Raw genomic sequence first — 57,671 nt, 5'->3', positions numbered from 1 at the left:
TGGGCAATATTTTGAATATACCAGTCGTGATGGGTAGTGCCACGCCAGCGGTCGAGTCATTTTATTTTGCTGAACAGGAACACTATCGCTTGGTGGAACTACCTGGCCGTATCAATGCCACATTGCCACCAGTTGAAGTCATCGACCTGCGCAGCGAGCTACATGCGGGCAATACCAGTATTATCAGTCGACGGCTGAAAGAAGAGCTTACCAAGGTGCTAGAAAACAAGCAGCAGGCCATCCTCTTTTTGAATCGTCGTGGTGCCGCCAGTTGTGTGCTTTGCCGGGATTGTGGCTATACCGTGATGTGTGAGCATTGTGATATTCCCATGACCTATCACTCGACCGAGCGTATTTTGCTGTGTCACTATTGTGGTTTACAGAGTAAAGTACTGCAATTCTGTCCTCAGTGCAAAAGTTCAGGTATTCGCTATTTTGGCCTGGGCACCGAGAAGATTCAGGAGACTATCGAGCGACTCTTTCCAGAGGCGCGTATTTTACGTTGGGATCGAGATACGGCTCGCAATCGGCGCGCCCATGAACAGTTGCTGGACCGTTTTGCCAGTCGTCAGGCCGATATCCTGATTGGCACACAGATGATCGCTAAAGGATTGGATCTTCCAGGTGTGACGTTGGTGGGAGTGGTCTCGGCCGATATTGCGCTTGGTTTGCCCGACTATTCTACGACTGAGCGGGCGTTTACCTTGTTAACACAGGTCGCGGGCCGTGCAGGCCGTGGTCCTGAAGCAGGACAGGTCATTGTCCAGACCTTTAATCCGCAGCATTTTTGTGTCGAAACCTCGTCACACCATGATTATCATGGCTTTTATGGCGTTGAGATCGCTTCGCGCTATCGCTATCAGTATCCACCGTTCCGCCGCTTTGTGAAATTTACCTATAGTCATGAGAATCGTCAACGTTCGCAGAATGAAGCACTGCTACTTTATGAACGCTTACAGCAGTGGATCAAGCGTTTAGGGCTGGTCGATACTGATATTGTGGGTCCAGCACCCGCCTTGATGGAGCGTGTGCGTGGTAAATATCACTGGCAGATGATTGTGCGCGGCCCCGACCTGCATCGTTTGTTACGTGTTATCGAAGCGCCCGACTGGCAGATCGACATTGATCCCGTCAGTACACTTTAGCTTATCTTCTTGATCACGTTGGTCTGCTGCGTTTGTGTCATATGCTGCTGGAGAAAGGTTTCTAACGCAGGCATAATGATATTGGCGTGGGTATAGAATGCCATGTGGCTGCCATGAGGAATGGCCAGAAGTTGAGAATGTGGGACCTGACTGGCTAGCAACTCGGCGTCGGCGAAAAGCACCTCATCATCACTGGTACCATGGACAATAAGAGTGGGGGCCTGAATGTCTGCCAGGGGATAGCGCGTGATTTTTTCAAATTGCTGCATATCATTATCGTAGCCGCGTTTACGTCGTGGATACAGCAGTGTGGTCCGTACAAGATCCGCTGCTACCGCACCGGCAGGCTGAAGTCTGGCCAGGGGTAACATGAAGTAGATGAAGGGATCAAAGGCCAGAATTTTGTTATACAGATAGCGGAAGATGCGCTTGGGTTTGGAGTATTGCTGCCAGATTTCCTGTTCAGAATAGTGTTGTGCCACCCCACTAATCATAATCAAACTGCTACAACGCTGTGGATGACGCAACGAAAACTGGATCGCTGAAGGGCCGCCACCAGAGATACCCACCACGCTGGCCTGCTCGATCTCAAGTGAATCTAGTAGCGCCGCATAAAGATCCGCCTGCCCCTCAGGCGTAGGTGCAATCTCAAGAGGTGTACGCAGATAGCCGGGGCGCGAAACGGCAAGATAAGTGAAGTTGGCATTACCAAACAACCTGGCGAAAGCCTGTCCCATGTCATAGCCACCAGGAGATCCATGGGCGATAAGCACGACTGGTCCGGTACCGCTCAAGCTATACTCAACCGGTCCTAAGGCTGTCATAATCATATCACTATCGGTTGTGAGCCGTAGCGACTCCTTACGTCGCCAGCTTTGATACGTCGTGGTGAAACAGACAAAACTGGTCGCCAGTGCCGCTCCAGCCAGAGTCCAGCGTTTTCCCCGCATAAATTTATCCTTTTTATCATTGCATTGAAACATATCGTTATCTTTAACATTACACGAAAAAGCTCAAGATTTTGTATGCTTTTCCTAAAAAATTTCAGAAAAATCTTCCATCCAGGCAAGTCGTCAAGCAAAAAAGCGGATAGCCCCGCAAAATTTTCCAATATGGAGACGCTAACGCGGCATTATACAGATAGATGTCGTCTGTAATAGCTTATGGTATGATAGATTATTGGTCACCCTTTCTGGACATGATGGAGAAGATGCTAAGCCGTATCAAATAAAGAAGGTACGCAACGCATTAGCTCAATTAGGAGAATAGCTATGAGCCCCATTCACTATTCTGTTATTATCCAATGGAGTAATGTAGATCAAGCCTTTATTGCCGAAGTTCCCGAGCTTCCAGGATGTTCTACACATGGCGATACTTATGAGGAAGCTATCAAGAACGCTCAAGAAGTTATCGAGTTATGGCTAGAGAATGCCATGGCTCTGGGTAAAAATATCCCTCCACCGCGGGTTGCTGCATAAAATAAAGGCGCGTAGCGGTATTTGAAGTGGATTACTACGCACCTTTGCTCAGAGTGTGTCTTACTCCCATGAAATCTATGGATTGCTAAGCGTTTTTCACGCCTGTGGCGCTCCAACGGTTTTACGTGTGCTGTCAAAAATTGTTCTCCGAACAATTTTTGACAGCACACGTAAAAGAAGCATGGGCCCTTTAGGGCCCGAGTGCGGCTGGCTGTATGCATCCCCAAGAGAGTGGGAGTACGACACGTTCTCAATTTATACTACTTACCAGCTTAAGAATTTTGTGGGTTTAATGGTGATGACCTGTGAATAATCTTTACTCATGGTCTCAATGTTCCAACCCATGCCTTGTAATTTTGGCGCATACTTGGTGGCATAGTCCTGGATGGTTTTTTCGTCCAGCGGGCTATCAACAAGCTGTGCATCCCCTTCAATGACAATGATGTCTTCTCCATCATTGACGGTCTCCAGGGCCAGGCTTACGTGTGCGTTATGCTGAATGTTACGAATCTTCTGATTGCCAGGCTGGCTCAAAATAATAATCTGACTACCATCCCACAGGAACCAGACTGGAACAAGGTGTGGGCGGCCATTGCTTTTGACGCTCCCGAGCCAGATGATTAATTCCTGGCGTAAGCGCTGATCAATATGCGTATCTTTTGTTTGTGTGAGATCCAACATGCTAGAAGGCTCCATTTCTTTGCGATGACTAAGACTGATTACAGGTATCCTCTGTCGATAAAAACAGTTGGATGAGTTGCGATATTCCAATTGAGGGCTTTATTTTTAAACCTCATATATTGATGATAGAATATCTTGTATGGGAATTTTTTATGGGCTTATCGCGGCTGTCTTCTGGGGCCTGGGTGATTTTCTGGCGCGCTATGCGACCCACCGTATCGGCACGTATCGGACACTTTGCTACTTACAATGCGTGGGTATCGTTGGCTTGACGATCTATTTGCTTATTACCGGTGAGCTACAGCATGTCTTTGCGCATGCTTCATGGCAACCGTGGATCTGGGCGCTTGTGGCAACATTGCTTAATATCGTGAGTTCGCTGGCGCTCTACCGGGCTTTTGAGGTTGGCACCATCTCGCTGGTCTCGCCGATCGCTGCCAGTTACGCGGTCGTCACCGTTGTGCTGGCTTTTTTAAGCGGAGAAGTCTTAACCGCACTACAAAATATAGCTGTTGTCCTTGTATTACTGGGTGTAATTTTCTGTTCAACGTCTGCTACCGATCCGGCTCGGACGTGGCGTTCCTTTTTTGTACTACCCCGGCGTGGCGCTTCCAAACAGGGTATCATCCTGGCTCTGCTGGCCTCGCTTGGATATGGACTGACTTTCTGGGTGCTAGGATTTTTTGTGACTCCTGGACTGGGTGGTATTACCCCGGTCTGGTTTATTCGTGTGTTGACGCCATGTGTGCTTCTGGTGTGTTCTCCGTTTGTGAAGCTACCTTTGACCTTTCCCCGTGGTAGTGTCTGGTGGCTGCTACTGGGTGTTGGCTTTTTTGATACCATGGCCTATCTCGCTTATACCAGCGGTATGCAGCCGGGACAAATATCTCTGGTCACTATGTTATCCTCCCTCTATAGCGCGGTGACAGTCTTGCTGGCCTGGATCTTCTTGCGTGAACGTCTGTTGCGTACACAATGGCTGGGTATTCTCGTAATCTTTGTTGGTATTGTTCTGGTTAACCTTTAAAACGGACACATGCTCTCACGCCAATTCTTACTGGCATGAGAGCATGTGTTGTTTTGTTAGTGCTGGGAATGATAATAATCATCTTTTGGTGTGGCGTCGATTTGACTGGGACAAAGCATGGCGCGTGTCATCAGGCCACACATTTGGGCCAGACCATTCAGTACGGCGCGACTTCCCCACCAGAGTAAAATTCCAATTGGTACGGCGATAAAGCTGCGGGCAAACATAATGGGATCGAAGATGCCATTATATGTTTCTGCAAACAGCAGGTAGCTATGTGTACTGTAGCCAGCTGCATGGATGAAGCCATCAATATATGTATTGAGCAGGTAGACCAGGGGCGAGAGGGTTAATGCCAGGGAGACTATTGGTAAGGTTACCACCAGCACGAACGAGAGGATGCCCAGGGGAAACTTTAGCAGTATATAAATGATGCTTTTCCAGGTAACCGAATCACGTAAGCAGGCGCGTAACCAGCGTAGTAGGCGGCCTTTACCTTCGGTCTCCCGGTTAGGCTGGATATAGGGCATAGGAATATTGAGTAGATGAGCAGCCATGTCGCGCTCAAACATGGCAACCCCACGCAGACCAATCATCGTCAATAAGAGGATTGGCAGGCCGACCCAGATAATGATGGTTCCTACTCCCACTGACAGGCCAACCACCATCAATACAAAGTAAATGATGCCTAACGGGAACGATAAGAGCAGGTAGAGCATATTGCTGAGTGTCTGTCGGGTCATATTCTTCTGCTGATAACCTTCTTGCTGCTGCATGGTGAATGCCGCCATTTCTTCTCTCCTCTATGCTATTGAATGCGATGTATGATTACTTTTGATAGACAGTTCTTTGTGACATCCAAAGCATAGCTTTCAGCCATCACAACAATATGCCAAAAGTGTTACGGTTTTGTGTCATTTCAAATTGGCTATCTTGCCAGAAAGCCCGAAAGATGTGATACTTTGTAGAGCGGAATGTTCATCTATTACTATGTATGAAAAGCGAAAAATATGGTATTTCAAGGATCTCTTTTTGGCTCTAATGATGCTGAGTCAAATAATAAGAAAAACAAGGCCGCCACCCAGGCGAGTGCACCTGGAGAACCATTGGCCGCGCGCATGCGTCCTCAGACACTGGATGAGATTGTTGGGCAGGAGCATATTCTGGGACCCGGTAAATTGTTGCGGCGTCTGATTGAGAATGATAAGGTCTCCTCTATGATCCTGTGGGGACCTCCTGGTAGCGGTAAAACCACATTGGCCGAGGTGATTGCCCAGTTGACGCATGCCCATTTTTTTCGTCTGAATGCCGTCTCGGCTGGTGTGGCTGATCTACGTAAAATCGCGGAAGAAGCTAAAAAGTATCGCTTTTCAGGCCAGCGAACCATTCTATTTGTGGACGAGATCCATCGCTTCAATAAATCCCAGCAAGATGCCATTCTGCCGCACGTTGAGCGCGGCGTGGTCATCCTGATCGGCGCGACCACCGAGAATCCTAGCTTTGAAGTCAATTCTGCCCTGCTATCCCGTTCCCGTGTTTTTGTGTTGCATGCTTTAAACGAGGACCAGTTGATTAGCCTGCTACAGCGTGCATTGCAGGATAGTGAGCGCGGGTTAGGTCGCTGGCGTGTCACAGTTGATGAGACCGTCCTGCGCCAGATCGCTATCTTCGCGAACGGTGACGCCCGTACCGCCTTAAATGTGCTGGAACTGGCTGTACTGGGTAGTGGTGATCCTGAGGATACTGGCGAGCCGGTTGAGATTACCACTGAGATGATCGAAGACGCCATGCAACACCGCGCCCTGCAATACGATAAAGGTGGAGATCAACATTATGATATGATCTCAGCCTTGCACAAAGCCGTCCGTGGCTCTGATCCCGATGGCAGTCTGTACTGGTTAATACGCATGCTAGAAGCGGGCGAAGATCCCCTCTACCTGGCACGTCGCATTGTGCGTATGGCGGCCGAGGATATTGGTCTGGCTGATCCGCAAGCCCTATCTATCTGTATCGCGGCCCAGCAAGGAGTCCATTTTGTTGGTATGCCTGAAGCCGGCGTAATTCTGGCCGAAGCCATCGTCTATCTGGCCACGGCCCCCAAGAGTAACGCCGTCTATAACGCCTACAACCAGATACGCGCAGAGATCACCAGTGGCCAGATAGATCCAGTACCGCTATGGATCCGCAACGCGCCCACCGACTTAATGAAAAAGCTCGGCTACGGTAAAGAGTATAAATACGCCCACGACTACTACAAAGACATGCAAATCGACGATCCCGACCGACCACCTACCGGCAAAGTACAAGAATATCTTCCCGAACGTCTCGTCGGCAAACGCTTCTACGAACCCGGCAACCAGGGCAAAGAAGCCAGCATCCGCACCTGGCTCCAAAAAAGAAACCAATCCGAACCCCCCGATGATAAATCATAACTCCGTTAACAAATTGCAGCATAAACCTATTTGTTAGTAAATTGCAGCGCAATCCTATTGTTAGTAAATTGCAGCACAATTCTATTGTTAGTAAATTGCAGCACAATTCTATTGTTAGTAAATTGCAGCACAATCCTATTTGTTAGTATGTGGGTGTAAATGCCGCGCCCAGCGCGGCATTTACACCCACATACTAACAAATAGGTGCACTTTAGTGCCCGAGTGCTGAAACAAAAGCGCCGCAGCTTATTCAATGAATAATAATAATATTTCATTGAATAAGCTGCGGCGCTTTTGTCTATACCAGATAATAGATAGCGACAAAAATGCTCTTTTATCATAGAGTATTTGACAAGAGAGAAAAAGATTATTCACTTTTTATTCACATAAGGCTCGTTTGACAATTATTCATTGACTTTCATACATGCTTTGAGTAAAATTTCATTAAACTACCATGTGAATAACACAGTACCATTCATAATAGGTAGATTGCTCATATTTATTTTAAAAAGAAGTGCTAGTATTTCTTTGAACAGTATGCAGAGCATTTTCATGAACATTGAGGATGATTCACCAGAAAATATCCCCATAGATATCATGATTGGCGAACCATAAGGTGGTATTTACGGAGAACACCACCGCAGTACATCCTTTTCCGGTCGTGGAAAGATGTTTCTCTAGTGTCAAAGGGGACGATCTTATGAAGAGATTGGTACATCCTGCTATTCTGATAGCGCTGGCTTCTATTTTATTGTTGTCGTTCACCCAAATTTTAGTGCAGCAGTCAGCACCTGCGCACGCCTCAGTCAGTGGTTTTGTGACCCGTTCTGGCTCACAACTCAAGTTAAATGGCAACACCTTTCGCTTCGCGGGCAGTAATATTTATTGGCTTGGGCTGGATGAAAATGTTGGTGGTGTGAACTATCCAACCCAATTCCGCGTTGATGATGGTTTGACAACCGCTAAAGAGATGGGTGCCAACGTCATCCGCTCCCACTCCCTTGGTATCTCTACTGGCTGTAGCCTTTGTGTTGAACCCTCGCTTGGCACATTCAATCAGACGGCCCTGCAGCATATGGATTATGCGATCAAATCCGCCGGAGATCGTGATCTACGCCTGATCCTTCCTCTTACCGATAACTGGAAATATTTCCATGGTGGTAAACACAATTTTACTGATTGGCGTGGTATCTCGGACGAAAATCAATTTTATACCAATTCCACAGTAATCGGCGACTTTGAGCAGTACATTAGCACCTTGCTCAATCACGTAAATACATACACCGGGGTCGCCTGGAAAAATGATCCAACGATTATGGCCTGGGAAACTGGAAACGAGATTATGCCTCCTGATAGCTGGACTCAGACCATCGCGAACTACATCAAAGGTCTTGACAGCAACCATCTCGTGCTCGATGGCCATAGTGGACCGGCTGACTCCGAGCTCTCCCTCTCAAATGTAGATATGTATACTGAGCACTATTATCCAATGAATGTCTCTGAAGAAAATCGTTTCGCTCAAAAGGTCGCTAATGCCGGTCGCGTTTTCTATGCCGGTGAATATGGCTGGAACGGTGGGGATTCATTAAGTTCCTTCCTGAGCGCGATTGAGAATAACGCTACCTCTGGCGATACCTTCTGGTCTCTCTTCCCGCACAATGATAATTATGGTTATGTTCAGCATAATGATGGTTACACCTTGCACTATCCTGGGGATGATTCAAATATGCGTGGTAGCGCCCAGGCTTTACGTAACCATGCTTACAAGATGCGTGGCCTCTCTACACCAGCCGATGGTATTCCAGATGCTCCATTAATCACCAATGTTTCAGGCAAACAGATCTCCTGGCGTGGTGGCGCACTCTCTGATACCTATTCGGTAGAGCGCTCAACCGCTGGTAGTACTGGCCCCTGGACCGTCGTCTGCAATCGCTGTGCCACGGACAACAATACACCCTGGACCGATTCTTCACAGCCAGGTGGTAGTCTCTGGTATCGTGTGCGTGGCTATAATCTTTCAGCTGTAGCTGGCGGCTACTCACCTGTCTATCAGGTGGGATCGGGTAATGTCGGTGGTGGTACAAGTACTACAGTTGATCCTCTAAATGATTGGAGCAAAACCTACAGCCATACTCCCAATCTGGCCTTTGATAACACCAATCCTCAGTACTTTAATAACGATACCTCACGCGCTTATCGTAACAACGTAAAGACTAATGAAGAGATAGTCTGGAAACAAGATAGTATGGTCTCATTCCAGGCCACTACCTACTTCTGGCCCAATGAAGCTGTCTCTCCATTCTCAGTCTACACGTCCTCGGATGGCACAAACTGGACTCTTGCCACTCCTGATGTTACGAACACTACAGGTAACTGGCCACAGTACACCTATAGTCTTAATAACCTTACCAATGTCAGTTATGTCAAAATGCGCTGGAACAATACCGGCGGCCAGACCTGGAGTCCCCAGATCGGTCAGGTAAGCATTGGTTACAATTCTACAACGCCCACCCCAACGCCGACCTCAACACCGATTGTGACGCCAACGCCAACCTCGACACCGATTGTGACACCGACTCCTACCACCACGCCAACGCCGACACCAACGCCAACCGGAGGAAGTTGTAAGGCCTCCTATAACATTACCAACCAGTGGGCTGGTGGCTTCAATGGCGATGTCATGATCACCAATACCGGTTCATCAGCCATCAATGGTTGGACCTTGACCTGGACCTTCCCATCGGGACAACAAATTACCAGTGGCTGGAATGGTACTGTAACGCAGCAAGGGGCAAATGTTACTGTCACCAATGCCTCCTACAATGGTACCGTCAATGCTGGTGCATCAATTGATGTAGGCTTCAGCGCCAACACCGGTAGCACCAATACCAATCCTACCTCCTTTACCTTTAATGGCACCAAATGCCAGTAGTTTTATCCATGTGTGTCTGAAAATCGCAAGGGCGGAACCTCAGTATCGCTCCTGCGGCTCGTAAAAGTTTGAGGGGTGGATGTGCACTGTTATGTAGTGCACATCCACCCCTCAAACTTTTCTATTTTCTGTCTGCTGCTGGCTAGCGATAAATAAAATAGCCAGCGATAGCGGCCATGAGTAGGATCAGGAAGATGTTGACGCGGCGGCTAAAGACCAGGCCAAAGGCGATGGCGCAGATCAGCCAGCTGCGCCAGTCGGTGCCTGAGCGGCTGCTGATAGTCCAGAAGACGGTCAAAAATGTTCCAACCACGGCCAGTGAGATGCCACGCATCAGTCCCGGTACCCAGGCTTGATCTTCGATGCGCCCATAGACGTTGGCGACCACCAGTACAAAGAATGGCGGGATGGTGATTGATATCAGTGCCAGTAGCGCACCTACAAAGCCATAGGTTAAATAGCCCAGACAGATCACCCATAAACCATTTGGACCCGGGCTGATCTGTCCGATTGAGAGTGAGTTGCCAAAATCTGTGTCTCTGGCCCAGTGATTGGCGGTAAGGTCCTGATGCAGACTGGGGAGATTGCTGAAGCCGCCAGATGAGAAGACGGTGGCTTTTAAGAAAAGCATGAAATAGCTGATTGGATCAATCATGTTAGCGCTCACCATCTTTCTGGGTGTGGAATAGGGGACGAGTAAAGCAGAGTACTCCCAGCAGGGCCGTGACGGTCAGCACAATGAAGACAGGAACCTGTAGGATGATGGCCAGCGTACATAAGGCGATCAGGGCCAGGCTAATAAATAGATTCAAAGGTCCCTCTTTATAGGCGCGTTTAAGTTGTGGCTGTGCGAAGCTGATACCTACCAGTAGCATAATGCCTGCTGTGGCCGGTACAACTCCCTGTAAAATTGCTTGCACAGAGTGCATCTGTTCCACCTCTTTAAAGCCGGCTGCAAGCAGACAGGTGATCGTGGCACTGGGAAAAAGGAGCCCGAGCAGTGAGACAAAAATACCAGTTTTTCCGCCTAACTTCCTGCCAATGAGAATAGTTAATCCTATGAGATTAATACCGGGAGCAAATAAGCAGAGGTTCCAGTAATGGGTATATTCTTCCATGGTCATCCATGCTCGTTTCTCTACGAACTCGCGTTGAATCAGGAGATTGGTGGTGGCGCCTCCGCCAAATGATTGGAGCCCTATGCCTGTCCAGATGAGGAGTAGTTGCCAGTTGCCAGCTTTGTGGTCTGTTTGTGTTCTATGCATTTTGAAGCCTTTGCTAATGAGAGGAACATCGATAGTGCTGTCCTGGTATTTTAATACATTCTTAGCACTCTTTTTTTCCTGTCTCTCTAGCATCTATATGTATGGGCTTTCGCGTTCCCTGGCGGGAACCTCTATTTTTTATATTATTGCGCAGAAATTGCTCAAAGAGCAATTTCTGCGCAATAATATAAAAAATGTGCCAGAGCGTCAGCTCTGGCGTGTGTGCTCTTGAGGATGAAAGCGGGGTGCCCCTGAAGGAGCGCGAGGTGTCCTCGCAACAACCATTCCTTCCCCCAAATCATCCTGAAGGATAGCGGGCACGATGTGTTATAGAATATAAGTATGAGAAATGAACTATTATCCTGGTTTGGCCGGGAAGGATTGCTGCTAACCCACGTGCTTTCGGCAATGGATGATCCTGAGCACGATGAAATAAAGATCTCTGTTCGTGCACCTTTACTTGCGTTGAGTCGTGCCAGCCACGACTTTCGGGAATGTCCCGATCCGGTTTTATTCGGGTATCCCGAATCGTCACTGGATATGATGAATTTAGATGATATGAACCAGTTTGTACTGATCTGGTTTGAACGGGCCGTTGAGGCGAATATGGCGCGCTGCTTTGTGTGTAACCAATTGTTAAGCATGCGCGAAGAGGATAAACCCTGGGATGCCATTTTTGTGACCCAGGATCTGTATTGCTGGTTGCTGGTACATTTTGATTGCAAGCGCTACTTGAAGCGTGATCTTAAAGGACGAAATCCATTTGAGGTTGATGTTCAGCCTCCTGAATTTTTTGATTTGCGACTGACCTGAGAGGATTGTAATGGATAAAAATCAAGTTGTTAATTTGATGGAACAAATCGCGGTCCTGCTGGCTTTGAAAGAGGGCAGTAATACTTTTGAAATACGCGCCTATGAAAATGCCGCGCGCGCCCTGGGATCCCTGGATGGTGACCTGGCTACGCTGGTCCGTGAAGGGAAGTTAAAAGGTACGCCTGGTCTGGGTTCTACGATTATCAAACGCATCGAGGAGGCCTTTACGACCGATCATATCCAGTTTTATGATGAACTTGTGGCGGAGACCCCACAAGTTAAACTGGATATGAGCCGTATTCCTGGTGTAGGTCCCAAACGTATCAATACCATCTATCAGCAATTGCATGTGAACAGTCTGGCGGAACTGGAGCAGGCCTGTAAAGATGATCGGGTGGCCCATCTACCCGGATTCGGTAAGAAGACACAGGATAAGATTTTGCAGGGATTAAGCTTCCTGAGCCAGCATGCGGATCGTTATTTATACGATGTGGCGGAAGCAGAGGCGGAACGTATTCGCCAGGCCCTGGTTACGCAGCCTGGCGTGGTGCGCCTACAGGTTGCAGGTAGCTTGCGTCGCCGCCGTGAGACGGTGAAAGATATTGATATGGTGTTGAGTGTGGATGATAACGCGGGCAGCGATGTGCGGCGCGCCATCATGGAATTTTTTACCAGCCAGCCATCGGTCAAGGCCATTACCGGTCAGGGCGAGACTAAATCCAGTGTTATTTTGAGTAGTGGTATCGCTATGGATCTGCGTCTGGTTGGTGATAGCCAGTTTCCCTATACCTTGCATCATTTCACAGGCTCACGTGAGCATCATATTCCTTTGCGCCGGCGTGCGCTTGGGATGAATATGACGATCAATGATTATGGCCTGTTTAAAGTTGAAGATGGTAAGGAGACGCTGGTTCCCTGTAAAACTGAGGCGGACATTTATCAGGCCTTGCAGTTAGATTATATTGAGCCTGAATTGCGTGAGGATACAGGTGAAATTGAGGCGGCGGCGCGCCATGCGTTGCCAGAACTGGTCAAGGAGAGCGATTTAAAAGGTGTGCTCCACGCGCACTCAACCTGGAGTGATGGGAAGAACAGTATTCGCGAGATGGCCGAAGCTTGTATCGCCCATGGCTATAGCTATCTGGGACTTACCGATCATAGTCGTGCCGCAGCCTATGCAGGCGGATTAAATCCGGAGGCTTTAAAGCGTCAGGGTGAAGAGATCGACAAGCTTAATCAAGAATTCGGTGATCGCTTCCATATCCTCAAAGGTACCGAGTGCGATATCCTGCGTGACGGCGAACTGGATTTTTCTGATGATGTGCTGGCCAGTCTGGATTTTGTCGTAGCCTCGATCCATAGCAACTTTAATCTCTCTCAGGAAGAACAAACCCAACGTATGCTGCGCGCCATTGCCAATCCTTATGTAGATATTATTGGACACTCAACTGGACGTATTTTGTTGGGCCGTCCAGGTTATCCATTAGATATGGACCAGGTTATTGAAGCGGCGGCGCAACATGGAACGTGTATAGAAATTAATGCCCATCCATCGCGCCTGGATCTAGATTGGCGTTATATACGTAAGGCCAGGGACAAAGGTATAAAGATACCAGTTGATCCAGATGCGCATGCACTTGCAGGAATTGATGATATGCGATATGGTATAGGGATCGCACGCAAGGGATGGTTGCGCCCTCAAGATGTCCTGAATACGTTGGATTTTGAAGCGTTAATGGCTTTCTTCCACGTAAAAAGAAGTAAGAAGTAGTTCTCTAATTTGAGTAGTCGATAAAGATACTTGCATCCTCTTTTTTGGATGGTTGGTGAGAACTAGTAAATTGGAAAGAGGAAGAAGTTAGTTATGGCAGATAAAACTGTATTAGAAGCAGCGCCACGAACTATCGTTGGTAAAGCCAACAAGCGTTTGCGCAAGGATGGACTCATCCCTGCGAATATCTATGGACACAAGGAAGCATCAATGCCTATTCAGCTTGATGCTATAGCCTTTGATCGTTTGCGCCGTTCGCATGGCTTGCGCAATGTCCTTTCCATAAGTTTGCCTGATGTTCCTGCTCAGACTGTGTTGGTGCGTCATATCCAGCACAATCCTGTCACTGGTGGCATTACACATGTGGATTTTACCCGTGTCAGCATGCGTGAGCGCCTTGAGGTGAAGGTGCCTCTGAACTTTGTTGGTGAGGCTCCTGGCGTAAAGGTCGAGGGTGGCGTGCTTCTGCACCTGCTTGAATCTCTGGCCGTTGAGTGTGCCGCATCCGATATCGTTGAGCATCTGGATGTAGATATTACTTCTCTGACAGATATTGATTCGACCCTGCATGCTAAGGATGTCAAATTGCCAGCCGGATACAAGCTGGTAACTGACCCCGAAGAGCCAATCGTGAAGATTTCAGCACCACGTGTTGAGATTCCTGAGACCACTCCTGCTGAGGGGACAACTGAGGCTGCTGAAGCTGAAAATGCTGAGTCTGAGGCCGCAACTGAAGAGTAGTGGTGTGAAGAAAAGCCCAAAAAATACCAAGACAGGCAACCAGTTGGTCGCCTGTCTTTTGCGTTCATCGTCTCCAATCTCAGGCTTGTTTGTGATATCCTAGAGTGTACATGCTTATATATGATGGGAAGTGAGCGATAGTTATGCGTATAATGATTGTAACTGATCAATATCCTCCTATGGTGGGGGGGGTACCAGCTGTGACCCATGGCCTGGCAACAGATTTTGCTAATCGGGGACATCAGGTATGGGTGGTGGCCCCAAGTTATGGTGCGCGTGACGTACGCCGGCTGGAAGAGCAGGTACGTGTCTATCGTTTCTCTTCGTTTGAGTGGCCAACATATAAAGAATTGCGCATCCCTTTCCTGCCTTTTATGCCGGTGAGGAATCTGATCAAGCGCACCGATCCTGATATTATCCATATTCATTCTCCGATTGTGCTGGGAAATATTGCTCAGATCCTGGCCGGTGGTTTGCGTAAACCTGTGGTGGCAACCAATCATTATCTACCCATTAACATGAGTCGCTCACTGATCTCAGATCCTTTTATTGGGAAGCATATCAGCAATATAACGTACTCTTATTTGATCAACTTTTGTAATCGCTGCGAGTATGTAACCGCTCCAACGGCGACGGCCCTCAATCTGCTCTATGATCATGGACTCCATGCGCCGGCGGCGGCTATTTCTAATGGCATTGATCTGAAAAAATACACGCCTGGCGAGCTCAATCCTCAGGTTTTACAGCGTTTTGGTCTGCCTGAAGATCGTCCATTGATTCTGCATGTCAATCGTCTGAGTGAAGAGAAACGTGTAAACGTTTTATTGGATGCAGTGGCTAAGATGAAAACGGAGGCCCATGTAGCCCTGGTCAGTTCTGGTCCTGCTGAGGCAGAACTACGGGCCCAGGTGGAAACCTTGCGTATTGGGGATAGGGTAAGTTTCCTGGGATTTGTGCGTGATGAAGATCTGCTAGAACTGCGTCGTAGCTCCCAGTTGTTTGTCATTCCTTCTGAGGCTGATCTGCAAAGTCTGGCGACCATGGAGGCCATGGCCTGTGGCTTGCCAGTGATTGCGGCTAACTCTTATGCGTTGCCCGAACTGGTCCACCATGATGTGAATGGTTTCTTATTTACACCCGGCGATAGTGATGAGCTGGCAGTTCAGATTGATACATTGTTGGGGGATGCCGAACGACGCGCAAAGATGGGGGAGCAGAGCCTGCAGATCATCTCAAATCATGATCGCGTCAAGGTTCTGGATATCTGGGAAGATCTGTACCGACGGCTCTCTATCGAATTTAAAGAGCTGAAGGTCTTGCGTCAGCATATGCGTACGGCCCAGAAATATCCTGGTTATATGGCTGAAGAAGTGAAAAACGTCAAGCGCCCGCGTATTCGTCGTACCGGAGATCTTGGATTGGATCTTCCAGCTTCTTCGCGCCGTCCGCGTAAGCAGAAATAATCAGCGTCATCGCTATGGGTGATGGTGTTACTTGTAGTGCTTAATTTCCCCAGCGGCGGTGTAGCCACCTGGCAATGCGTCGCTCAATATCCCATTGTAGTTGAATACGTTGATAGCGTAGCCAGGCTTGCGCAAGAGATAGCAACGAGGGTTGCATCTGGAAACGTGCAGGTTCTGGATCGCGGCCATGTCCGTGTAGGCGTACTGGCACTGGCACCAATCCTGGTCCGCTATGAAATAAGCCCTTGAAAGGGAAGGCTACAGATGACTCTCTAAGCCGTGTCAGGAACGATGAATTTGTGGTGAAGGTATCTTGATCAGATGATTCGTGCATGCCGCTTTTTTGACTCCCCTATGCAGAAACATGCTGTCAGGCTAATTGAGCCTGAGCTTCCTCTCAATTGAGAAGTGCTATGTATATGTGTTTTTTTAGTATACCGTTTTTCCTCTCCTGTGTCCAATGGCACTATAGATAGGTATACAGGGTTATTTTAAATATCTCTTTGGCGCCTGCGGCGCCAGGTTGGAGGTTTGTGATGGAGGGAAGGGCGGCTGCGGCCGCCCTTCCCTCCATCACAAACAGGTGGAGACTGGTCAATCTGATGTACCATCACAAACAGGTGGAGACTGGTCAATCTGATGTACCATCACAAACAGGTGGAGACTGGTCAATCTGATGTACCATCACAAACAGGTGGAGACTGGTCAATCTGGTGTACTTGTGCGCATCTATTGGAAAACCCTAATCAAGTAATCAAAATCACAGTATTTATGTGTGGAGTGTGCTGGGGTGCGGCCGCAGCCGCACCACCAGCACACTCCACACATTCAAATTTGGCGCCGCAGGCGCTAAAAGAGATAATGGAATAGTTTCTGATGGGTATAGTAGTACAACAGGAACAGTGATTCATTCTTCCGTTGACAGAATAATAAAACATGCATTATACTTTAAAGGCGGATTCATGTTTACCTGAGAAGCACTTTTTTAGGTGTTTAGCTTTAACATATGTAGATGTATTGAGTGTGGTGAAAGCTGTGTCGTGTAAATGGTGCAAGCGCCTACATATTGCCTGGTAGCGATCCGGGGAAAGGGGTTAGTGTGATGTTGCCTGAAGATGATGTGAAACCCGTACCTATGTCAACGTCTGAAGCTGGTCGAAAGGGAGGAAGTACGGTACGCGATCTCTATGGAGAAGACTATTATCGCCGTATCGGAAAAAAAGGAGGAATTTCTCTTAAAGAGAAACGTGGCAGTGATTACTACCGCGAAATTGCCCAGAAGGGTGGGCAAGCCAATGTTAACAAATATGGTATTCAACACTTTTCGATGATGGGGAAGAAGGGTGGAAATACCACCAAGTCGCGCCAGGATCCTGATTTTTATAGCCGCATTGGTAAGTTAGGCGGAGCCGCCAAACGCCAGAAAAAACTCCAGCATGATCAATCCCCTCAATAAACGCTAGCATACCCTCAGCGTGTCAAATAAATCCTTTTTCCTTGCCAGAGCCTGTTCTCTCGCAAGGAAAAAGGATTCATTTTTATGGATGGATGAATTTTAACACTAAATTAACATATCCATAAAGCATGGTTAATTCAACAATGATAATTTATGAATGCGACGACTACCGATGAAGAAATTCTAATTATAGAATCCTTCACTTTATTTCCTGCGCAAATTAATATCATGACTCGTATTAGGAGAGTTAGGAGTATCTATGTTAACTAAGTGGCGCATTGCAATTATACTGACTGCTTTGGCAATGCTGAGTGTTTTGATGACTGCATGTGGTTCTGATACTACTGCTGGTGCTGGTGGCACACCTACAGCAGCTGCTACAACCGCTGCTACAACAACCGCAAGCAACATCGCTTGTGAAAAAGGCAATCTCGGTACCGGTGGTTCGACAGCTCTGGGACCCCTGGTTCAGGCTGCAGCGAAAACCTATCAGGATAAATGTTCCGGTTCTAGTATCACAACCCAGTTAACTGGTAGTGGCGCTGGTCTGAAAGGCGTTCACGAAGGTAGCCTGCAGGTTGGTAACTCCGATAGCTTTGTGAGCCTGACCAAAAATCCAGAGTACAAAGATCTGACCGATAATCAGGTTGCTGTTGTTGTCTTTGCAGTTATCGTCAACAAAGACGTCACTGGTGTAACCGATCTGACATCCGACCAGATCAAAGGCATCTTCACTGGTAAAATCACCAACTGGAAAGAAGTCAAAGGTCCTGACCTGCAGATCTCTGTGATCAGCCGCCCTGACGGTTCCGGTACTCGCAACACCTTCGAAAAATATGTTCTGGGTGGTACCAAAGAGAGCGTGAGCGGTGCAAGCCATAGCACAGCCAAGACCTCCGGCGACGTTGCTTCCAACGTTTCGAAGAAAACTGGTTCGATCTCTTATGACACCGTTGACTTCGCTAAGAAGAACAGCCTGACCGTTGTTAAAATCGATGGCCAGGAAGCTACCGCAGACAACGTGAAGAGCAATGCCTACAAGTTCTGGAATATCGAGCACATGTACACCAAAGGTGCTGCAACCGGCCTGGCAAAATCCTTCATCGATTTTGTAAAGGGCGCTGATGCTGCTTCCCTGCGCCAGCAATACGGTTTCCTGGATCTTAGCTCGATCTCATCAGATGCCATTACTGCTAAGACCCCTAAAGCCTAAGCACAGACAGATAGCTAAAGTTAGTTATCGCAAACCTTCTGGTCCCTGGAATGGTCTTCATAGACTGTTCCGGGGAACATATGTGATAACAGAATGTCTTAAGAGTGTTTTTCAGGTAAGGAGTAGTGCATTGTGGCAGCAAACAGTGTGAAGGCCGAGGCTGTGAAAGATACTCGCAGCATACAAACCCGGCGCAGTCGTTTAAGCGATCAGATTGCACATGGCGTCTTCTTAGTCTGTGCGATCTTAATTGTCGCCATCATCTTTGGTATTTTTATCTTCCTGGGTTTCAACGGTTTACGTATGTTCCAGGATCCAGCAGCTAAAAACTTTTTTACCAGTACCAACTGGGCCCCTACGGATGATGTTCCTAGTTATGGAGCGCTCGGCTTCATTTTAGGTTCGGTAGTAACTACCCTTCTCTCAACTATTATCGTCACTCCGCTGGCGTTTGGCATGGCCCTCTATATGACTGAGATGGCTCCCAAATGGGTGAATGCCTTGCTGCGACCAATATTAGAAGTTTTTACTGGTATGCCTTCGGTGGTGATTGGTTTCCTTGGTTTGATTGTGCTGGTGCCCTGGTTAACAAAGCTGGCGGCTCCGATCGCGCCGAGTGCGGCTAATGCTGGTGTAGGTTGGGGTGCAGCCACATTAATCCTGGTTGTGATGATTTTACCGACTGTGGTGAGTGTTTCGATCGATGCTCTGGACGCCGTGCCTGAGAGTGTGCGTGAAGCGAGCCTGGCTCTTGGTTCCACACGCTGGCAGATGATGAAAGATGCTGTCTTGCCTGCGGCCTCGGCTGGTCTGGCAACGGCCGTAGTACTGGGTATGGCGCGTGCTATCGGTGAGGCGTTGGCGGTGGGTATGGTGCTACAAGGTGATACACATTTGCCTGAAGGCTCATTTTCGCTTGGCTGGTTCTTTCAACCAAATATTAATATCACCAATGCTATTTTGAACTACTTTAGCGAAGCCTCCGGAACTGAACGCAATGGCTACTTTATGCTAGGCTTTGTCCTGCTGATCATTTCGTTCTTGTTTATCTGCTTGAGCCGCTATATTGCCAGTAGGAGTGTGTTCAAATGAGTACTCAGCAACAGGTTTCGGCGGCTACCTCTTCGGTTGAGGAGCGACAGCGTGTCGAGTCGCTGCAAAAACTGGCACGCCAGCTCCATACAAAAAATGGTATTGCAAGTGCTATTCTCGCCATTGCTACTGGATTAGGTGCATTGTTGTTCGTGGCGATCATCGTCAAGTTGTTAATTGATGGTGTTCCCTATATGATCAATCCTAACTTTTATGGTAGCGATGGTATCGGTGTTGTTGGTCCGCAGATTTTCAATACAATCTATCTCCTGGTTTTCTCTGAGATCATCCTGGTGCCGATGGCCCTGGCGGCTGCTATCTATCTGGTGGAGTATGCACGTCAGGGACCGCTAGTGACGACGATCCATTTTGCGGCTGAGACGCTGGCTGGTGTGCCTTCGCTGGTTTTAGGTCTGTTTGGTTACCTGGTCTTTGCCAGTGTCCTTGGCTTTGGTCTCAGTCGTCTCTCGGGTATTCTGACCTTGCTCTGTCTGAACTTTCCCGTTGCCCTGCGACTTTTTGAGGATGCCCTGGTTTCTGTCGCTCGTGAGCAACGCGAGGGTGGCCTGGCCCTGGGCTCTAGTAGGTGGCATATGATCCGCACCGTGGTGTTACCTTCCGCCCTACCAGGTATCATTACAGGTGTGATTTTATCAGCCGGTAAAGTGATCGCCGAGGCGGCTGCCCTGATCTTTACCATGGGATCTTCAAATCCCTCGAATGTTTACACCCTTAGTCCTTTTGTTAGTACCGATAATCTGACTATCCATATCTGGTTCTTAAAAACGGTCGGTGCGGGAACCGTGCCAGAACCTGTCGCTGATGCTGTTTCGGCTGGATCTGCGGCACTGCTTATTATCATTCTACTGGTGATCAACCTTGGCTCACGTGGGCTTGGACGTTTGATCCAGCGCCGAGTCATGGGTGCTTAACGCTTAGTGATGTGTGATGGCCGTAAGAAGCATTTATGCAAAGTATGTCGAAAAACACACGAAGAGTGAGGATCAGAAAATGATAAATCTTTCAGTGAGTAGCCCGGCTGAAACCATGGCTCTGCCTGAAGGTGCGAATATCTATTCGCGCAAAGTTGCTCGTAGTGGCCATATCTCTTATGAGGGACGCCCCTATTTTATCAGCAAAGCTCTGGCAGGACGCTATATTCGACTGATTGTTGTCGATGATCGTTTGATCGTAGATGCCGCGATCCCATTGCATAAAGAATATCCACTGGTCTAGCAGCATTAGACAAAATATATTCAGTGAATTATAAGGAGTAGTGATGGAGAATCAACGCCAGGATGGAACGCGTTTAGCTCCAGGCAATTATAAGGTTAGCCCTATGCAAGAGACAGATCAGCCTGCGGATCAGTTGCCGGCGGATCAAACGCCAGAAGTATCCGATGCCGCTCGACACATGGGCAGTTTTGATCCCACAAAGACTTTGAATACCGATGCGAACCTCAGGATTGATGTGCGCAATACAAATTTCTTTTATGGTGCGAAGCAGGCATTATATGATGTCTCTCTGCCAATCCGCGAGAAGCAGGTTACCGCTTTAATTGGACCTTCGGGGTGTGGTAAATCGACTTTCTTACGCACATTGAATCGCATGAATGATCTGATTCCAGGCACGCGTATTGAAGGTGAAGCACTTTTTGATGGCAGCAATATCTACGATAAAAAAACAGATGTTGTATTGCTACGCCAGCGCATTGGTATGGTTTTCCAGCGTCCAAATCCTTTTCCAAAGTCCATTTTTGAAAATGTCGCCTACGGTTTAAAGGTCCAGGGAAAATCACAGAAGTTTATTCACGAGCGTGTCGAGACCAGCCTGCGTGGGGCAGCCCTCTGGGATGAAGTCAAGGATCGCTTAAATAGTTCGGCATTGGGTCTTTCAGGTGGTCAGCAGCAGCGCTTATGTATCGCACGCGCCCTGGCTGTACAGCCTGAGGTTCTGCTGATGGATGAGCCCGCTTCTGCTCTGGATCCTATTGCAACATTGAAGATTGAAGAATTGATTACGGACCTGGTGAAGGAATATACCATTGTGATTGTGACGCACAATATGCAGCAGGCATCACGTGTCTCGCACTTCACAAGCTTTTTCCTTAGTGGCAAGTTGATTGAAAGCTCACCAACCGTTGATCTGTTCTCGCACCCACATCAGAAGGAAACGGAAGATTATATCAGTGGACGCTTCGGATAAGATCAACCGGCCAGGAGGCTGCTGTGGTGCGTAAAATACTTGTTGTGGATGATGAAGCGGTCTTAATCGAAGCTATCGCCTATAATCTGGAACAATCGGGCTACCTGGTAGTTACGGCTATGGATGGGATGAGTGCTCTGGATATCGCTCGCAAGGAGAGTCCAGATCTGATTGTTCTTGATATTATGTTACCGGGTATGGATGGATTAGAAGTCTGTCGACAGTTGCGGCGCGATGATCGTACCGCAACTGTGCCTATCATTATGTTGACTGCTAAAGGTGAGGAAATCGATAAAGTGGTGGGTTTGGAGGTTGGGGCAGATGATTATGTGACGAAACCATTTGGACGTCGCGAATTATTAGCCCGTGTGCGTGCTTTGTTACGACGGGTTGACTATCCGGCTCCACATGGCGCTTCCACTTCAGCACAAGACTCTGCTGATAACGCAGGCATCGTACCCCCACGTAGTATGTTGACGGCTGGACCTTTGACCATTGATCAAGCTGGTCGGCGGGTTAATTGTCGTGGGCAGGATTTAGAGTTGCAGCCCAAACAGTTTGATCTCTTGACCTACCTGGTGCGTAATCGCGGTACTGTTCTGACGCGTGATCAGCTGCTACACAATGTGTGGGGCTATGATTACGCGGGCGATACACGTACTGTGGATGTACATGTGCGCTGGTTACGTGAAAAGCTCGAAGAAGATCCTGCTAATCCTAAGCTCATTCAAACTGTACGCGGTGTAGGTTATGTATTCCGATCCTGATTTCCTCATCGCTACGGTTTGCCTGCGTTGAGCGTTTTGTCGCAAGGAACTGAGCTATGTCACGAACTATCTTTGTTGTAGTGCAAAATGAACAGGTGCGCCTGGAGATTGTTAGCAGATTACAGGCTGAAACGTATGTGGTTCACGCTATGGAGCAGCCTGACATGGTGGTTGAGCTTGCGCGCCAGATCGAACCATCCTTGATCATCTTTGAATCAGGATTGTGCCATGCGGATGGCTTTGCTATCTGTCAACAATTGCGCAACGAAACCAGTTTAGCCCAGACGGCTTTACTGCTATTGGTGCACAGCGCTATCGAAATCACCCGCATTGAATATTCTTCGGTACATATTGATGATTATATCGTCCAACCAATCTGGTGGGATGAACTGTTGGCCTGCGTACATACCCTGGTACGCAGTGGTAAGCGTAGAAGTCACCAAAAATCCTTACCCCGCCAGGGAACGCGTAAGAAGATGATCTACACTGAGGGTCAAACGCTGACGATCAATGGACTCTGTATTGATGTAGACCGCCATACAGTTACTTATAACAATCGTCTGATCGAGCTACATCAGCCGATCCTCTTTGATCTCCTTCTCTATCTGGTTCATAATCCAGGCGTTGTCCTTTCGCGAGAACAACTTTTGAAGCAGGTATGGGGGTACGAGCACGTAGAAGGGTCACGAACCGTAGATGTGCATATGCGCTGGCTACGCCAAAAATTAGAAGAAGATCCCGCCCATCCCCAACTCATCCAAACGGTCCGTGGCGAAGGCTACTGCTTTAAAGCCTGATGCTTGATAAAGGCCATGGACAAGTATTCCACATACCAGTTGTTTTGTAGGGCAGAAAATGCAGAGGTGGTCGCGACCACCTCTGCATTTTCTGCCCTACAAAACAAGCGAGCGCCCCAGGCGCAAGGCGTCATTATTACTTTAGACCTCGGCTTGAGGCTGTTCCTCAGCCTTCGAAGCCTCCTCCAGGCGCGTCAAGCCTTCGGCAATAGCCTGAGCAACACCAGTCTCGGCCGTCTGGCGAGCTACGCGCAACGCGTTCTTAATCGCCTTAGCATTTGAACGGCCATGTGAAATAATCGCTGAACCATTAATACCCAATAGCGGTACACCGCCATACTCAGCATAATCCAGCCGCTTAAACACCTTACGCAATCCAGGGAGCAGGATGGCGGCGGCCAGTTTATTTATAAGCGAACTGGTCATCTGGGCACGTATCAGACCTAGCAGCGTTTCAGCCAGACCTTCACTTAGCTTCAGGACCACATTGCCGACGAAACCATCGCAGACCACGATATCGACGGCACCAGCAGGAATATCACGTCCTTCGACATTGCCAATAAAATTCAAGCCCATCATTGAAGCGCTCCGCTTTAACAATTGATGAGTCTCGATAACCAGTTGATCCCCTTTAGATTCTTCTTCTCCATTGGCCAGTAGACCAATACGGGGAGAGCGTACATTGAAGATACGCTCCATATAAATCGAACCCATCAAGGCAAACTGCTGCAGGTACTCTGGCTTACAGTCTGTATTCGCGCCCATATCTATGACCAGACAGGGATTATCTTTCGTCGGAAAAATGCCGCCGAGAGCAGGCCGATCGACACCCGGAAGACGTTTAAGGGTAAAGAGGGAGGCCGCCATCATCGCGCCACTGTTACCGGCTGAAACGGCCCCCAGTGCTTTCCCATCGCGTACCAGCTGTAAAGCCAGAAGCATAGATGCATTTTTCTTACGGCGTACAGCGGTCGCTGGATGATCATCCATCTCAATTACTTCATCTGTATGGACGATTGGCAAGTCCAGTCCAGTTGTGTCATGTTTGGCGAGTTCGGCTCGAATAACCTCTTCGCGCCCAACCAGGTACACGCCAATACCATATTCACGCGCAGCCTGAACCGCGCCCAGAACAATCTCACCGGGTGCCTTATCGCCACCCATTGCATCCAGCGCAACGCGAACAGGAGCACTTGCAGCAGCACTCATGCTTTTCTTCCCCCAGGTTCTCCAATAGTTTGTTTCACGAGCTCAACGAGCTTATCTAGATCAAACGGTTTATAAACGATATGGGCCACACCCGCTTCACGGAACTCTTTTTCTTCGTTGCCCGCGCCCAGAAAGGCCGTGACCACAATCACTGGAATCTGTCGATCCACAGCCATGGCCATTAGTTTGAGTTCATCGCGCCCATCCAGGTAGGGCATCATCAGGTCTAACATAACGAGGTCGGGCTGGTGCTCGCGAACCGCGTCAAAGAAGCGTAGACTCTGAGTGGTCATGAATGTTTCATAACCTTCGTCTGCCAGGGCCTCAGTTAGTAAATCGGCGATTGTTGGATCATCATCCATTATCAGAATTTTTTTTGCCATGGAAGCATCATCCCCCTCATCTCTCTGTAACAACACTGCGTACAGCGGTGGCCCCTTGCTAATATGAACGCGAGGAAACGGGCCTCCCTGCGTAGATAAATGTATTATAACACCACATGACTCTGTGTGTATGTTTCATTCTCAGCTTTTGCTGGATTGATAGGACTATGGTTCTGTTTTCTCTGATTATCATTTGATCTCGTTCGTCTGGTTCTTATATCTTTATCTCGTCTAGTTTTATGCTTAGCTTCAATTGGAAACATATATTTTGCCTGACACCTCGCGCCTTCGGCGCTCGCCTCTGTTTGAGTGGTGTGGGAGGCGCCTGCGGGTGCCTCCCACACCACTCAAACAGGAAGATCACTTGCTAGTGATCAGATGTACATTATTTCAGGTGTGGAGTGTGCGTGGTGCCCGGCCGCGGCCGGGCACCACGCACACTCCACACCCCCAACCCGGCGCCGCAGGCGCCAAAAAGGAACATGAAAAAGCCCTGCCCTGAATCTGTCGCGTTTACAATTGTGTTCAATATGCGCTATACTAGCGTGGAAATGTCTGCGTTTTGGTTGTGTCTGGAGGAATTTCTTTCGTGAAAATCACATGTAAACAACAGGATTTGAGCCGTGGTCTTTCTATTGTAAGTCACGCCGTCTCAAGCCGGAGCACACTCCCTATCCTGGCGAATATTTTATTGACGACTGATCAGGGTCGTTTGAAGCTTTCTGCCACAAATCTGGAGATTGGCATCAACTGTCTGATTGACGCTCAGATTGCGGAAGATGGTACGACAACCGTCCCTGCCAAAACCTTTACCGATCTGGTGAATAGCTTACGTCCGGGTCAGGTCGAATTGACGGTGGTAGAAGAGAGCAATGATGTCAATGTAAAGAGCACCGGCAGTAACGCCAACATCAAGGGCATGGATCCATCGGAGTTCCCATTGATTCCCAGCGCGGAAGGTGATGAAGAGCCAATTATTCTGGATGCAGGTTCGCTCAAAGAGATGATTGCCCAGGTCGTTTTTGCCGCCGCTGACGACGATTCACGTCCTGTGTTGACGGGTGTCCTGGTTGAAGTCGCTAATGAGCAAGTCTCGTTCGCGGCCGCTGATGCCTTCCGCCTGGCTTTACGCCTGGCCCCTCTGCCTGGACATACGGCGAGTCATAACAGCATCTTAATCCCTGCTCGTACATTGAGCGAACTGGCTCGTATCCTGCCCTCCGATGGAGCAGTTCAGATGGTCGTCACGCCCAACCGTAGCCAGGTCCTTTTCCACACAGAACATATCGACCTGGTCTCACGTTTGATTGAAGGAACCTTCCCCAACATCAAAGCGGCCATCCCGAAAGAGCACACCACCCGTGCGGTCGTCGAGACTAAAGAATTCGCGGCAGCCGTCAAGACCGTCACCCCATTTGCTCGTGATAGTTCAAACATCACCCGCATCAAAATTTCGAGCGGTGAAGGCACAGAAAGTGGTGCTGGTTCCCTCACCCTTGAAGCGACAGCAGAAGATATTGGTAACAACGTCACCACCATCAACGCAGCCGTCGACGGTCCAGAGCAAGAGATCATCTTCAACGTCAAATACCTGGGCGACGTCCTGGCTATCCTCGACACACCCGAGGTCGCACTAGAAGTCACCTCAGCCGCCCGTCCAGGCGTCGTCAAACCCGTCAGCGCCGCCGAATATACTTACGTCATCATGCCAATGAGCACCAACCGCTAACGGGAAGCGGGATTATTCAGGGCAGCAGCCACCCCATTAACAAGAAGTGGGATTGTTAAGGGCGGCAGCCACCCCATTAACAAGAAGCGGGATTGTTAAGGGCGGCAGCCACCCCATTAACAAGAAGTGGGATTGTTAAGGGCGGCAGCCACCCCGTTAACAAGAAGCGGGATTGTTAAGGGCGGCAGCCCTTAACCTGGGGTCCGGGGCTGCGCCCCGGCCTCCTCTCCCTTTCCCGCCGCCGCAGGCGGCTGGAAACCCAAAAACCAGAACCACAACAGTACAAAAGTGGGAAACAACACACAAACTTCCCACATCAACCAATCTGAAAAGAATAAGGAATCAGGAAGAGGCAGCCCCTCAACCTACCCTTTGTTTGTCACTAATAGAAATCTCCACGGATGGGTGCATGTATCTTTCTCACCTCTTTTTATCTGATTTTCGAAATTATAAAGAACTAGAACTATCACTAGAACCCGGCCTCTTTCTTTTTTACGGAGATAACGCGCAAGGCAAAACAAATCTCCTGGAAGCGGTTAGTATGCTGGCGACCGCGACCTCGTTTCACGCATCAAGTGATCGCGAAGTAGTAAACTGGTCGGCCCAGGATCATATTACCCGTTTGAAGGGCACAGTGCAGCGCAATGAGGACAAAGTACAATTGGAAGTGCTGGTTGTGGATCCTTCTCCACCGGTCTTTGCAGAGGCTAGCGGCGGCTCTGTTCAACATCGTAGTATTGAGTTGCCCGCCCATGCGCCACGTAAGCGCTATAAAGTCAATGGAGTTCCTAAGCGTACCATCGATCTGATCGGACAACTGAAGGTGGTCTTATTCGCGCCCTCGGATCTTCATCTGGTCGATGGTGGACCGGATGAGCGGCGGCGTTTTCTTGATCGGGCTCTCTGCCAGGTGCAGCCACGCTATAGTGTGGCTCTGGTCAAGTATCGTAAGATTGTCGCCCAGCGCTCGGCTCTTCTGAAGCGTATTCGCGATCATCAGGAAGATCCTGCCATGCTCAATTATCTGGATGAGCAGTTGACTCAGCTTGCAAATCAGATCATTTATGAGCGCCGGCGCATGGTTGATGCACTGAATGCACACGCAAACGACTTCCAGCATGCAATCAGTGGTGGCCGTGAGCAACTCCAGATTATTTATCGACCATCCTTCCACGTGGATGCTGAATGGGGTCTGTCCGATGCCATTGGACATTATCGCGAGCAATTGCGGGATGTGCGCAAAAAAGAGATCCTTCAAGGTGTCTGCCTGCGTGGACCACATCGTGATGAGCTGGAATTTCTGGTGAACGGCGTGAATATGCTCTCGTACGGTTCGCGTGGTCAGCAACGCACCGCGGCCCTCTCAGCCAAGCTAGCCGAGCTAACCTTTATGCATAGCAGTACGGGTGATCAACCCATTCTATTGTTAGATGACGTTTTTAGTGAATTGGACGCTTCGCGTCGAGAGTATCTACTTGGTCAGGTAGCTAACTATGAACAGGTCATGCTAACTTCAACCGATCTAGAAGGTTTTCCCAGGGACATGTTGCAGCGCGCCCATCGCTATCATGTAGCTGGTGGTGTCTTGCAAAGAGAATAGGGCTAGCTGGTCTATCAAATATCCCTATTCTCTTTGCTGATGAGATTTTTGCTGCAAGCTCATCCAGTTTTGTTGCATCCGTTCCACATCCTGATCCCCGGGTGATGTCTGCCCATAGCGAGCCGCCGTATACACTTCTGTCACCACCTGAATCTCCGGTTCAAAATCCACTAATGGTAGATCCAACCGCCGCTTAAACTCAAATGGTGTCTCATCTCGTTGCCGTGCATAGCCGCGACCGGCACTCCACTGTAAGAACGCCCGATAAATGGCGCGTATATCGCGTTTAACCGCCGTCTCCCCCTCTTCAGCCCTTTCTACTACTACCTGTTCCGCATTCACCTTTTTGGACGCTCTCAGACGATGCCAGAGAGACAACAGGAATGCCTTGAATTGTGTCCAGAAAAGTTGCCAGGACCAGAGACTTTCATGTAGATCGAATTGGCGAGTTTTCCTCCCTCTACGTTTGCGTAGCAGAATGGTAACTATCCAGACAAGGGCTATGATAAACACGATGAAAAGTATGATCGATATCGTTCCCCCCAGAGTTTGCATCTCTGGTGAAACTTGATTATGTGAGGTCATGCTTGGTGGTGGAACTGGTGGCTGGTGTCTGTTTAATTTTGGCAGAGAAAATTTGAAATTGGGATCGATGGGAATCCATCTGACCAGCAGGGTCATAAACCAGGCAAGGCCATAAGCAAAGCCATTATAGAGTGTTCCTAATGGTGAGAGCGATTGTTGGATTACAGCCAGCAGAGAGGGGCTAATGGTAGCGCCCAGGAGCAATGTGAGGACGCCGAATACCAGGCAAATCAGTCCTACCGTGATAGTGATCAGGCGGTCCTGAGCGAATTTGCTACCCTGGAGACCGCTGAGATGTTCTTGTCGTACAAATATCGCGTATGCCAGAGAGCGAGCGAGGAGCGCGCACACGAAGAAGAGTAAGATCAATAACAAAAGGTACACTTGCTCTTGACCAGAGGTTGATGGTGTCAGACAAACACATACAGAGACAATCCCACCTGTGATGATGCCACGCATTGTCCCTTCGGGTTCGATCAGGTAGCGGGCAATGTGGATACCACGACGACACAGGATATAGCACATCAGCAAGATACCAACTATTGTAAAGGATTGTCCATTGATTTGAATAAAGTCGGTTAACAGCTGGCCGATCCAGGTAGGATTCCAGAATGCAATGGTTGAGCTATAGAGGCTGGCCCAGATTATGAAGAGGCTACAGACACATTGGATAGTCAGTGAAAGGATGCCAGAATGCCGCTTCTGTGACGCGCCTTTTTGTTGCTTCAAAGCTTGATCAGGCAAGTTAAGTGAGCCCCAGGTTGAGATTATAAGCAGCAAAAAGGGGGCCCAGAGTGGCATAAATGGTTGATGTAGACCAAAGACATGCAAGCGACCAAGCCCAATCAAGAGTATAGAAATCCAACTCGCTTCCAATGCCACATAAGAGAGTGGAAGTAATTGTTCACCCCAGGTCATCACATCCGCCAGGCTACGAGGAGCGGTCTGCGGCTGCCCATCTGTAGATGAGCTATCGGGCATCTGTGGAGTACTTTGCATGTCAGGCCCTTTCTCCTACAATCTGATGCTTCGGAGCTTTACCAGATAAGTTGGTTATCATGTACGTTTAGCTAAATTGTATGCGTCTGATATATTCTTGTCAATATTCAATATACAGAAAGCAGAGCTTTTTCATGTTCCTTTTTGGCGCCTGCGGCGCCGGGTTGGTGGTGTGGAGAGTGTGTGGTGCGCGGCTGCAGCCGCGCACCACACACTCTCCACACCACCTGAAACAATGTACATCTGATCGCTTGCTAGTGATCTCCCTGCGATCTCTGGGTGAACATGAAAAAGTCCTGTACAGAAAGCAGAGCTTTTGAAAGCCAGGAGGTGCAGGAGGGCCTCGCCGGCCCTTCTACCGGGGGTGCGGGGGTGTCCCCCGACTCTTCCCCCTCCCGCCGCAGGCGGGAAGGAGATCTTATTTATTTAAGTGAAAAATATATTAAAAGTTGTAATTGGGACAAAATAAACTTTATTGTATAAAATTCTTCAATATTTCTTATGTAAATGGAAGAAAATTGGGTATTTGCATGAGTTATCCACATTCAAGCATAATTTATCCACACTTATCCACATTCATTGTGGATAAGTCAATAGTATTTGCTAGAAGTACTATATCTCATGGATAGGTGATAGCTATGTTGCGTATTACTGATAATATCTAACCTGCTGAAAAACTATGCCTGCTCGATGCGAAAAAAGGTTACTATCTTCAACCACTGTAGATAATGACGTTTTCATCAAAACCAATGAAGCATGCTTCTATTAGTGACGAGGTAGCGGCATCGTCTGATCCAGCAGCGCTTGTGGTTGGTGTGGGAGCATTGGTAGCGTTCCGGTTGGAAATTTTTTTGCCCAGGCATAGGCCAGAAAGCGTCCGTGCATGCAATTCGTGGGCAGCTTACTTGTTACTTGTTCAATCCGTAACGTGTCTATATTTTGTAAGTGTGATGTATTATGGTGTGCCTCGACACTCTGTACTTGTCGGCCACAATAGGCACAGAAGTGGGCTGTAACTGGAATAATATGGCTACAGGAGGGGCAGTCGAGGGTGATGGACCAGCTTTGTGCTTCATAGCGTGTCTTGATCATATCATATAAAACATATGTAATGCGGTGCTTGATATATGTGACATGATATTTTATGTAGTGTTTAAGTGTCGAAAACATAAACCCAACCTTTCTCACTTCTTCTACTTCCATCCGACACAACGCGGTATCCCTAGTGTAGATCGAGTGATATATGCATGTCAATATATGACGTATAGATATTTCATAAAGAAATGCGCAAAGTTTGGTTGGCTGGTTGCTGCCGTGTGTGGTTTTTTTGTAGGTGAGGGATGGCCGTTTTATAGAGTTCGGCAGGTGGAATGCTGTCAATAATATCGGTATGACCCCAGATGACGGCCGCTTCGATTTGTTGAGTGCTATATGGATTAGGCACAATGGTGATGCCATGGTGATAGAGGGTAGAAGACCATATGTCTTTGGCGTAGACATTGCCAGGTAGGAAGGGGATGATCACCGGAATCCCCAGAGCCCCGGCAATATGTCCAGGTCCTGTATCATCTGAGAGAGCCAGGGTAGCGTGGCTGGTAAGGACAGCTAGATCGCGCAGAGTGGCGGTACTATAGATTTTGACGCGAGCATTATCCGCGACTCCCGTGAAGTCCTGTAGCCAATCGGCTATATCTGATTTTTTAAAGCCATCAGGCAGACCCTCATCAGGCCCACAGGCAATGACAAATTCCAATTTTTGGCCTGGTTGTTCCCGAGCTATGTGTTCACATAACAATTGCATAACTTCATCCCAGAGCTCATAACATTTGGCCAGCACGACGGATTGAAAGAAGCAGATAATTGTGATCGCCGCAGGATCAAGTGGATAAGCCTTTAGTTGTTGCTCATCTTCGATAGTGAGTCGGAGATGCGGTTGAATGGTTGTGCTATCCATACTAAGCTCTTTAAGGGCAAAAAGATCAGCAAGAAATGCGGCATAGCGATGTTCTGGACCACGTTGGGAGTAGTTGCGAACCCCGACACGGAACAGGTTACCCAGTATATCGATTGAGCCATGATCTGTTTGTTTGTGCGCATAATATGGCATTCCATCATGCGCCCCATGGAAATCCAGTACCAGAAGATGTGCATTATCGTGCAGGCTGGTAAGTAGAGATAAAATTGATCTGGGATCAAGTGGTGCTTCCATACCTTGCAGACTAATCTCTGGCCAGTATGCCTGCTGATAATTTTCCTCTTGAAAGAGGTCTAATGATCTCTGGTCGATCATAATCTGAACAGAGATACCTTCTTTATTCAGGACGCGCAGAAGTCGTAGGGTGCCCTCAAGCAATGCTGTTCCTACAACGCACTCACCCAGTCGGCCAGCCTTGCCGCCTAGCAAGATGACGATAGCTGTGGACCTTCTCAGGAGTTGCTGGTTATTTTGCAAACTTTCCAGCTCATGTTGTACCAGTGGATAATCCGAATTGCGCGCCAGTTCACATAGAAATGATAAATCAACTTCTCGCATACGTGAATGTGCCTATCTAGAAGTGTGTGTATTGTGATCTGGTTTAATTTGAGTTAGTGTACAAAATCGTAAGATGGGCTGTCAAGTGTAACTATTCATGTCGGCTGATGCCTACGGCATCGACAAAAATGTTCGTGTGGCTCAGCCGACACTTTTCTGCAACCCCACACGAACATTTTTGTCGATGCGAAGCAGAGCAAGGGCATTTGTGCTCGAAAAGGTCCTGAAGAGTTAAGCAAATAAAAAGAAGTAGCCGACCATCCTTAATGGAGGCCGGCTACTTCTTGTAAGAATCTATTTTAACCGTTGTGAATTTTAGAGTCCACGGGCCTGAGCATAACGCTTGGCTACGACATCCCAGTTCACAACATTCCACCAGGCACTCAAGTACTCTGGACGGCGGTTCTGATATTTCAGGTAGTATGCATGCTCCCAGACATCATTACCGAGGAGTGGGAAATTGCCATCCAGCAGAGGGCTATCCTGATTAGCGGTTGATGTAATGGCCAGGTTGCCACCTTTATCGAGAATGAGCCAGGCCCAACCGGAACCAAAGCGTTTGACACCAGCATCGTTGAAAGCATCTTTGAAAGCGCTGAAGGAACCAAATTTGGCATTGATCGCTGTTGCCAGGTCGCCGGTAGGCTCTTTACTGCCACCAGGTGTCATTGTCTCCCAGAAAGCAGTATGGTTAACATGACCACCGCCATTGTTACGGACAGCGGTACGTTTGGCCTCCGGAACCTCATTGATGCGGCGAATCACATCTTCTGCAGACAGATTGGCAAATTCATGCCCTTCAAGAGCTGCATTCAGATTGTTAACATAGGTTGCATGGTGCTTATCGTGATGCAATTGCATTGTCTGAGCGTCAATATAGGGCTCTAACGCAGCGTAGTCATACGGAAGCTTAGGAAGCTCAAAAGCCATAAAGTATCTCTCCTTACTCAAATATAATAGGAGGTCAATTCCCTCCTAATTTGACACATTGAGACCTCGATTAATCCCAATGGTAAATTCATACCGAGCTATATCGAGAGGACATAGTTCACATGTTTAGTTGTATGCGATAGAGAAGGTCATTGTCAAGCCGAAGCGCACCTTAATCCAAAAAATGCGCATAGCTTAAATGTACACCTTAATCGTATCACTATACTTATGTTAGTATACGTATCACATCAAACAAACAGAGACATCCCTTTATAGTGTAAACAAAAGAAACTATCTTTCTCAGGCAAAACATGGTATATTCTAAGTGCAATTTCGTTGAAGGCCGAAATTGCCAATAAATCTTTTTGTTGAATTTGAGCAATTATATGGAGCAATGAATGGCTCACGACGAAGCGTCAAAAATACACAATAACGAACAAACCCCATCAGGCGCAAAAATTATCTTACTGGTTGAAGATGATATCAATATAGGTGAAGTATTACAGCAAGCAATCACTCAGGAAACATCTTTTCTTGTAAGCCTGGCCCCAGATGGCTTCCAAGCCCTACAAATCATCAAGGGCATCAAACCCAACCTCTTTATTCTGGACTACCAGCTGCCAGGGATGAACGGCATTGAGCTTTACGATCAATTACATAGTATCCCGGATCTTGAGCATGTGCCCGTTTTAATGATGAGTGCTCATTTACCACGTCATGAACTTAATAAGCGTAAGATCCAGGGCATGAATAAGCCCATTGATCTGGATGAATTTTTGCAGGCCATTGAAAATCTTGTGTCATAGATAGACTTGTATGCGCTTGTAAACGGATGGGAATATGCTTGCTATCTGCCCCTGCTTATTGATCTTTCCTAAAATCATAGTCATGGTAAAGTGCTTGCAGTAAATCCTGGAAAGCCTGGACCAGTTTATGGTTGCATAGGCGATAATAGACTATATTTCCATCACGTCTTGAAGTAATCAAGCCTGTGTCCATTAATTGGCGTAAATGTTCCGACGTAGTGGCTGCCGACAATCCGATGGCTTTAGCAATCTCGCCTGACCGCATTTCTGGTATATTCGCATCATCATCATTATCATTTGATAGTGCCAGCAATTCTAAGATGTAGCGCCGACTGGTATCACAAGCGGTGGACAAAAAAGTATCTACAAACTTATCTACCTCAGGTGGTTTCCGAGGAATTTTACGCTCCTGCTCTTGATCCGAGGATGAATTTGGCATAGTTTATCCCAACCTTTCCTTTTTTAAATAGTTACCAGTATAAATATTGTAGATAATAAACTGATCATCCGAAAGAAGCAAGCTGTGAAAACGACTTCTTTTTTTGCAGAGGCTTCGCAGAGGTACCACTGTTAGCGGTAAGAAGCGCACAAAATTCAATCTCTGTGTTATAATGCCGCCAAACCATTTGTTCTAAGCGTTGTTTTTTGGGGATTGTAACATAGACCTGTCTGTTCTTTCTCGTCTGGCGGGGTCTAAACAACGCGATGCGTTAGTCATAGTGCATGCTGCTGTACGGATGTTGTGGAAAGGGATGCATTCAAAAGACTGGCTTTCTTTATAGTATCCCCCGAGAGGTTGAGTAATGAAAATCGGGAAAATAGTCAAATCAGACTCGCATATTAACTATGTCTGTCAAATTTTTGGCCCCCGTGAGGCTGATATTCAGCCCGGCCCGGCGGATTATGCCTTTGGCCGTTTTGTACGTATTGCTGTTCGTTCTGAGCGCTCGGATGATCCGGATGCGCTCTTAGATGAGGCTCTGGGACAGAGCCGTGAGCCAATTACATATGCGGTCGGTGTGATTTATGATACGATTTTGCAGAATCCTGCCTTTGGTGCCCTTGGGCCGCGCCTCTCAAATGAGACACAGGTAGAATTGTTCTCGCCCGACTACATTTCTGAAAAGGCTGTGCTGACCTATGTCATGATTTTAGGCATGATGGAGGAGCGTTCAGTGTTTGGCAGTGAGCCAGAGATCCTGTCAGTTATGCATGGTGTGCCACTGCTGTCATTGGAATTGGATAGCGAGATTGAGACCATGACGGACGAAGAGGTGCGTACCTTCCATTTCTTCGCCGATCCCGCGGGTGGTCCCGATAGTCAATCTCCATATTTGCATATGGGTTATGTTCCGCATATTATCGCGCAGCGCAGTAGCCTGCTACCCATGGTGACGTTACGCATCATTGATCAATTGGAGCGCTTATTTCCTCAGAATCTCGCGCTACTCTCCATTGTCAAACGCAACTTTGCCTGGCGACTAAAAGTGGAAACTACCGGGTAGCGGAGGTGCCCAACTATGTTAGATGAATCAATGCTGGAGTCTCCTACTCAACCCGCTTACCGTCGGCCAGTTGGTATTACGAAAGGGCCTGGCGAGGCGACCCATGAGTTTACCTTTGTGTCGCGCGATGATCAGCAGGTACTCAAAAATGGCGAATATGTCTATTATGAACTGAACGATCCCGATGTGGTTGCTTTGAACAATAACACTGGCCCAATTCCGATTCGCCGTGTGCTGGGTCGTGTCATTAAGCGTGTGCCCGTACAGCTTTATCCCGATACCTTTTTAGGTGAGCCAGAGATTCCGCCAGCCGAAGTGGCGGCGATGGTCGGCTATAATTCCCGCACCAATGAGCTCTTTGAATTGCATGTCGCAATCATGGGCTATTATGATGCTGTGACCGGCTCGTTTATCAATCCCTGGATTCCGCCCCAATCAGGTAAGCAGATTTATCTGGCGGATGATGCTATGCTGACGCAGATCTTGAGCCGCAAACAGGATATGGCGCCTGGCTCCGCCACCATTGGATCTCTTTTGACACGTGCCCCTAATGCCGTGCCGGTTGTGTTGTCGGTAAAGGACCTGGTTAGTACCCATATGGCGATTATCGCCAGCACAGGTGCTGGTAAAAGCTATCTGGCCAGTGTGGTGATTGAAGAACTGATGAAGGCCCAGAATAAGGCCTGTGTGATGATTGTTGATCCTCATGGTGAGTATGGGACGTTGGATCAGCTGGCGAATTATCCGCAGTTTTCTGAGGATAGTGATGGGAGTGGTCGTGGCTATCGAGCCCAAGTGCAGGTCTATAAACCGGATCAAGTGAAGGTGCGTATCTCAACCTTAAATATTGGTGATATGCGTCAACTGCTGCCGGAAATGACTGAGAAACAGCAATATCTGCTGAGTCGAGCCCTGCGTAAGGTCCATGAGACCAAGCGTAGCCATCCCTGGGGGGTCGCAGATCTCAAGCAGGCGATCAAGTCTGTCTCGCGCCAGAAAAACGATGAGGATAGTGAGGGAGCCGACGACTCTAGCACAGTCCATGCTTTGACCTGGCGTGTTGAGCAGCGCTTTGAGCATAGCTTCACCTTTGATGATACCCAGCATCTGGATCTACCAGAAATTTTTCGTCCAGGCCAATGTACGGTCTTGCAGTTGAATGAGATTGATGAGCGTGATCAGCAAGTGGTCGTCGCGACCCTGTTGCGCCGCCTCAACCAGGCTCGTATGGATACCGAGCGCGGCAAAGTGCATTCAGGCGAATCCTATCTGCCATATCCCGTGTTTGTATTGATAGAAGAGGCCCATCACTTTGCTCCTGGTGGTACAGAAGTTGTTTCGACGGGCATTCTCAAACAAGTGCTGGCTGAAGGACGTAAATTTGGTATTGGTGTGGGCTTGATCAGTCAGCGTCCTGGTAAACTGGATGCAGACGTATTGAGTCAGTGCCAGACACAATGTATTATGCGTATTGTAAACGAGATCGACCAGAAGAGTGTAGCCGCAGCCATCGAAGGTGTTGGCCGTGATCTGCTGAATAATTTGCCCGCGCTCTCTAAAGGTCAGGTGATTGTAGCTGGAGCGGCGGTCAATACACCAGTTATTTGTCGTGTGCGTACCCGTTACACCCAGCATGGTGGTGAAAGTAAGGATGCACCAGATCTCTGGCAGCAGTACTTCAATAAAGATACTCCGGAGAGCCGTCGTCGCTCGGATGCGCCATTAAACGGGAACCGGGGCTTTAATCTGTTACGTTAGTTCGGATGTGTATGAAAAGACTTTCGTGGTTTTCCATCGTTTCTCTGATCGCCCCACTGGCCTGGGGCGGTCTGTTTCTGTTTACCTATTTTGTCCCGCCCTCGGCCCCATTACCGATTCTGGCTTTCTTTTTGCTGCTCACTATTGCGCTACTGAGCACTTTTTTTCCATTAGCTTATTCCCTGGGCCAACGTCTCCTCTTCACCCGCCGTTATCGTGCGACTAAGCGGCAAGCCCTACGCCAGGCCATCTTGCTCTCTTTTATCGTCCTCGCCAATCTGATCCTGCTCTCCCTGCACAGCTGGAATCCCCTGACCGCACTGATCATTGTGATCGCCATGGTGCTCGTTGAGGTCCTTTTCCTCGCCCGTAAAAGATAGCCTTTTTGGAGTATTTAGTAGGAAAGTACTAATAAATTCCTCTCGGCGTTTGCACTCATTTGTGGTTGTGCTATGATCACTTTCGTGAATGTATCATTTTTAACTATTGTGTCTCAAAAATATTAAAAATAACTAGATCAGTTTCACAGTATCTCAACTGGAACTGCCTTTATTTTGAGCAGAGCCAGGCGTGACAATCTGCAAAGCGGATGGCAGTGTCATGCGGCTCTATCTTCTATCGCAGGGATGCGTCAGCACAATCACCAGGCTAATCCTGGATAGAAGAGAGTACCGCGTATGCAGATGTTTTTTAAGCAAGCACCGGATACACGCTACCGGAGCAATATTATGTCTCCCAAACGGCGTCGTTTTTCACCGTTTTTGATCCTGGGATCGTTGTTCAGCCTGATCATTATCCTGGGAGCAGGCGCTTTCCTTTTCTTGCGTCCTTCAACGCAATCACAGGCAAAAGAGACCCCTGACCAGAATATGGATTGTTCGTTGATCGTGCCACCAAATCCCTTGACGGCCGCAGGTCTGGCCACGCCATATCAACTGGTCGCTACCAAACGGGGCAAGGGTAAATGTCATGAAGATCGTGTCAAGCAGGCTGCCTTTGTTCAGGGGGCTATCTTTGATCCTCAAACCAACCAGATCTCTATTTACAACCCACTGGTGGTGGACCGTGGTGATCGGCCAGCGATTGCTCCGGTGGTGCCTAAACTTCCTCAGGGAGCCGTCGTTGGACTCTGGTTTGGCTTTAATGGCGAGAACCTGACGCTTAAAGGCGATACCCAGAATTTAGCGGCCAGTAATTGTGTTAATGGCCTGGGTAAATCGGTGTTTGGTCAGTTCGCCTATTGTAATGCACCACAATTTTTTAGTGCCGCCAACCAGGCCATTAGCGCTGGTAAGCTAACTGTACCAGGAATCGGTATGGCTAATGACGGGATGACCTGCCCTACGGTACGAGACTTCGGTTTAATCGATATGGACCAGAGCGATAACGTAAATTCTGAATACCTGATAGACCAGAACACCGGTCGTATGGCTCAGAATACTGCAGCCAACGCTGCTAAGTTGACAGCCGCAAAACTTCAAGTGAATGGGAGTGATAATCGCCTGCTCTCGCTCGGATTGGATAGCGCCCTCAATTGTACATCCTGGTCCGCCCCCGATCTGGCGAATCCTGGTCACAATGTCACCGCCTTACCGTTGAATGAGTTACAGGCTGCCGCCCATCAGGCTGCTCCGATGGCTCTGGTGCCAGCCGGGGATCCTATGGCTAAAGTAGATGATAAACTGAGCCTGAGCAAACTCAATCTCTATCGCGCAGGCGTTAATCAGCCACAGGTAGGAAGTACTGCGGAAGCAGATACCAGCACCTATTGTCAGAATTTTCTCGACAATGCTCCTGCACGCATCTTCGCTGATCGCAGCTTTACCGTCGTCAAGCCTTCGGCAGATGTAGCTGTAGCGAACAATCTCTTTAGCTTTCTGGCACAGCGCTTCAATGGTAGCTGGGGTGAGAATGGCTTGAATTGTCAGACATTGCTAAAGTTAAAAAGTCCAATCAAGCTGCGCACGCAAGGCAATATCACCGTGAATGCATCTCTGGGTGTGGCTAAACCGGTAAAAAAACAGCAGCAAGACAAACAGACTAAGCAGGAAAACGGCCAGAAGGCTGGTAATAACACGCAAAACCAGCAGCATACTGGCAAGAACGGAAACAATCAACAGAACGCTGATAATAATACCCGGAATCAGCAGAACACTGGTAACAACAACCAGAATCAACAGAATGTAAATAAGAACATAAACAACCAGCAGCACACTGGTAATAGTAATCAGGATCAGAAAAGCAAAGCTAAAATGAGTTTTTCCTTTTAGATCTATTGAAAAAAGCACGATGGCCGGCTCGGTTTAGACTAAGTGGCCATCGTGCTTTTTTGTTGGGCATTTCGCAGGAACCAGTTTACTCTTTAATATCGCGTCTCCAGGTAAGAACCACTGAGACTACCAGGAAGAAAGCGGCATATACCAGCGCGACCCAGAGTGTGTGGGCACCATCTACCTTGACCAGAGGAGCAATACCCGCGCTATTAAAGCCTAGCTTTGCGGGTAGAACCTGGGCGGCCATGGTATTTAAGTTAGGGCCAAGGAAGTAGGCGGTGACATTTTTCCAGAAGTCGTTTTTGGTAATCAGATAGGCCAGCTGTAAAAATTGCGCGCCGATATTGTCGACCGGAAACCAGGCCAGGCCGGCGCTTAAGCCGATGGTTAATGAGCGACCCAGCATGCTAAAGGCGGTACCTAACAGAATGGTGACTGCCGCACTGACCAGTACGGTAAGTGTATAGGTGCCGGTATCGGCCCAGAATTGTCCGGTGAGGGCTTTAAACGCATCTAGATTGCCAGCTTTAGCCAGCAGGAGGATGCAAATACAGATGACCACCACCACAGCACTCAGGAGCATTACCAGCAGGGCCGCAATCGCGACACTGGTCACCTTGGCTGCCAGCAAGGTTAATTTACCAACGCCACGTGCTACCAGGATACGGATCGTGCCCATCTGATATTCAAGTCCGATCACATAGGCCACCAGGACTAGGAAGTAGAGGCCAGTAAAAATTCGGATCAGAGCCAGGCCGTTATTCATCTCTGAATACATAATATCCAGTGGATGCTGAGCGATGGTTTCGTTAAAGTTGCCATTTGTCAACAAGCGTATTAACATCCCTGCGCTGATGAAGAGTAGCACCAGAACGAGTGGAATCCAAGTGGACCAGCGGCGCGACATCTTTAATAATTCGCCGCGTACAATACCAAAAAAGCTCTGGGTAGAGGCGCGTAATTGTGCTCTTTCTGCCTCGCTCGTTACGATTGCTGTACTCAATGTATCTCTCCTGAGTCGCTATGGGTTAATTCAAGGAAGATCTTCTCCAGATCTTTTGTGGCTGGTGTTAAGGTATCTGGCACAAAGCCTGCCTGCACCAGGAAAAGATTGAGGTTGCGTCCCAGACCATCAGGTGCCAGGGTGACCAGTGCTCCTTCGGCATTTATCTGTGCCTCTTTACCCCATGGCTGACGCTGGACCAATGCCAGAGCCTCCTGGGCCTTTTCCAGGTGTACACTGAATTCGCCCTCTCCCTTGATGAGATTCTCAATCGTGGTCTCTTTGACTAGTGAGCCCTGCGCAATGATCGCCACGCGGCTACAGATCTGTTGTACCTCTGTGAGTAGATGGCTTGAAATCAGGACCGTCTTGCCTTCTGATGAGAGGCGATGCATCAGATCGCGCATCTCAACAATACCCGCTGGATCCAGTCCATTAGCTGGTTCATCGAGGATGACCAGGTCTGGATCCTGTAGCAATGAGACGGCGATACCAAGGCGCTGCTTCATACCGAGAGAATAGGTACGCACTCGATCCTTCTGGCGGCCGGTCAATCCAACCAGTTCCAGGATCTCATCAATACGGTGGTTAGAGACGCCGCCCAGCACAGAACCAACGGCCCGCAGATTATCGCGGCCAGACATGTAGAGATAGAGAGCAGGAGTTTCAATCAATGCACCAACGCGTGGCAGAACAGTAGCGCGATGACTAGAAAGATCCCGTCCCAGAATCTGGATATCGCCTGAAGTCGGTGTGATTAATCCCAATACCATACGGATCGTTGTCGTTTTTCCTGCCCCATTAGGACCCAGGAAGCCAAAGACGTCACCTTTATGGAGTTCAAGACTCAAGTTATTGACAGCCATACGCTGTCCATATTGTTTGCTAAGATTATTGATTCTAAGCACAACCTCATCTGAACGTTGCGCACCTATACGGGTAGCCTGTGTTTCTGGCTCTGTAAGAGGCCGATACACCATATGTTCTACCATTCCTTCCGCAATAACGAGTTGTAACATATTGAATAGAGCTAGATGTGCCCGCGACGGAAGCGGGATTGCAAGGGAACATCCCTCGAACCCCGGCAAGGGGCAGCCAGCCCCTTGCCGGGGTTCGAGGGATGTTCCCTTGTTTCTCATCTTCTCCCGCGCGCCGCAGGTGTAATATAGCAGTGAAAACACATAAACATCGCATTAATTAAAAGTGCAATAAAATATAAAAGGATTTAAATGTTTACCTGCTTTCAAGAACGAATTATAACCCCATTTTGTCTTGGATATGTTACATACTTGTCGCAAAATTGTCTCAGCCCATAAATACTCATAAATAGTAACTATTCAGACCTGTCAATGTCGCAGGCATCGACCAAAAGTTAAGAAGATGTGGCAGAAAAGTGGCGGATGAGCCGCCACTTTTCTGCCACATCTTCTTAACTTTTTTTGCTCTGCGCAGCAGAGCAAGAGCATTTATGCTGAAAAGGTCCTGAATAATTCCCATAAATATGAGAGACAGGCATCAAAAAAAGAGTGGTTTTCTTTTTTGAAAAAGAAAACCACTCTTTTTTTGATGCTTAGAATACTGTTTTATTCGGCGATCGCGGCTACCTCTTGACCTGCAAGCAGTTCAGCGATAGAAGGGCGATCGGGGAACTCGCTAACGATGCTCACCGAGCGGCGATCGCGGGTCGCATGACCGAATTTCACATAGCCATGTGTGAGTGCGAACAGAGTATGATCGCGGCCAAGGCCAACATTAACGCCCGGGCGGATCTTGGTGCCACGCTGACGTACAATGATGCTGCCAGCTGTAACTAACTGACCATCAAAGCGTTTGACGCCCAGCATTTTAGGTTTGCTATCTCGACCATTACGAGAGCTACCCATACCTTTTTTATGTGCCATGAAAGAATTCCTCCGTTATGTACGGCTCAAGGCCTTACTACTTATCTTTCTTGTCTGAAACCAGGCTCTTGCCCTCAGCAAGAATATCATCAATCCGCAGAACAGTAAGTTCCTGGCGATGACCACGGCGATGGCGGTAGCGCTTCTTAGATTTGTACTTGAAGACAATCAATTTCTCGCCACGGGAATGGCGCTCGACGGTTGCCAGTACCTCTGCTTTGTCAATGAAAGGGGCACCAACAAAAGTTTTATCGCCGCCACCGATTAATAAGACCTCGCCGATGCGAAGCTGGGCACCATCTTCGACTGCAAGTCGGTTTACTTCAAGCTTCTCGCCTACGGAAACCTTGTATTGCCGTCCACCACTTTTGATAATTGCAAACATGCTGTTTTCTCCTTATAAAATCCCTACGCATAGATTCAGGAGGATACGTAGGAGGCATGGGTGGTTCGCCGTCCTGAACAGTTCCTTGGTCCTGAATGCTCTCTTATGTTTTTTGCTCAAAAGATGCGTCTAGCCGAAGCTGACATGCTAGCACAGTAGATATATGTGCCATTCAGCGTAGGGGGCTGACCCACACATACGGTGTGTCGCTCTTGAGGGTGATTGCGCGTTTAGACATAGTGATACCTTCGTCATTTGCGCCACCCTATGATAGCAGCGATTAACTGCACTGTCAAGTTACGCCTGTTGTCAGCAGGGCTTTTTAATTTTCAGCCGGGAATAACTGTCAGGCAAATCATATACAGAGTATTTCTGGTGTGGTGTGTGTTCTGTGGGCGGCCGCGGCCGCCCACAGAACACACACCACACCAGACTCCGGCGCCGTAGGCGCCAGGAAGAGGAAAATTAAAAAGCCCTGTGTTGCCAGGGTGCCATGCATTTTTTTGCAGGCGCAGCCATAGACCCATCCCCGCATACATCTCACATCACGATAGGTCATCCCCAACATGATCATGATGAGGGACGTTCATGTGGGGCGAGGAGACGGCAATCCCCTTGCGGGTTGCCGTCTCCTCGCCCTATGTCAAAGCACCTGTTTACGATCATGATCGGCGTCTCCTCGCCCTGTGTCAAAGTACCTGAGCATGTCCACGATGTATGCATGTCGTTGTAGAAAGATGAATGACACCCACGTTTTGCTAAACTTTTTTGTCATAAACATCCACTTCAAATCGTCTTAGTGATAAGCTGACAAAACATTGTTAAAATTGATTTACAAATGTATACACAATAATGGGAATCCTTTGTGAGATTATTGTGTATATAGCCGTATATCATTGTGTGATATGTAGTCGGACTGTATTTTTCAATAAAGACTACGCCTCAGCGTTTAATGAGGGTGAAAATTCGCCAATTCTTTATGAAATACTGTTTGCTTCATATTGACAAAAAGTAATTTTTCAGTTATAAATTTCCCATACACGTTTTCTAGAATGCATGGTATGTACGTAACTACTTGATAGCATTTTAGGAAAAGTCAGGTCGTGTGTGCACTTGTACTTCAATGTTGTTGACTTACACACCGACAAATTGTTTTCGAATTGATAGTTGACCATACTACACATGGAATCGCTTACAAGGCTTTTCCTGGAAACCGAGTTACTCTGTGATTGTAGTTACAGGACTACTTCCATTTCTAGCTATAGGCAACTCGTGTTTCAAAGGAGTTTGACATCTGAGTTGTAGCTCAGATGTATTTTTATACTCTTATATGTCAACATTATCGTTTGTATCTCTATCTTAATCCTGGTATCAGTTGGATGCTTTTTCAGCATCAGCGTGTCTTAGTTCCAAAGGTGGAATAAAGGAAGGTATCATCATGGAGAATCCTCAAGAAAACCTCGTTCACGACTTTTTGGCTGGTAGAATTGGGCGACGTGCATTTGTGGGTCGAGCAGTAGCCCTCGGTGTTTCCCTGGCAAGTGTTGAGGCCTTTGTTGCAGCTTGTGGAGGCGACTCTGGCAGTGGTGGCAGTTCAGCTTCGATTAAGTGGTCGAACTGGGCTAACACTGGTGAATTAGCACGTTTTAAAGCGTTCACCGAAAAATACAACAAAGATCATAAAACGAATGTTCGCTACGATTACGTTCCCTCCGCCAATAACAACTATTTTACCAAAATCACAACCTCATTGAATGGCGGCGTAGCTCCTGACGCGTTTTATGTTGGTGATGGCGACATTGCGAAATTGGTTGCTAACAAGACCGTAATGGAGCTGAATAGCCTGCTTTCCAGTTCGAAGAGTAAAGCGAAGGCAGATGACTACCTGCCTGGACTCTGGGGTGCGGCAAAGACAAAGAGCGGAAAGATTTATGGTGTTCCCGTTGACTGTAATCCTTTGGTGCTCTGGTTCAACAAAAAGGTTTTGAATGATGCTGGTATCAAGACCCTGCCTACTGACCTGTATGAACAGGGTAAGTGGACACGGCCGGCCTTCCAGGAGATGATCGAGAAGATCCATGCAAATGGTAAACAGGGCTTTATCCTCGAGGCCTGGTCGCTCCAGTTCTATGCATGGTGTACCACTCAAGGTGGTAAGATCTATGACCAGGATGGTTATGGAAACTTTATCGCTCAGGATGATCCCAAGTCATTAGAAGCCTTTAAGTGGATGGCCGACCAGATCAAGAAGAAAACTATGATTTATGCTGGTAGTCTGCCAAAGGGTCAGGGTTCTGATCTGGCCTTTATTGGTAACCAGGTTGGCTTTATCTCGGTTGGTCGTTGGGATCTGCCAGAATTTAAGACCGCATCTGGCTTACAGTATGACTGTGTACCTTTCCCTTCTTCGACCGGTACCATTGCTCCTGCTCCAGTAGCACTGGCATATATGGTCATCAACAAGAAGACCAAGCTTCAGGATCAAGCCTTTGATTTCTTGACCAACTATGTATCAGCTGAAGGCCAAACATTCCGCCTCAGTGGTGGTGGTAATGCTGTCCCTTCGATCAAGTCAGCGGATACTGAGAAAGTAGTCACCGAAGGAAATCTCCCCGCCCACGCGAAATATCTGCTTGACGCGCGTAACATTGGTTATGGTCTCTTCCCGGCTGAAGGTAGTGCGGCAGCTCTATCTGATGACATCAAGACTGCATTAGAGCCAGTCTGGTTACAAGGAAAAGACATCACGACCGCGCTAGCTGGCGTTGCTACTATGGCTAATCCCCGCATTAAGGCTGGCCAGGAGAAATTGGATTAGTCTTTCTAGTTTGTTTTCAAGCGATACATATTCCTCGTAAAGGTGGCAGGGAAAGTAGCTCAATGCCGAGTCTATTTTCTCTGACCATCTTCGCTAAAGGCTGCATTTCCTCGCAGTCTTTTTGAAAACACAGGGGTTAAGGTACGAGATATGGAATATCAAGTTAGCTCTCTCGGGGGTGTGAAACAGAAAACATCGAAAAATAACCAGCAAAGAAGAAAGATGAGTGATGCTCTTTGGGGCTATTTCTTCATTTTACCTCAAATTGTTGGACTGGTTGTTTTCGCGCTGTATCCCCTCGTTTCTGTCTTCATTTATAGTGTCAATAACTGGGATGGTCTGGGCCCGATGTCGTTTGTGGGTCTACAGAACTACGTTGATCAGTTCAACAGTCCTGATCTGCGCACTGCCCTGGTTAATACCCTCTATTACACGATACTAACCGTACCGGGTGGCCTCATTGCGTCATTGTTAGTAGCGCTGGGTCTCAATAATGTGCGTGGTAAAACAATTTATCGCGTCATCTACTTTATGCCGGTTGTTACCAGTAGTGTGGCGATTGCGGTTATGTGGGGCTGGTTGTTGAATACCGATTATGGTTTGATCAATGTGCTCCTCAAGAACTGGTTCCATGTCGCAGGACCAGGATGGTTGACGGATTCCCATTATGTTCTGCCAGCTATCGCGTTGCTAAGCATCTGGGGTGGTCTGGGTTTTAACATGATCATCTTCCTTGCAGGCCTTCAGGGAATTCCAGCCACATATGCTGAAGCCGCCCGCATTGATGGGGCCAATCGTTTTCAGCTCTTCTGGCGTATTACATTGCCCATGCTTACTCCAACCATTTTCTTTACCAGTGTGCTTTCCGTTATCACATCTTTCCAGGTTTTTGATCAGGCATTTGTGTTGACTGGGGGTGGTCCAGGTAAAGATAGTTATACGATTGTGTATCACATCTATCACCTGGGTTTTGAGACCTCGCAGTTTGGCTCAGCCAGTTCGGCTGCGGTGATCCTGTTCTTAATCTTAATGGTCCTGACAATGGGACAACTCTGGTTCCAGCGCCGCTGGGTTACCTATGATGTATAGACACGAGTGTAAGAAATAGGAGTACGCAGATGTTACAAGAAACAGTCAACACTGAAACGGCTGCCATCCCTCATGTAGTTCAGACAGAGAAAGCGCCTGAAGAAAAGGTTAGCGCTGGTAATCGTGCTTTTACCATTATCCTTCATACTCTGCTGACAATCGGGGCGCTAATCATGGTGTCCCCCTTCATCTGGATGTTATTGACCTCCTTAAAAGATACCAGCCAGGCGTTTAGCGATCCCCCCACCTGGATCCCCAATCCTTTTGTCTGGAGTAACTATCCAGATTCATTGAGCGCTTTGCCCTTTAACCTGGCTTACTTTAACAGCATCTACATTGCGTTAGTTGTGGTTGCATGTCAATTGCTGACCTGCTCGATGGCCGGTTATGCATTTGCCCGTATCCAATTTCCAGGCCGGAACATTATCTTTGTATTGTTCCTGGCTACCATGATGATTCCGTTCCAGTTAACAATTATCCCCATCTTTATCACCATGCGTAACCTGGGCTGGCTGGATTCGCATCTGGCGCTGATTGTGCCACCGGCTCTGTTTAGTGCCTTTGGTGTCTTCTTGATGCGACAGTTCGTAATGGGTATTCCGCCCGAGCTGGAAGAGGCGGCTATTGTAGATGGCGCGAATCGTTGGACGATTTATTTACGCGTTATCCTTCCTCTGCTGCGTGCCCCATTATCCGCGCTGGGTATCTTTTCGTTCCTGGGCCAGTGGAACAGTTTCTTTATTCCACTGATCATGCTCAACTCCTCCGAAAAATTCACGGTGCCCCTGATGCTTAATCAGTTCCGTGGTCAGTATGCGACCGAATGGACGATGGTTATGGCTGGTTCAGTAATTGCGGTCCTGCCAGTCTTGATTGTGTATATCATTGCACAACGTCATATCATCCAGGGTATCGCCATGACCGGCTTAAAATCGTAAGTGCAGTCGTTCACATTAAAAAAGGTGCTCCTAGAAAAAATAGGAGCGCCTTTTTTTAATGCTTAGCATCAGGGAGCGCCTTTTTTTAATGCTTAGCACCAGGGAGCGCCTTTTTTTAATGCTTAGCACCAGGGAACGCCTTTTTTAATGCTTAGCATCCGGGAGCACCTTTTTTATACGCAGTGTGTTTTGTCGAATGGTGCGCAACGCGCACCATTCGACAAAACACACCAAAAGAAGTCTGGGCACTTTAGTGCCCGCGTGTGGACAAGTGCCATGTTCCTATACATATAATCACAGGAGCCAGACACAACCTGAACTTAGGATGAGAGTGATAAGATATAGATAATTCGACGACAATTTAATGAATTTGTGAGGATTATTCTATGACGATAGAACATCAACAAGGAGCTTTTGCGGCCGAAATCAGCCAGGACCCTGAGCTCGCTTCAATCATCTTGTCACTTTCATATGAGGATGCCCAAGATTCTGCTAAGAGTATGAGTATTAGCGTGGCTCCTGATTTGGGAAGCAACCTGTTTCGTTTTCGTGTTGGTGAACATGAGGTTATCTATTGTGACCGTGATGTGCTGAAGCAGATGAGCTTTACCGGCGATTTTGTGCTCTGGCCTTTCCCTAATCGTGTACGTGATCGGCGCTATTCTTTTGCGGGCCAGGACTATTCTCTGGAGGATATTAAACGTCCACAGGGCAATTATGTTCTGGTTCATGGTCTGGTCTTTGATCGAGCATGGCAGTATGAGCAGCCTGTTGTCCATCCTGATTCTGTAAGTGTGACTACATATGTTGACATTAGCAGGGAAAGCGATCATGACTATGCGGCCTATCCATTTGATAGCCGTTTGTCTTTGACCTACCGCCTGACCCGCGAAGGCGTACAGATCACATATGAGGTCCAGAATAAAGGGACGAAGGTTTTACCCTTTGGTTTTGCCTTGCATCCTTATTTTTCGCTGCTCTCAGGTAAACAGGATACCTATGTCAGTATTCCTGCGGCCACAGTGATGGAGGCTGATGAGGAACTGCTGCCAACGGGACGGCTGCTGGATGTGAATAGTACGATGTATGCAATGTTCGATCTACGTCAGCCTGTGGCGGTCGGTGCTTTGAAATTGGATCATGTGTATACGAACTTACAACCTGGTGTGCCTGCTGTCATCGATTATCGGCAACAAGGGATACAATTGCGCATCTCCACGACCGACGATTTTACCCATACCGTAATCTATACCGCCACGGCGCAGGATCCTTTTTTCTGTCTTGAGCATCAGACCTGCTCGACCGATGCGATTAATCTTCATAATCAAGGGGAAGAGGGCAAAAAAATGGCTCATCTCCTCGAATTAAATCCTGGTGATACCTATCGTGGTACCCTCAATTACCAGATAAGCTTCCAGCGATAATACCTCAACGTCCGGGCTTATTTCCAATGTGTTTGGCATGAGTTACCCCGAATTTGAAGAACTGGCGTTTGATTCTCCTCAATGCGCCTGAGACGCGGGGTTGCAAGGGGCAGCTAGCCCCTTGCCGGGGTTCGAGGGGTGTCCCCTCGTTTCTCCTCTTCTCCCGCAAAAGGGGAAAAAGGTTTTTTTCGGGGGACACCCCCGCACCCCCGGCTGACTTTTTATCACAAATCTAGTTGATTCGAAAGGAGGGAGGCGAGTTGCACTCCCTGCAACACGTTCTGGATATACATCCATCCCAGCCACAAGGTTTTCCATCCGGGTGGACCATCGCCTTTGCGACCCAAGTAGCCACCTTGACGTGCAATGCCATGCCAGCATTGCCGCACTGTCATGGTTTGTGCTGGATGCCCACTCAAATGAGCCACCACCAGCACAATGTCAGTGGGTATCACTACCCGCGCCAACTCGTCAGGACATTGACGCGAAAGCACGCGCAATTGCAACAAGCGCACGGCAATGGGGGCAATGATGCCCAACAATGTTCGCAATCCCTCGTAATCTCGAATCTCTCGTTCTTCCATATGGCATCCCGTTTTGAGACCTTGGTGATAGTCCTCAACAATCCAACGCCTGCGATACCACGCGACCCGTTCTTGAGCCTGAGTGGCTGTGGTGGTGGGAATCGAGCTCAACAAGATCCAGTCCAAGGCTTCAACCCCTTCCGGGGGATCAGGTTCCCATGCGCGGATCACCCAGATCACCAGCGGACGCCACTGGTTGGCTTCCCGGGTGCGGGGAGGCAACAGACGCACACACTGCCAACTCACTGCCAAAAGGACCTTGCGGGTCGGGTGTTTCTGGCTACACTTGAGCTCCATCCACATGCTCGATCGAATAGGCATCTGCTTGACCATCTCCAGCAAATGCAGCGTTGGGCTACGATGATGATGCGATCGTGGAGGCACAGGTGCCTCCCCCTGTTCCACCAACAGATCAATACAGCGATCTTCATAGGCCCGGACGAGAAAATCACACCCCTGCTCTCGGCATTGGCGCATGAACGAAAAGATGTCACTGTAGCGGTCGCCCACATGAATCCATTGACAGCCAACAGGAGGCGAGCCCAGTGTGAGCACACTACGTTCCCATACCTCCGATTCCCGTTCGCGTTTCCAGCGTTGCTGTTTGCTCTCTTTCTCAGGGGCTGGCTGGCGCAAAAAGGGTTCTTGATGAGCCAATCCCAACAACTGATCATGCTGGGGGACAACAGCCAGGACGCTTTGCAACAGAAAGCCGTGATGCGTTCCATTTCCAATGGGTCCCAGTCCACGTGTCGTAGGATGAGCCTGGTAATCCATCTCCGTGGTATCCTGAATCAACAAGACTTGCCGATGCTGGTGGCAGGCTTGTCGTGTGTGCTCCCAATGGGGGGCAACCAGACGTTCATACGAGGTATGCGACGAATGCACAAATCGATAGGACGCTTGCAAAGCCGCTGGGTTCAATACACCAGGCAGAGACGCTTGTGGATTCTGCGCCAGATGAAACGCAAGATCGACGGCACGCTTCACACGACGTGGATCGCCCAGTTGGACCGAGCCAAAGGTTGCTTGGGCCCACTGCTGAGACGACAACAAGATTGCTGGGGACAACATCACCTTCTCCTTTCTCTTCGTTCTTGGCTATTCCAATGGCATGCGTACCAAGAATCGTGGCTTTTCTACTCCCACGATTCGACGACTAAAAATGTGATAAAAAGTCAGCACCCCCGGCAGGGCGCTCCGCCCCTGCACCCCGGTTACGCTTTATTCAATAATTACTGGATAATCACCTCAGGCTTGCGCGTAGGGAGAGCAACGTTGCAATAGTCTGTTTGCTTGCCCGTCATACCCGATAGCTGAAATAAGTACGTCTATATTGTGAGAGCAGAGATTCGACAAATCCTGTGCAAAGCCTGGACTCGTATTGAAATCATATGCTATCGTATAGCGCAACAGACGTATCTCTCCTATCTCATTTAGCCAGCATGGCAATCTGGCTCTATAAATCTTTGCTTGCATAATCGGAGATGTGTATGACCACCTATGATGGATCGATCGAGTGGCCCCACCTGGAGCAATTTTCGGAGCAGCCTGCTTTTAATACGAAAGCAGTGGTACAGCAAACTGGTGTACCAGCCCCTACTCTACGTGCGTGGGAACGGCGCTATTCGCTTTTGGTACCTGAGCGGGCGAATAACGCGTATCGTCTCTACTCTGAGCGGGATATCGCTCTGATTCGCTGGCTAAAAGAGCGTGTGGATAGTGGCGTGTCCATTAGCCATGCGGTAGCCTTATTTCGCCATCTAGAGGCCCAGAAGCAGCCTTCCTCAACTGACGTTGAGGAAGGCAATGATTTTTATTTCGATATAGCTCCATCCTCGACGTTTCAGGTGACAATAGATTCTCCCAAACAATCTGAACTGGATAGTGCCACACCCTCTTTACAGGAGCACGTGTTTTTATCTGATTCTCAATTGCTTTCGACAAATCCTTATCCAATTCAATATGCAATGGAGCTATCGCGTAAACAATTGATTGACATCTTTCGGGATATGGATGAACAGGCCGCCCATGTCTTGATGGGTACGATGTTATCTTTTTATTCAGTTGAGCAGGTGTGCAGTAATCTGATTGTACCAACCCTCTGGGATATCGGGCGGCTCTGGGCTGAAGGTGAGCTGACGGTCTCGGTTGAGCATTTTGCGAGCAATTTTTTTCGTGCCGTATTGACGAATATGTTTCATGTGACACGTAGTCCTTTAACCGGACCAATTGTGTTGACCTGCTGTGCCCCTGGCGAGCCTCATGAGCTCTCTATGTTGATGCTCTCACTGTTTTTGCGCCGCCACGGTATGCGTGTGGTGTATCTAGGACAAAGTATTGAGACCACAGGATTAATGCATACGGTGAAGAAGCTCAGACCTGTTGTGGTCTGTATCTCTTTGACGTTGCCGGCTTATATGCCCGCTTTGATCGGGTTGGGGCGCCAGTTGCAGCAGTTGCCAGATAAGCCGCCCGCTTTTATTTTTGGGGGCCAGGCTTTCATGCATTTTCCTCATCCCGAGCAGCTTATTCCTGATGGCATTTATATGCATGGCGATTTACAGCAAATCACCTCACAGATCCAGACGATGGTCAATGAAAATAGCTAAGTTTATTATTCTCCCCTTGAACACGTGTGCTTTTATTGTGTATTGGAATTTTCATTTTTTGGGAAATGTTTTCTCCAGCGAATCTACGAACTGCATGGTTCTGGCGTTTTATACGAAGTGGTAGGCGATTAGCTAACTATTGTTGCTGATCGGTGTTGCGGTGTTGATGCTTGCGTTTCTCGAGTATCAAAAGGAGGATTACATGGACGAAACCACCAAATATTTTAGATACGCGCAACCTTTTCCCCGGTATGGCTGGCTGGCTTTGCTGTTATGTTTATTTGCCTGGATCAGTTCATGGCTGCACATAGAGCCATTTGGACGCTATATGTTTTTCCCTCTCTGGCTAGGCTATATCTTGTTTATGGATGCCCTGGTCTTTGTGCGTCATGGCACCTCATTACTTACGCGTATGCGCTGGCGCTTTAGCCTGCTATTTGTCGCCTCCAGTTTCTTCTGGTGGCTCTTTGAGGTCTTAAATATACCGGTTGGTAACTGGCATTATATCCTCGATCAACCGTATAGCCCATGGTTGTATGCCGTACTGGCCAGTTTAAACTTTAGTACGGTTCTACCAGCTGTCTTTGAGACTACCGAGTTTCTCTTTACCTTTAAACTGCTACGTCCTCGCCTTTCTCCTTATGAGCCAGGACCACGCCTGTCGATACCAGCTTTTTTAGGACTGGAGGTACTCGGGTTATTCTGCTTTGTCCTGCCCTGGATTTTTCCGCGTTATTGCTTTGGCCTGATCTGGCTTAGCCTGATCTTTTTATTGGATCCATTGAATAATGTGCTGGGACGTAAATCGGCACTGGCGCATCTGATGGTGCGCGATTGGCATTTTTTCATTGTGCCGCTCGGCGCCCTTTTCTGTGGCTTCTTCTGGGAAATGTGGAATTATTTTTCGCTACCAAAATGGTATTATACGATTCCCTATGTTGGTTTCTTAAAGGTTTTTGAGATGCCCCTGCTAGGGTATCTGGGCTATCTGCCATTTGCGCTAGAGCTTTTTGCCCTCTATCAATTTGTACTCTGGACCACCGGACAAAAAGAGGATTTCCTGATTATCTAGGTTCCTGAAGAATGCGACTATAGAGGAGTTATTTACATCCTCTTGACAATACTCTTGCGTTTGTACTACTGTACCTATTGCAGTATCCCCACGGCGGATCATGAAAATGTTTTACTACAATTCTCTCTGTCCTGCGTATAGTATATATGCGTTATGCTGCCAGAGGTGTATGCTGGCATGTATTGGGGATCAACGTCTTAATACAGTGTTTCGTTTGGGAGTTGGATGTCGCTTTCTGCTCAATTATTTTGTGATCATTGTGGTGCCGCGAATCGCGAGCAAGCTCAGTTCTGCCGGGCTTGTGGTCGTTCATTGCGCCTTGCAACTGACTCGACGCTAAGCTCCACTTTAACTGGCTTTCTCAATACGCAGTCACTATTGAAGCAGCAGTATCTGATCATGAGCCAGGCGGGCCGTGGCGGATTTGGCGCGGTCTACAAGGCGTCCGATCTGAAATTCGGCAATCGGCTGGTGGCGGTCAAAGAGATGAGCCAGAGCTCATTGAATCCGAAAGAACTTGAGGAGGCGCTGGCCTCTTTTAACCGTGAAGCGTTGCTACTGGCTGGACTGACCCATCCCAATCTGCCGCGTATCTATGATCAATTCATGGAAAATGGTCGCTCCTACCTGGTGATGGATTTCATTGATGGTGAGACCCTGGAAGATCGTTTGAAGCGTCTGGGGGGTGCAAAGCTGCCAGTGGAAAAGATCCTGGATATCGCGCTGCAACTCTGCTCTGTATTGGATTATCTGCATACGCGCAAGCCCCCGATCATTTTTCGCGATTTAAAGCCGGCTAATATTATGATCATCTCGACCGGCCATGTCTATCTGATCGATTTCGGTATCGCGCGCAACTTTACTCCCGGCCAGGAAAAAGACACGACCGCGCTGGGATCCTATGGCTATGCTCCTCCAGAACAATATGGCAAGTCTCAGACGACTGAGCGCGCGGATATCTATAGCCTGGGGGCGACACTGCATCAGTTATTGACAGGAGAGGATCCATCCGAGACCCCTTTCCAGTTTTCGCAGATCCATCTACGTGACGAGCGCCTGCGTGACCTGGAGACGCTGGTGATGAGTATGGTCAATGTGGATATAACGAAGCGGCCAGCCTCAGTGACTCAGGTACGGCAGGAGCTACAGCAGGTAACGATGCAGTATACAATGGGCCAGACATTACCACGGCTGGGGGTGAATGGCAACTCGCCATCTTTCACTTCGGCCACGTTAGCTCCTTTGCCTCCGAAGTCGGTAGCCGCTACCGCCTCGTATCCACCGGCCGGCTATCAGGCAACTCCGAAGGCGCCTAAAACGCCACCCGGAAAACGCTCTAAGCGCACAGGACCGCCACAGATTTATCCACAGGCGAATATGCTCTATGTGTGTATGGGCCATGCGACCCGTATCACCGCGCTCTCGTGGTCGCCGAATGGTAAATATCTGGCTTCGGCCAGCTATGATAAAACGGTTCAGATCTGGGATGCGACGAACGGTAATCATCTTTTTACCTATAAAGGACACTCTGGTCGCATTAATGATGTCTGCTGGTCGCCCGATAGCCAGTTGATCGTCTCAGCGTCCGATGATAAAACCGTGCGCCTGTGGCTTCCCCTTACTGGGAGGACTGAATATATCTTTGATCAGCATACTGCCCCGGTCAATGCTCTATCCTGGTCGCCAGATGGCCAATGGCTGGCCTCTGGAGGGGATGACAAGCAGGTCCTGGTATGGCAGGCCACAAAAGCCGACCACACGGTCTCTGCGGCCTATCGCGAGCATACCGCGCCAGTTCTTACCGTGTCCTGGTCGCCGGATAGCCGTGTCGTCACATCGGGGGGTAATGATCACGTCGTACGTATCTGGGATCCAGTCAAGATCCAACAGAAGCGCTCCTTTTTTACGGCTCTTTTCTCCATCTCTAACGGTCAGAAGATGCTGAATGGCTATAGTGGCAATATCCTGGACCTGGCCTGGTCGCCGGACAATCGTTACCTGGCCGCTACCTCCAGTGATCATCAGGTACGCCTGATTAATATCCAATCAAATTATTTCTCGACGGCTTTAAATATTGATAATGCTACCCTCAAAAATACCCTGTCCTGGTCCCCTTCAGGTCAGCATCTGGCCATCGCAGGCAACGATAAACTGGTCCATTTGTGGAATGTCGCCCAGAAGAAAGAGACCTATATCTATCATGGCCATACCGGTTATATTATGAGTCTGGCCTGGTCACCTGACGGCAGTAAAGTTGCTTCGGCAGGAGTTGATCGCACCATCCAGGTCTGGCAGGCTCAATAATACCTCTGTCCCCATTGCGCTCTTGCTTTACCGCCCCTTTCAACATATGATATTGCTATGGATGTGCGCTTTTATCGAGTATGTTGTTAAGGAGCATTTATCATGAAATTCGATCTCAATGAAGAGCAAACGGATATTCGCGACACGGTACGTCGCTTTACTGCGCAAGAGATTACACCCCATGCTGAGCGCTGGGATGAGCAGGAATATTTTCCACGTGAAGTATTTGGCAAGATGGCTGAACTGGGCTTGATGGGTATGACGATCCCAGAGGAGCATGGTGGAATTATGCTGGATCGCCAGTCCTGTGCCCTGGTCTATGAGGAACTGGCTCGAGGCGATATGGCGACGGCGGTAGGCCTGGGTGTCCATAATATGGTCACGGGAACGCTGGCACGCTTTGCTTCTGCTGAGCAGCAAAAGCGCTGGCTGCCACGGCTGGCGGCCGGCGAGATCTTAGGGGCCTTTTCATTGAGCGAAGCTGGCTCAGGTTCGGATGCGGCCAGTTTACAGTGTCAGGCAACGCCTCAAGAGGGTGGCTATCTCATTAATGGAGCCAAAATGTGGGTCACCAATGGTGGCGAGGCCGATATTTATCTGTTGATGGCGCGTAGCCCCGCTGGTATTACCAGCTTTGTCGTAGAGAAGGGGAGCGAAGGCTTCTCATTTGGGAAGCGTGAGCGTAAGATGGGCCTGCATTCCTCACCTACTCGTGAACTCCTGTTTGAGAATTGTTTTGTGCCTTACGATCAATGTATTGGAGAAGAAGGTGGTGGCTTTAAGCTAGCCCTCTCAGCCCTCGATGGTGGACGTGTCAATGTTGGCGCGATTGCGGTAGGCGTGGCCCAGGCCGCCTTTGATGTTGCCTGTACCTATGCCCGTGAGCGCGAACAGTTCGGCAAGTCCATCAGCGTCTTCCAGGGCATCCAATTTATGCTGGCCGATATGGCCATGAAGATCGAGGCAGCCCGCCTGCTGGTCTATGAGGCTGCCTATAAAATGGACCAGGGTGAGCCCGCGAGTATGCATGCTTCAATGGCTAAATGCTTCGCTACCGACATGGCCATGGAGGTCACTACCAACGCCGTCCAGGTACTGGGAGGAGCTGGCTATGTACGGGATTATCCAGTTGAGCGTTATATGCGTGATATCAAAGTCTCACAAATTTTTGAGGGCACCAACCAGATCCAGCGCGTAGTGATCGCTCGCTCTCTCCTTGGTAACTCGCGTTAACGCGCAGACACTGATTACGGTTTTTGTTGGCCGCCATCACCATCTGAGAGCAGTTGTTGCAAGATAGGTACAATTGCATCTGTCTGTGCAGTATTCCAATGCTGATAGGTGGCCACCGTTTGCTTCATCTGTTCAAGTATCGCCGGCTGCTGTACCAGCTTTTGTAGCAGCGTATACTGCTCATTGAGGGTCAGTGTCACCCAGCCCAATTCGTGCTGGCGGATAAACTGTAAATTATCTTCTTCCTGTCCCGGAATAAATGTCGTCGCGATAAATGGTTTTCCCAGGGTCACCGCTTCAAAAAGCATATTTGGGCCCGCTTTTCCCATAATCACATCTGCGGCCGCCATCGGGATAGCGATCTCTTTAGTAAATGGCAGTGGATACACATTCTTTACATGCTGGAAGCGAGCCTGTAGCGTGCGATTCGTACCGGTTGCCAGGATAATTTGCAGCCTTGCATCGGCGCTAAGCAAACGTTCTACCGTCTCCCCAAATTGGGCGGCCCCCTCACCGCCTCCTTGTAAGAAAACCGTGAAATAGTCAGGATCCAGGCCAAATTTTCGCAACACTTCAGCGCGTGTAGTCGCGTTTGCCTGCTGCGCCTGCGTAATAAATTGTGTCCTGACAGGCCAGCCAACCTGATATAAGCGCTCTGCCGCAAAGCCAGCCTCAGTCGCCAATGCATACGTTTCCCGTGTTGGTGCCAGCGTAGCGGC

Annotated in this window: 51 protein-coding genes (2 of these 51 cut by a window edge); 32 read left to right on the top strand and 19 right to left on the bottom strand. The window is 48.5% G+C overall.

The genetic code is table 11. The annotated features are described in order from the left end of the window. On the top strand, nt 1–1,145 hold the end of the coding sequence (gene priA / locus EL633_RS07700; RefSeq protein ID WP_126626630.1) for a replication restart helicase PriA. It extends 1,477 nt beyond the left edge of the window; 1,145 of the gene's 2,622 nt are visible here — the last part of the coding sequence; the start codon falls outside the window, past its left edge; it ends in the stop codon at nt 1,143–1,145. Here priA and EL633_RS07695 read toward each other — a convergent pair. Further along, nucleotides 1,142–2,095, bottom strand: a complete 954-nt coding sequence (locus EL633_RS07695) for an alpha/beta fold hydrolase (RefSeq protein WP_161982024.1) — start codon at nt 2,093–2,095, stop codon at nt 1,142–1,144. The two genes, priA and EL633_RS07695, sit on opposite strands and share 4 nt — an antisense overlap. Before the next feature lie 321 nt (nt 2,096–2,416). On the opposite strand from EL633_RS07695, the gene EL633_RS07690 reads away from it, so the two are divergent. After that, entirely contained in the window at nt 2,417–2,623 is a 207-nt protein-coding gene (locus EL633_RS07690; protein ID WP_126626628.1) for a type II toxin-antitoxin system HicB family antitoxin, read from the top strand. 264 nt (nt 2,624–2,887) lie between these two features. Here the strand turns inward: EL633_RS07690 and EL633_RS07685 are convergent, their stop codons facing one another. Then, nucleotides 2,888–3,304, bottom strand: a complete 417-nt coding sequence (locus EL633_RS07685) for a pyridoxamine 5'-phosphate oxidase family protein (protein WP_161982023.1) — start codon at nt 3,302–3,304, stop codon at nt 2,888–2,890. Between the two features lie 139 nt (nt 3,305–3,443). On the opposite strand from EL633_RS07685, the gene EL633_RS07680 reads away from it, so the two are divergent. Then, nucleotides 3,444–4,331, top strand: coding sequence for a DMT family transporter (locus EL633_RS07680; protein WP_126626626.1), 888 nt, complete (start codon nt 3,444–3,446; stop codon nt 4,329–4,331). Nucleotides 4,332–4,387: 56 nt separating this feature from the next. Here the strand turns inward: EL633_RS07680 and EL633_RS07675 are convergent, their stop codons facing one another. Beyond that, nucleotides 4,388–5,122 (bottom strand): sensor domain-containing protein, encoded by a 735-nt coding sequence (locus tag EL633_RS07675; protein ID WP_126626625.1) that lies wholly within the window; start codon nt 5,120–5,122, stop codon nt 4,388–4,390. A gap of 219 nt (nt 5,123–5,341) precedes the next feature. On the opposite strand from EL633_RS07675, the gene EL633_RS07670 reads away from it, so the two are divergent. Beyond that, nucleotides 5,342–6,763 (top strand): replication-associated recombination protein A, encoded by a 1,422-nt coding sequence (locus tag EL633_RS07670; RefSeq protein WP_126626624.1) that lies wholly within the window; start codon nt 5,342–5,344, stop codon nt 6,761–6,763. Between the two features lie 700 nt (nt 6,764–7,463). Next, the gene (locus EL633_RS07665; protein ID WP_246039102.1) at nt 7,464–9,695 is read left to right on the top strand and encodes a cellulose binding domain-containing protein; all 2,232 of its coding nucleotides are present in this window, start codon (nt 7,464–7,466) and stop codon (nt 9,693–9,695) included. Nucleotides 9,696–9,837: 142 nt separating this feature from the next. On the opposite strand, the gene EL633_RS07660 is transcribed toward EL633_RS07665, so the two are convergent. After that, nucleotides 9,838–10,350 (bottom strand): chromate transporter, encoded by a 513-nt coding sequence (locus EL633_RS07660; protein WP_161982022.1) that lies wholly within the window; start codon nt 10,348–10,350, stop codon nt 9,838–9,840. Between the two features lies 1 nt (nt 10,351). Further along, nucleotides 10,352–10,960, bottom strand: a complete 609-nt coding sequence (locus EL633_RS07655) for a chromate transporter (protein WP_161982021.1) — start codon at nt 10,958–10,960, stop codon at nt 10,352–10,354. Nucleotides 10,961–11,302: 342 nt separating this feature from the next. Between EL633_RS07655 and EL633_RS07650 the strand changes: the two genes are divergently transcribed. The 4 genes from EL633_RS07650 to EL633_RS07635 all read left to right on the top strand — a co-directional run bounded on the left by EL633_RS07650 (nt 11,303) and on the right by EL633_RS07635 (nt 15,748). Continuing rightward, complete coding sequence (locus tag EL633_RS07650) at nt 11,303–11,773, top strand: hypothetical protein (RefSeq protein ID WP_126626621.1); 471 nt, start codon at nt 11,303–11,305, stop codon at nt 11,771–11,773. Between the two features lie 10 nt (nt 11,774–11,783). Next, on the top strand, nt 11,784–13,544 hold the full coding sequence (gene polX / locus EL633_RS07645; RefSeq protein WP_126626620.1) for a DNA polymerase/3'-5' exonuclease PolX: 1,761 nt from the start codon (nt 11,784–11,786) through the stop codon (nt 13,542–13,544). A 93-nt stretch (nt 13,545–13,637) separates the two neighbouring features. After that, complete coding sequence (locus EL633_RS07640; protein ID WP_126626619.1) at nt 13,638–14,285, top strand: 50S ribosomal protein L25; 648 nt, start codon at nt 13,638–13,640, stop codon at nt 14,283–14,285. Nucleotides 14,286–14,428: 143 nt separating this feature from the next. Continuing rightward, nucleotides 14,429–15,748: a glycosyltransferase gene (locus tag EL633_RS07635; RefSeq protein WP_126626618.1), complete on the top strand. Its 1,320-nt coding sequence runs from the start codon at nt 14,429–14,431 to the stop codon at nt 15,746–15,748. 40 nt (nt 15,749–15,788) lie between these two features. On the opposite strand, the gene EL633_RS07630 is transcribed toward EL633_RS07635, so the two are convergent. After that, on the bottom strand, nt 15,789–16,082 hold the full coding sequence (locus EL633_RS07630; protein WP_126626617.1) for a hypothetical protein: 294 nt from the start codon (nt 16,080–16,082) through the stop codon (nt 15,789–15,791). 768 nt (nt 16,083–16,850) lie between these two features. Here EL633_RS07630 and EL633_RS07625 point away from each other — a divergent pair. The 8 genes from EL633_RS07625 (at nt 16,851) to EL633_RS07590 (ending at nt 23,279) form a co-directional block, all read left to right on the top strand. Beyond that, complete coding sequence (locus EL633_RS07625; protein WP_126626616.1) at nt 16,851–17,204, top strand: general stress protein; 354 nt, start codon at nt 16,851–16,853, stop codon at nt 17,202–17,204. A gap of 259 nt (nt 17,205–17,463) precedes the next feature. Then, nucleotides 17,464–18,417 (top strand): substrate-binding domain-containing protein, encoded by a 954-nt coding sequence (locus tag EL633_RS07620; protein WP_126626615.1) that lies wholly within the window; start codon nt 17,464–17,466, stop codon nt 18,415–18,417. Between the two features lie 132 nt (nt 18,418–18,549). Next, nucleotides 18,550–19,509, top strand: coding sequence for a phosphate ABC transporter permease subunit PstC (gene pstC / locus EL633_RS07615; protein ID WP_161982020.1), 960 nt, complete (start codon nt 18,550–18,552; stop codon nt 19,507–19,509). Continuing rightward, nucleotides 19,506–20,441: a PstA family ABC transporter permease gene (locus EL633_RS07610; RefSeq protein ID WP_126626613.1), complete on the top strand. Its 936-nt coding sequence runs from the start codon at nt 19,506–19,508 to the stop codon at nt 20,439–20,441. The genes pstC and EL633_RS07610 overlap by 4 nt, the downstream gene beginning before the upstream one ends. A gap of 79 nt (nt 20,442–20,520) precedes the next feature. Then, complete coding sequence (locus tag EL633_RS07605; RefSeq protein WP_126626612.1) at nt 20,521–20,745, top strand: hypothetical protein; 225 nt, start codon at nt 20,521–20,523, stop codon at nt 20,743–20,745. A gap of 178 nt (nt 20,746–20,923) precedes the next feature. Then, the gene (gene pstB / locus EL633_RS07600; RefSeq protein WP_126629368.1) at nt 20,924–21,715 is read left to right on the top strand and encodes a phosphate ABC transporter ATP-binding protein PstB; all 792 of its coding nucleotides are present in this window, start codon (nt 20,924–20,926) and stop codon (nt 21,713–21,715) included. Nucleotides 21,716–21,741: 26 nt separating this feature from the next. Further along, the gene (locus EL633_RS07595) at nt 21,742–22,482 is read left to right on the top strand and encodes a response regulator (RefSeq protein ID WP_126626611.1); all 741 of its coding nucleotides are present in this window, start codon (nt 21,742–21,744) and stop codon (nt 22,480–22,482) included. Between the two features lie 56 nt (nt 22,483–22,538). Then, nucleotides 22,539–23,279, top strand: a complete 741-nt coding sequence (locus EL633_RS07590; protein ID WP_126626610.1) for a winged helix-turn-helix domain-containing protein — start codon at nt 22,539–22,541, stop codon at nt 23,277–23,279. A gap of 141 nt (nt 23,280–23,420) precedes the next feature. On the opposite strand, the gene plsX is transcribed toward EL633_RS07590, so the two are convergent. Continuing rightward, a complete protein-coding gene (plsX, locus tag EL633_RS07585; protein WP_126626609.1) occupies nt 23,421–24,488 on the bottom strand; it encodes a phosphate acyltransferase PlsX in 1,068 nt (355 codons plus the stop codon). Beyond that, the gene (locus EL633_RS07580; protein WP_126626608.1) at nt 24,485–24,871 is read right to left on the bottom strand and encodes a response regulator; all 387 of its coding nucleotides are present in this window, start codon (nt 24,869–24,871) and stop codon (nt 24,485–24,487) included. The genes plsX and EL633_RS07580 overlap by 4 nt, the downstream gene beginning before the upstream one ends. Nucleotides 24,872–25,460: 589 nt before the next feature. Between EL633_RS07580 and dnaN the strand changes: the two genes are divergently transcribed. Both dnaN and recF read left to right on the top strand, forming a co-directional pair. Beyond that, the gene (gene dnaN / locus EL633_RS07575; protein WP_161982019.1) at nt 25,461–26,600 is read left to right on the top strand and encodes a DNA polymerase III subunit beta; all 1,140 of its coding nucleotides are present in this window, start codon (nt 25,461–25,463) and stop codon (nt 26,598–26,600) included. 409 nt (nt 26,601–27,009) lie between these two features. Further along, nucleotides 27,010–28,200, top strand: a complete 1,191-nt coding sequence (gene recF, locus EL633_RS07570) for a DNA replication/repair protein RecF (RefSeq protein ID WP_126626606.1) — start codon at nt 27,010–27,012, stop codon at nt 28,198–28,200. 24 nt (nt 28,201–28,224) lie between these two features. Here recF and EL633_RS07565 read toward each other — a convergent pair whose 3' ends face one another. From EL633_RS07565 to EL633_RS07550, 4 genes are all read right to left on the bottom strand, one after another. Beyond that, entirely contained in the window at nt 28,225–29,784 is a 1,560-nt protein-coding gene (locus EL633_RS07565) for a DUF4129 domain-containing protein (protein ID WP_126626605.1), read from the bottom strand. A gap of 765 nt (nt 29,785–30,549) precedes the next feature. Beyond that, nucleotides 30,550–30,954 (bottom strand): zinc ribbon domain-containing protein, encoded by a 405-nt coding sequence (locus tag EL633_RS07560; RefSeq protein ID WP_126626604.1) that lies wholly within the window; start codon nt 30,952–30,954, stop codon nt 30,550–30,552. Between the two features lie 103 nt (nt 30,955–31,057). Further along, entirely contained in the window at nt 31,058–32,317 is a 1,260-nt protein-coding gene (locus EL633_RS07555) for a glycosyltransferase family 9 protein (protein WP_126626603.1), read from the bottom strand. A gap of 315 nt (nt 32,318–32,632) precedes the next feature. Continuing rightward, the gene (locus EL633_RS07550) at nt 32,633–33,247 is read right to left on the bottom strand and encodes a superoxide dismutase (RefSeq protein WP_126626602.1); all 615 of its coding nucleotides are present in this window, start codon (nt 33,245–33,247) and stop codon (nt 32,633–32,635) included. A 398-nt stretch (nt 33,248–33,645) separates the two neighbouring features. On the opposite strand from EL633_RS07550, the gene EL633_RS07545 reads away from it, so the two are divergent. Next, the gene (locus EL633_RS07545; RefSeq protein ID WP_126626601.1) at nt 33,646–34,053 is read left to right on the top strand and encodes a response regulator; all 408 of its coding nucleotides are present in this window, start codon (nt 33,646–33,648) and stop codon (nt 34,051–34,053) included. 55 nt (nt 34,054–34,108) lie between these two features. On the opposite strand, the gene EL633_RS07540 is transcribed toward EL633_RS07545, so the two are convergent. Next, entirely contained in the window at nt 34,109–34,492 is a 384-nt protein-coding gene (locus EL633_RS07540; RefSeq protein ID WP_126626600.1) for an ArsR/SmtB family transcription factor, read from the bottom strand. 364 nt (nt 34,493–34,856) lie between these two features. Here EL633_RS07540 and EL633_RS07535 point away from each other — a divergent pair, with 364 nt between their 5' ends. From EL633_RS07535 to EL633_RS07520, 4 genes are all read left to right on the top strand, one after another. Next, complete coding sequence (locus tag EL633_RS07535; protein WP_126626599.1) at nt 34,857–35,558, top strand: DUF8166 family protein; 702 nt, start codon at nt 34,857–34,859, stop codon at nt 35,556–35,558. A 15-nt stretch (nt 35,559–35,573) separates the two neighbouring features. Continuing rightward, entirely contained in the window at nt 35,574–37,316 is a 1,743-nt protein-coding gene (locus tag EL633_RS07530) for an ATP-binding protein (protein ID WP_246039101.1), read from the top strand. Nucleotides 37,317–37,327: 11 nt separating this feature from the next. Then, nucleotides 37,328–37,696 (top strand): hypothetical protein, encoded by a 369-nt coding sequence (locus tag EL633_RS07525; protein WP_126626598.1) that lies wholly within the window; start codon nt 37,328–37,330, stop codon nt 37,694–37,696. A 297-nt stretch (nt 37,697–37,993) separates the two neighbouring features. Continuing rightward, the gene (locus tag EL633_RS07520; RefSeq protein WP_126626597.1) at nt 37,994–39,586 is read left to right on the top strand and encodes a hypothetical protein; all 1,593 of its coding nucleotides are present in this window, start codon (nt 37,994–37,996) and stop codon (nt 39,584–39,586) included. An 85-nt stretch (nt 39,587–39,671) separates the two neighbouring features. On the opposite strand, the gene EL633_RS07515 is transcribed toward EL633_RS07520, so the two are convergent. The 4 genes from EL633_RS07515 to rplU form a co-directional block, all read right to left on the bottom strand. Further along, entirely contained in the window at nt 39,672–40,592 is a 921-nt protein-coding gene (locus tag EL633_RS07515; RefSeq protein ID WP_126626596.1) for an ABC transporter permease, read from the bottom strand. Beyond that, complete coding sequence (locus EL633_RS07510; RefSeq protein WP_161982018.1) at nt 40,589–41,572, bottom strand: ABC transporter ATP-binding protein; 984 nt, start codon at nt 41,570–41,572, stop codon at nt 40,589–40,591. The genes EL633_RS07515 and EL633_RS07510 overlap by 4 nt, the downstream gene beginning before the upstream one ends. Nucleotides 41,573–42,175: 603 nt before the next feature. Then, nucleotides 42,176–42,493 carry a 50S ribosomal protein L27 gene (gene rpmA / locus EL633_RS07505; protein ID WP_126626594.1) on the bottom strand — a complete coding sequence of 106 codons (318 nt, stop codon included), beginning with the start codon at nt 42,491–42,493 and terminating at the stop codon, nt 42,176–42,178. Between the two features lie 37 nt (nt 42,494–42,530). Beyond that, a complete protein-coding gene (rplU, locus tag EL633_RS07500; RefSeq protein WP_126626593.1) occupies nt 42,531–42,878 on the bottom strand; it encodes a 50S ribosomal protein L21 in 348 nt (115 codons plus the stop codon). 1,438 nt (nt 42,879–44,316) lie between these two features. On the opposite strand from rplU, the gene EL633_RS07495 reads away from it, so the two are divergent. From EL633_RS07495 to EL633_RS07480, 4 genes are all read left to right on the top strand, one after another. Next, nucleotides 44,317–45,696, top strand: coding sequence for an extracellular solute-binding protein (locus EL633_RS07495; RefSeq protein WP_126626592.1), 1,380 nt, complete (start codon nt 44,317–44,319; stop codon nt 45,694–45,696). A gap of 222 nt (nt 45,697–45,918) precedes the next feature. Beyond that, complete coding sequence (locus EL633_RS07490; RefSeq protein WP_246039100.1) at nt 45,919–46,785, top strand: carbohydrate ABC transporter permease; 867 nt, start codon at nt 45,919–45,921, stop codon at nt 46,783–46,785. Nucleotides 46,786–46,814: 29 nt separating this feature from the next. Then, nucleotides 46,815–47,723: a carbohydrate ABC transporter permease gene (locus EL633_RS07485; protein WP_126626590.1), complete on the top strand. Its 909-nt coding sequence runs from the start codon at nt 46,815–46,817 to the stop codon at nt 47,721–47,723. A 386-nt stretch (nt 47,724–48,109) separates the two neighbouring features. Next, nucleotides 48,110–49,147 carry an aldose 1-epimerase gene (locus EL633_RS07480; protein ID WP_126626589.1) on the top strand — a complete coding sequence of 346 codons (1,038 nt, stop codon included), beginning with the start codon at nt 48,110–48,112 and terminating at the stop codon, nt 49,145–49,147. A 224-nt stretch (nt 49,148–49,371) separates the two neighbouring features. On the opposite strand, the gene EL633_RS07475 is transcribed toward EL633_RS07480, so the two are convergent. Beyond that, nucleotides 49,372–50,805 carry an IS4 family transposase gene (locus EL633_RS07475; protein ID WP_126625851.1) on the bottom strand — a complete coding sequence of 478 codons (1,434 nt, stop codon included), beginning with the start codon at nt 50,803–50,805 and terminating at the stop codon, nt 49,372–49,374. Nucleotides 50,806–51,224: 419 nt separating this feature from the next. Here EL633_RS07475 and EL633_RS07470 point away from each other — a divergent pair, with 419 nt between their 5' ends. The 4 genes from EL633_RS07470 to EL633_RS07455 all read left to right on the top strand — a co-directional run bounded on the left by EL633_RS07470 (nt 51,225) and on the right by EL633_RS07455 (nt 56,952). Beyond that, complete coding sequence (locus EL633_RS07470) at nt 51,225–52,343, top strand: MerR family transcriptional regulator (protein ID WP_126626588.1); 1,119 nt, start codon at nt 51,225–51,227, stop codon at nt 52,341–52,343. A gap of 202 nt (nt 52,344–52,545) precedes the next feature. Continuing rightward, nucleotides 52,546–53,415 carry a hypothetical protein gene (locus EL633_RS07465; RefSeq protein WP_126626587.1) on the top strand — a complete coding sequence of 290 codons (870 nt, stop codon included), beginning with the start codon at nt 52,546–52,548 and terminating at the stop codon, nt 53,413–53,415. 225 nt (nt 53,416–53,640) lie between these two features. Beyond that, on the top strand, nt 53,641–55,719 hold the full coding sequence (locus EL633_RS07460; RefSeq protein ID WP_126626586.1) for a serine/threonine-protein kinase: 2,079 nt from the start codon (nt 53,641–53,643) through the stop codon (nt 55,717–55,719). 102 nt (nt 55,720–55,821) lie between these two features. Then, a complete protein-coding gene (locus EL633_RS07455) occupies nt 55,822–56,952 on the top strand; it encodes an acyl-CoA dehydrogenase family protein (protein ID WP_126626585.1) in 1,131 nt (376 codons plus the stop codon). A gap of 14 nt (nt 56,953–56,966) precedes the next feature. Here the strand turns inward: EL633_RS07455 and EL633_RS07450 are convergent, their stop codons facing one another. Further along, nucleotides 56,967–57,671, bottom strand: the 3' portion of a protein-coding gene (locus EL633_RS07450; protein ID WP_126626584.1) for a glycosyltransferase. Its footprint extends 423 nt past the window's final position; 705 of the gene's 1,128 nt are visible here — the last part of the coding sequence; the start codon falls outside the window, past its right edge; the stop codon is at nt 56,967–56,969.

Source organism: Dictyobacter alpinus (genome assembly GCF_003967575.1).
In the GTDB taxonomy this organism is placed as follows: domain Bacteria; phylum Chloroflexota; class Ktedonobacteria; order Ktedonobacterales; family Ktedonobacteraceae; genus Dictyobacter; species Dictyobacter alpinus.
Note: the sequence above shows the minus strand (reverse complement) of the source record. Positions and strands in the feature narration are given on the sequence as shown.

What these genes read in the sequence shown, in the direction of transcription:
- EL633_RS07640 (WP_126626619.1), top strand. Translation starts at nt 13,638, where the DNA reads ATGGCAGATAAAACTGTATTAGAAGCAGCGCCACGAACTATCGTTGGT.
- EL633_RS07620 (WP_126626615.1), top strand. Translation starts at nt 17,464, where the DNA reads ATGTTAACTAAGTGGCGCATTGCAATTATACTGACTGCTTTGGCAATG.
- EL633_RS07490 (WP_246039100.1), top strand. Translation starts at nt 45,919, where the DNA reads ATGAGTGATGCTCTTTGGGGCTATTTCTTCATTTTACCTCAAATTGTT.
- pstB (WP_126629368.1), top strand. Translation starts at nt 20,924, where the DNA reads ATGGGCAGTTTTGATCCCACAAAGACTTTGAATACCGATGCGAACCTC.
- EL633_RS07540 (WP_126626600.1), bottom strand. Translation starts at nt 34,492, where the DNA reads ATGCCAAATTCATCCTCGGATCAAGAGCAGGAGCGTAAAATTCCTCGG.
- EL633_RS07610 (WP_126626613.1), top strand. Translation starts at nt 19,506, where the DNA reads ATGAGTACTCAGCAACAGGTTTCGGCGGCTACCTCTTCGGTTGAGGAG.
- EL633_RS07465 (WP_126626587.1), top strand. Translation starts at nt 52,546, where the DNA reads ATGGACGAAACCACCAAATATTTTAGATACGCGCAACCTTTTCCCCGG.
- EL633_RS07470 (WP_126626588.1), top strand. Translation starts at nt 51,225, where the DNA reads ATGACCACCTATGATGGATCGATCGAGTGGCCCCACCTGGAGCAATTT.
- EL633_RS07665 (WP_246039102.1), top strand. Translation starts at nt 7,464, where the DNA reads ATGAAGAGATTGGTACATCCTGCTATTCTGATAGCGCTGGCTTCTATT.
- EL633_RS07555 (WP_126626603.1), bottom strand. Translation starts at nt 32,317, where the DNA reads ATGCGAGAAGTTGATTTATCATTTCTATGTGAACTGGCGCGCAATTCG.
- polX (WP_126626620.1), top strand. Translation starts at nt 11,784, where the DNA reads ATGGATAAAAATCAAGTTGTTAATTTGATGGAACAAATCGCGGTCCTG.
- EL633_RS07480 (WP_126626589.1), top strand. Translation starts at nt 48,110, where the DNA reads ATGACGATAGAACATCAACAAGGAGCTTTTGCGGCCGAAATCAGCCAG.
- EL633_RS07535 (WP_126626599.1), top strand. Translation starts at nt 34,857, where the DNA reads ATGAAAATCGGGAAAATAGTCAAATCAGACTCGCATATTAACTATGTC.
- EL633_RS07650 (WP_126626621.1), top strand. Translation starts at nt 11,303, where the DNA reads ATGAGAAATGAACTATTATCCTGGTTTGGCCGGGAAGGATTGCTGCTA.
- EL633_RS07660 (WP_161982022.1), bottom strand. Translation starts at nt 10,350, where the DNA reads ATGATTGATCCAATCAGCTATTTCATGCTTTTCTTAAAAGCCACCGTC.
- EL633_RS07510 (WP_161982018.1), bottom strand. Translation starts at nt 41,572, where the DNA reads ATGGTGTATCGGCCTCTTACAGAGCCAGAAACACAGGCTACCCGTATA.
- EL633_RS07560 (WP_126626604.1), bottom strand. Translation starts at nt 30,954, where the DNA reads ATGTTTTCGACACTTAAACACTACATAAAATATCATGTCACATATATC.
- EL633_RS07460 (WP_126626586.1), top strand. Translation starts at nt 53,641, where the DNA reads ATGTCGCTTTCTGCTCAATTATTTTGTGATCATTGTGGTGCCGCGAAT.
- plsX (WP_126626609.1), bottom strand. Translation starts at nt 24,488, where the DNA reads ATGAGTGCTGCTGCAAGTGCTCCTGTTCGCGTTGCGCTGGATGCAATG.
- EL633_RS07545 (WP_126626601.1), top strand. Translation starts at nt 33,646, where the DNA reads ATGGCTCACGACGAAGCGTCAAAAATACACAATAACGAACAAACCCCA.
- EL633_RS07580 (WP_126626608.1), bottom strand. Translation starts at nt 24,871, where the DNA reads ATGGCAAAAAAAATTCTGATAATGGATGATGATCCAACAATCGCCGAT.
- rpmA (WP_126626594.1), bottom strand. Translation starts at nt 42,493, where the DNA reads ATGGCACATAAAAAAGGTATGGGTAGCTCTCGTAATGGTCGAGATAGC.
- EL633_RS07520 (WP_126626597.1), top strand. Translation starts at nt 37,994, where the DNA reads ATGCAGATGTTTTTTAAGCAAGCACCGGATACACGCTACCGGAGCAAT.
- EL633_RS07475 (WP_126625851.1), bottom strand. Translation starts at nt 50,805, where the DNA reads ATGTTGTCCCCAGCAATCTTGTTGTCGTCTCAGCAGTGGGCCCAAGCA.
- EL633_RS07680 (WP_126626626.1), top strand. Translation starts at nt 3,444, where the DNA reads ATGGGAATTTTTTATGGGCTTATCGCGGCTGTCTTCTGGGGCCTGGGT.
- EL633_RS07690 (WP_126626628.1), top strand. Translation starts at nt 2,417, where the DNA reads ATGAGCCCCATTCACTATTCTGTTATTATCCAATGGAGTAATGTAGAT.
- rplU (WP_126626593.1), bottom strand. Translation starts at nt 42,878, where the DNA reads ATGTTTGCAATTATCAAAAGTGGTGGACGGCAATACAAGGTTTCCGTA.
- EL633_RS07685 (WP_161982023.1), bottom strand. Translation starts at nt 3,304, where the DNA reads ATGTTGGATCTCACACAAACAAAAGATACGCATATTGATCAGCGCTTA.
- EL633_RS07635 (WP_126626618.1), top strand. Translation starts at nt 14,429, where the DNA reads ATGCGTATAATGATTGTAACTGATCAATATCCTCCTATGGTGGGGGGG.
- EL633_RS07550 (WP_126626602.1), bottom strand. Translation starts at nt 33,247, where the DNA reads ATGGCTTTTGAGCTTCCTAAGCTTCCGTATGACTACGCTGCGTTAGAG.
- EL633_RS07565 (WP_126626605.1), bottom strand. Translation starts at nt 29,784, where the DNA reads ATGCAAAGTACTCCACAGATGCCCGATAGCTCATCTACAGATGGGCAG.
- EL633_RS07455 (WP_126626585.1), top strand. Translation starts at nt 55,822, where the DNA reads ATGAAATTCGATCTCAATGAAGAGCAAACGGATATTCGCGACACGGTA.
- EL633_RS07625 (WP_126626616.1), top strand. Translation starts at nt 16,851, where the DNA reads ATGTTGCCTGAAGATGATGTGAAACCCGTACCTATGTCAACGTCTGAA.
- EL633_RS07530 (WP_246039101.1), top strand. Translation starts at nt 35,574, where the DNA reads ATGTTAGATGAATCAATGCTGGAGTCTCCTACTCAACCCGCTTACCGT.
- EL633_RS07525 (WP_126626598.1), top strand. Translation starts at nt 37,328, where the DNA reads ATGAAAAGACTTTCGTGGTTTTCCATCGTTTCTCTGATCGCCCCACTG.
- EL633_RS07670 (WP_126626624.1), top strand. Translation starts at nt 5,342, where the DNA reads ATGGTATTTCAAGGATCTCTTTTTGGCTCTAATGATGCTGAGTCAAAT.
- EL633_RS07655 (WP_161982021.1), bottom strand. Translation starts at nt 10,960, where the DNA reads ATGCATAGAACACAAACAGACCACAAAGCTGGCAACTGGCAACTACTC.
- EL633_RS07485 (WP_126626590.1), top strand. Translation starts at nt 46,815, where the DNA reads ATGTTACAAGAAACAGTCAACACTGAAACGGCTGCCATCCCTCATGTA.
- EL633_RS07630 (WP_126626617.1), bottom strand. Translation starts at nt 16,082, where the DNA reads ATGCACGAATCATCTGATCAAGATACCTTCACCACAAATTCATCGTTC.
- EL633_RS07695 (WP_161982024.1), bottom strand. Translation starts at nt 2,095, where the DNA reads ATGCGGGGAAAACGCTGGACTCTGGCTGGAGCGGCACTGGCGACCAGT.
- recF (WP_126626606.1), top strand. Translation starts at nt 27,010, where the DNA reads ATGTATCTTTCTCACCTCTTTTTATCTGATTTTCGAAATTATAAAGAA.
- EL633_RS07495 (WP_126626592.1), top strand. Translation starts at nt 44,317, where the DNA reads ATGGAGAATCCTCAAGAAAACCTCGTTCACGACTTTTTGGCTGGTAGA.
- EL633_RS07605 (WP_126626612.1), top strand. Translation starts at nt 20,521, where the DNA reads ATGATAAATCTTTCAGTGAGTAGCCCGGCTGAAACCATGGCTCTGCCT.
- EL633_RS07675 (WP_126626625.1), bottom strand. Translation starts at nt 5,122, where the DNA reads ATGGCGGCATTCACCATGCAGCAGCAAGAAGGTTATCAGCAGAAGAAT.
- EL633_RS07590 (WP_126626610.1), top strand. Translation starts at nt 22,539, where the DNA reads ATGTCACGAACTATCTTTGTTGTAGTGCAAAATGAACAGGTGCGCCTG.